This is a genomic window from Psychrobacter sp. A3 (genome assembly GCF_028823565.1).
GTDB classification, from domain to species: Bacteria; Pseudomonadota; Gammaproteobacteria; order Pseudomonadales; family Moraxellaceae; genus Psychrobacter; species Psychrobacter celer.
The window spans coordinates 1-47,052 of record NZ_JAPEHS010000011.1; the positions used below are offsets into that span (position 1 = coordinate 1).

The following is a 47,052-nucleotide window of genomic DNA, read 5'->3' on the forward strand; positions in this document are numbered from 1 at the left end:
ACGGCTGCGGCAGCGCATAGGTTTGCCCATCTTGCGTCACTTGCCGCTCCTCCATGGCCTCTAGCAGCGCGCTTTGGGTTTTGGGGCTAGAGCGGTTGATCTCATCCGCAAGTAACAACTGCGTAAAGATCGGCCCTGGCCGAAATTCAAAGCGCTGGTTTTTTTGCTCAAAGATACTCATGCCCAAAATATCAGCAGGCAGCATGTCATTGGTAAACTGCACACGATTAAAGCTCAGGCCAAGCAGCTGGGCTAGCCCTTGTGCCAATGTGGTCTTGCCCATACCAGGCAAGTCCTGTAGCAATAAATGACCACCCGCCAGTATGCCACTGAGCGCCAGCTTAATCGCCTGCGGCTTATCTAAAACGATGTGATTTAGTTGCCCAAGCAGCTGAGCTATTTTTTGCTGATTGTGCTGATAGTCAGCGGCACTCAAGGCCGCCGTATCTGCCAGCTGCGTGGCTGGCTGAGAGGTGGTGCTAGAAGCAGGGTCTATCGCTGCATGGCTCATAGTCAGTTATTGGCTCATTTTGGAAGAATAAACATAATAAGTCTGCGATCAATTACCATCATCGGTCGCAGGCGGCGCCGCCCTTAGGGTTGACAGATAAGCAATCACATCTGCTCGCTCTTTTGCATCCGGCATCGGGTCTGAGAGCATTTTTGAGTCTGGCATACTCTTTTGCGCATCGGCGATATAAGGGTCTAGTGTCTGTGCATCCCATACCCATCCTGATGCCTTTAATCCTTCACTATAAGTATAATCCTCGAGGGCGGCGGCAGGCGCGCCGTAGATATTCATCAGCTGCGGGCCTTTTTTGTTTAGCCCTGCATTTAGCTGGTGGCACTGACCGCAGGCATCTTGATAAATGATCGCACCGTTGTCGGCATCGCCCTCAGTATATAGCGGCAATGTCACGGGGTCACGGTGATCAGCAGGCACTTGCTCTCCGCACGCACTGAGCAATAAAACAGCGGCAACAAGGCCGCACAAACGATACTGACGAATCATAAACATGTTTGACAATCTTCAGTTAAAAGGCATAACAGATAAAAACAGGATGAGGCATGGCGTTATGAGACTTTTATGGTCGCGCTGGGCGCTTCTAGATAATATCCTTGCAAATAGCGTGCGCCCACACTCCACGCCACCGACATCGTTGCGGCATCCTCGATATATGGCATGAGCACGTCAGCATGGACCTCAGAGGTACGCACAATCAAAGACTTAACCGTGTTGAGATTATCCGCAGAATTGATGTCTTGGATATAGCTTCGCGCCAAACGCACCATATCTGGCTGTACAAAGCTGGCGATTTCGATAGACTTAGCAGATGAGCCAAAGTTATTGATACCTAACTGACAGCTGACTTGTGTCAACGCCGAAAACTGGGTTTTGGCAACGGTCAGATAGTCTAAGATGTCTTTTTCATTAAACTGCAGTGTCAAGACTCCAGCGGCACCGCCGACCGCCTTGATCAACTGACTGGCCACATTTGGCAGTTTTTTGTCGACGAGCGACGCCCCGGTGAGCTGCACCAACAGTCTGGCCTCAGGATGGGTCTTACGGACTTCGTTTATTTTTTTGCAGGCATTGATTAGTACCCAGCGGTCGATTTTTTCTAATAAATTATGCGTCTTGGCGACAGCCATGAACTGATCAGGGGTGAGTACGGTATTGTCAGCATCTGCCAGCGGTAAGCGCAGATACACCTCAAAAAAGTCGCTACGGTCTTTGTTGATGTCATATATGGGCTGAAATGACAGCTCAAAACGATTGTTGGTAATGGCATCGACCAAAGACTCAGCCAGTGCATGATCATCACTATTGGCATGCTCACTTGGGTCATACAAGTGGTACGTCCCGCCATGATTGGAAGTCTCTATCATGATTTGATTGATGGCATCGATAGCACGCTCGAGCAGTACATTGGGCTCTGCAGCATTTTTCTCTATCTTCACGATACCAATACTGACGGTGGTACTGGTGGTACGCTTATCAACTTCGATAAACATCTCACTAATGCGTGTGACAATGTGCTGTGCCAAATCTTTTAGCTCGCTGGCGCTTTTGTCTTCGACAAGCACCGTAAACACCGTATCACTAAAGCGGCTCACATGCCCGTCTTCTATCAGCTCATCTAACATATAGGCGACTTGCTTGACCGTCGCATCGACCCCTTGTAGGCCCAAACTGCTTTTTATTTTACCCACATTATCGAGCTGAATATACAAAAGCCCTGCTGTCAATAGCCCTTGTCGTGCCTGCTCGTACACCAGCGCCATTTGTTTTTCAAAACCATGGCGGTTGTCGATACCAGTCAGTTTATCTTTACGCTCAGCCTCCGCTAAGCGCTTGGCCACCTCAGCGCTGTTACTGGTGTTTTGCTGAATGATAACTTGGGTGACAGGCTCACCGTCTAGGGTGGCTGAGGCAAGCTGTAGTTTGGCCTCAAAGGTGCTACCATCGGTACGTTTGCTTTCAAACTCAAACTCCACCTCTTGTCGATTGCCTTTGTCAAACTGCCGCAAAAACTGTTTAAAGCCTTTGACACTATCCCCGCCTGAAATCAAATCAACGACTGGCACGCCGATGGCATCGTTCATGGTTTTAAAGCCAAAAAGCTGCAGATAGGGGTCGTTGGCAAATATATGGATGCCTTGATCGATATAGGCGACCGCGCTTTTGGAGTTTTTAATCAAGACGTTCGCGCGTTGCTCCGCCTCAGAGATGACATGGCGTAGCGTCTTTAGCTCACGGCGGCTGCGCAAGTTGTCATGTTGCAAGCAAATAGCCATCACCACTGCCATCTCTTGCTCGGCTTTGAGCGCCTTGACCATTGTACCGCTGACGATAGCTGGCAAGCCGTCGTCATTTTGTGCGGTGGCTGCCGCCTCATCATGAAACAGACAAATCATCGGCAAATCAATACTTTGCTCTTGCACGATGCCCACCGCTTCGGTGAAGTTCATGTCATAAGCACTGCCAAACACCAATACATCCCATGGCTGACGCAACAGCCTTAGCAGCTCTTCTTTATCGTCCAAAAACCCCAAATTCACACTGTCATAATAAGCGCTCAATAACTGCACAAGTCGCTCAGCATAGAGCTGATCATCATTGATGACTAACAGGTTTAGGATAGACTGAGTGCGCATAAATGGCCTTTTAATCTTATGATCATACGATCGTATTTTATCAGTGATGTTTGATACCTGAGCTTGCTTATTCAGTGCTTGGTCAGCAGATTGGGTATCGCATCAATAGAGTAACAATTTGTGCCATTATAGACAATAACTGCACCCCCTGCAGGAGAGTTTCATTAGCGGGGGTTCGCGTAGTATGTTTTGGCACTTATCCATGATTCAAATACAAAAACACAGACTTTCTCGTGTCTACTACAGGCCTGATAAAGCTTGCCTCAAATTAAACAATAGTGCTGCTAGTCAAACTATAAGCGTAGCACTTCATATTGGCTAAACTCATCAGTCATTAATAAGCGTCGCCCCAAACGTAACGGCGTCTGCTGCTGATTGATACGCATGATGACCCGATCATCGACTTGAAAATGGGCGGTTGGGACGATGAGGCTTGCCTCGGTTTGGAGCTGCTCGTCTTTCCCCATGATAAAAGCTGGCACAAAGTGCCGGTCACGCGTATCATCACCATCGACACGTAGACCGCAAGCCGCTGGATTGTGTCCGAGTACCTGCCACTCAATCTCTGGCGTAGCGCCATCGGCATTGACCCAGCGAGTCAGCCCTATCGAGCAATCAAGGGTAGTCGCAGTCTCAGCACGACATAACAAAAAAAGCCTCATGATCTGTAATGGCACCGGCGCGGCCACGCGCTCATCACGGGTTTTATGACTGGTGTTATGTTGGGTATCTGCATCTATAGGTAGAGGACTCAAATCGAGCTGCCCAATCCGCGTCGGTGGTTGACGGTCTGCTGGCATGCTCGCAGGCTCAGTGCGCAGTCGCAAGATGCGAAACAACGATAAGGTATCATCGCCATCAAATGTCTCAGCGTTCAACCGCGTATGAGTGTTGGTGGGCAGCTGATGGGTATCATAATGAGGCCGGTATGCCTCTGGCAGCTCGTTTGCTACAATCAATCTGGTGAAGCTGCAGCCCTGACTGACTCGGTAATGCATGTCGTTAAACCCGCCAATCACCACAGCGTCTTGCTTTGAGCTATACTTGGTTGGCAACGTCAGCTGAGGCTGTAGATAGCGATACGTGAGCGTCATGATTACTTTATTGAGCAGCGCGCACGCCACCGCTTCTCGGCCTTCTTTTATCAAGGCCTGCCTGCGTGTCTGCAGATAGGCAATCATCGGTGTCAGCTCTATAAATAAGCACTCATACCGATCCTCATAAGGATTGATGCATGAATGAGCCGTCAAGTAAGTGGGCGGCTGATTGTCTTTTAAATTGACAAACACTCGGGTTTCGCTCTCAGGCTCTATGGTGGCGAGCAGCTGCTCGGCCCACTCAGGTAACAAGCGCTGCACCAACAAGATATTAGGGCGACGCATGGCACGTACGTTCAATAAGCTGTGCAAACATAGCTGACAGTACAGACGGTGAATGCTGTCTGCGCGCTGAGTGAGCGTATGGGCGCTCAGACTCATCAATGTTAGGCGCTGCTGATGAGCAAGATAATACAGCTGATTGATCTTAGACCATAAGTACGATGACGGCTTTTGGTAGCAGAGCGCCGCCTCGCCTAAGAGCTTTTGATACATCAATAGTGACTGATAGATAGCAAGGGCGAGCACGGCTGATGCGCGCTTTTCATGGTTGAGATAACGCTGCCAACCGTTTTTTGTAGCAGATTTATCGGGATGGATGGAGCTTGTCATCTCACGCTGTATGACACCATCATAGATCATGATAACCAAATAATATAACGACCGAACTTGAGCCACGTACGCCATCTGCGCCTCACTAAAGGCAGCAGTCTCATAAATATAGTGTTGGCGCAGCGCCACAATCAATTGCTCGGCGGCTTCGATGACACAAGCAGTGAGCTTAAGGCGCTGCTCCTCCTCCATATCCGCTGCCTGCAAGCCCTTCAAAATCTCTTCTAGCCGCTCAGCTTGCGCCTCATGTGTCTGTGACGGCAGACCGGTCAATAGTGTCTGCAAATAGCGCGCTTCATTATCAACAGAACGCCTTGCTGTCGTTGACTGCAGTTTTGTGGCAGACAAATACTCTTGAAACGTCGATAGGGTGATCATCCAGATTCCTAATAACTTTTAATCCTAATAACTTTTCGTGATATCGAATAGTTTGGCCGCGAAGCTGTTTTGTCAGACAGGCAAGAAAAGCTGATGCCAGTTGCACATTAATATCAGCGTATCGATTTTACTTCGCATGACTATACTTTAATACCATCCTTACCCGCACGCTTGATAAATCCTTTACCAAGCGTCACTATTGATATTGCTTGTTTGGTAGTCAGCAGCTCGCCCACTCTTTATTAGTCATTCTTTGTTTACTAATTTTTAATATAGCATATTTTGCATATCAAACATCATGGTAAATGTTAACCGGCACTTTAAAAGGTTTATTCGGTAATTCTCTGACCAGTTTGGGTACCAGATAGCCTGGCAAAGCCGCCAGCAGCGACCAGTATAGCCTCACAGCGCTGTGCTCATCACTATCAAAATGAGCCGCGCCTGCCACTTTATCCAAAACGTGTAAATAATACGGCAGTACGCCTGCGGCAAACAGGCGCTGACTGAGCTGCGTCTGTATCGCCACGCTATCATTGATGCCTTTTAACAACACCGCTTGGTTGAGTAAGGTAATGCCAGCAGCTCTTGCACGCTGTAGATGCTCCGCCGTCAGCGTGTCAATCTCATTGGCATGATTGCAGTGGACGACCATCACAATCTGACAGCGGCTTTTGGCCAACCTATCTAATAGCGGCGCATCCAAACGCGCAGGAATCACAAGCGGTAAGCGCGTATGCAGACGAATGGTGGTCAGCTGCGGGATGGCCTCAAGCGTGTCCAGCCATACAAACAGCCGCCTGTTGGTCACATTTAGGGGATCACCGCCACTTAAGATAACCTCATTGATTTCAGGGTGCGCTGTGATATAGTCAATGATATGTGCTTTGGCATCGGCGGTGGGCATATTGGCACTATAATCAAAGTGCTGACGAAAGCAGTAGCGGCAATGAATGGCACAAGCCCCCGTGATGGTCAGCAGCACTCTTGATTGGTATTTGTGCAGCAGGCCTTTGATAGGGTTCTGGTCGTTTTCCGCTAGTGGGTCCGCCACGTAGCCTGTGACTTTTATTTGCTCTTGCTGATCGGGCAAAACTTGTTTGAGCAGCGGATCCTCGGGGTCGCCGACTTTCATTTTTGCAACAAAAGCACGCGGCACACGTAGCGCAAAGTGTTTCGGCACATAGATCTCTGTGCGTAGCGTCTCAAGCTTTAGGATGCTAAGCAATTCATCTACGGATGTAATGGCTTCGGATAATTGCGTTTGCCAGTTTTTTTGTGTGATTAAATGGTTTATCATGACAGCCTATTACCTGTGCCCAAAAGCCGCTATTATACGCCCTTAGTGTCTATCCCATCAAAGTATCCCGCCTAGCCTATTTTGCTAAGTGCGACAGACACAAGTGATGGTATGAGGTTTGGCGCAATAAGCCCTGCAACCACCAGCACATAGCATAGTGATACCCCCTACTTACAAACCCTTAGGAGTCTCTTGTGGCAAGTTTTTCTACCAATGAATTTAAAGCAGGTCTAAAAGTCATGCTGGATGGCAATCCTTGTGCCATTCTTGAAAACGAATTTGTCAAACCGGGTAAAGGTCAAGCCTTTAACCGCGTCAAACTGCGTAACCTTCGTAGTGGCAAAGTACTTGAGCAAACTTTTAAATCAGGCGACAGCTTGGAAGCCGCTGACGTACTAGACACTGAAATGAACTATCTATACAACGACGGTGAGTTTTGGCACTTTATGCATCCAGAAACCTTCGAGCAGCTGCAAGCCGACAAAGCGGCCGTTGGTGATGCACCAAAATGGCTAAAGGACAACAGTAATGAGCTTTGTGTCATTACTTTATTTAATGGCGTACCCTTATCTGTCACGCCACCAAACTTTGTTGAGTTGCAAATCACAGAGACCGATCCTGGCGTACGCGGCGATACTTCAGGCGGCGGCGGCAAACCTGCCACGCTAGAGACTGGCGCGGTTGTACGTGTACCATTATTTGTCCAGCAGGGCGAAGTGGTCCGTGTGGATACCCGTACTGGTGACTACCAGACCCGTGTCAACTAGTCGACGCTTACTCTTTACTGATTGTTACTGAGTACAAAAAAAGCTTAACCTTTATTATAAAGGTTAAGCTTTTTTATTGCCCCGCTATTCTTGATTGGATGACTGCTGAATCAGCCAATACTGCACCAGCGCATTGAGCTGCTCTTGTTTAAAGGGTTTGGTACAATAATCCTGCATCCCAACCTTGAGATATTTTTCACGCTCGCCGTCCATCGCGTTGGCCGTCAAAGCGATAATCGGCGGCAAAGACTGCGGATCATAGAGCTCGTGTAGCTTGATGGTGGCCTGTACCCCGTCCAAAATCGGCATATGATGATCCATCAAAATCAAATCATAGCGATCAGGCGATACGGCAAATATCTCAAGCGCTTGCTGTCCATCCGTGACGTGGGTGACGACATGCCCACTGTTGGTCAAGGTTTTTTTGGCAATAATGGCGTTTACCGCATCGTCTTCGACCAGCAAGATATGACCTGCCCGCTCATGACTTGGCTCATCTGTGATGAGCTCATTGGCGTTCTGCCAAGTTTCATATTTGGCAGCATCGATGGTTGGCAGCGGCAGCAGGACACTAAACGTCGTGCCAACGCCCACTTCGCTGTCGACATTGATTTCACCGCCCATCAAGTCTACCAACGACTTACAGACAGATAGCCCAAGCCCTGTACCGCCATAAAGCCGGTGCGTCGACTTATCCGCTTGATCATAGGCATCAAATATCGCCTTTAAAGACTCAGGCTTGATGCCCACGCCCGTGTCAGTCACCTCGATACATACGGTCATATAGTCAGCAGGCACCGCCGTATCATCGGCAGTATGGTCAGGGTGGTCGGTATCGTCGACACAGTAGCAGTTGGGCACGTGCTTGACCGCGATACTCACCTGCCCCCCTTCACGGGTAAACTTGATGGCATTATTGACCAGATTGGCGATGATTTGTTTGAGCCGTATCGGATCGCCTTGTACATAAGGCGATAGCGATTCAGTATAGTGATAATCTAATATCAGCCCGCGCTGACGTGCCTTTATCGCAAAGAGGCTCACCACCTCGTTGCATAACGTGGATAGGTTGAGCGGAATAGAGTCAAGGGTCATTTTGCCAGATTCAACTTTTGATAAGTCCAAAATCCCATTGATAATCGCCATCAAATGCTCATTGGACACCTTGATATTGTCCACGTATTCTTGTTGCTCGTCACTAAGCTTCGTCTCGCTTAGCATCTCCACCATACCAATGATGCCATTCATCGGTGTCCGTATCTCGTGGCTCATATTGGCCAAAAAATCCGACTTCATCTCATTGGCATGCTTGGCATCGCGCTGCTTGTCCTGTAGCTGTAACGCATCTGCTGCGATCAGGGCAAATTGCGCCAGTACTTTCGCTTGCGACTCACCAAAGTCGTCGTGCGGTTTGGTATCCATCAGGCACAAAGAGCCCAAGCGAAAGCTTTTATGATCCTCGTGTAAGATAATGGGCGCCCCTGCATAAAATCGTAAATGCGGTGACTCGGTAATCAAAGGGTTTTGGCTAAAGCGGCTGTCTTTTGATAAGTCCGCCACCACAAAAACGTCATTGGAGAGCACCGTATAATTACAGATTGCCACTTCACGTGAGGTTCGGCATACCTCACCTAAGCCATGGGCAGACTTGAGATATTGCGTCTCCTCGTCCATAAAGGTGATGGTGACAATCGGCATGCCAAAAAAAGACTTGGCAAGCTCTACCAAACGCTTAAATGCAGGCTCATCATTGTCGTTGAGCACTTGATACTTTCTCAGCTTGTTGATGCGCGCAGCTTCATCGACTGCGACCGGATAGCTGAGCGTTGGCAAGTTGGTTGTAGACAAGATGGACTCCATTTAATAATCTCAGACGGTTGGCATTACGCGGTCTGCTTTATCAATAATTGTAACGCTTCGCTCACCATGACCATGGCCACCACTGAGGTGACGACGACGGCTGAGCCATAACCACCACAATGCAAGCCTCCTGTTTGACAGCTTTTATCTACTCGTGGCGGCTCTGTAGAGTAAACACATTTGATACCAAACTTATCTTTTAGCTCGCGGTTGATGCCTTTTTCGTGCCGGAGCTTGTTGCGTAGCTTGGCCAGTAGCGGGTCTTGATAGCTCTCACGCAAGTCACTCACTCGAATTTGGCTTGGGTCTATCTTACCACCAGCGCCCCCAGCACAGACCAGTTTTAATTTGTTAAAACGGCAGTGCAACGCGATGGCCAGTTTGGCATTCATATCGTCCACACAGTCGAGCACCACAATCGGTTTGCCCTGCTGGGCGGCTGTTTTGGCCACATCGCGACTGGGCAATAACGCGGCGACATTCTCTACTGTCAAAAAATCATCGACCAAGTTTACGGTGATTTTTGGGTTAATCTCCTGCAGGCGTGTGGCCATCGCTGCAATTTTACTTTGACCAAAGGTGCTGTCTAGTGCCGGTAATTGACGGTTGACATTGGAGGCGACCAACACGTCCAAATCTATCAAGGTGATGGTGCCGACCGCGGTTCGAGCCAGCGCCTCTGCCGCCCAAGAGCCGACACCGCCAACCCCTATCACATAGACGTGAGCGGCGGCAAAGGTGTCTGCCGCTGCTGCGCCATAAAGCGTCTTGGTACCCTGAAAGCGGCGCTCATACTGCCCATCTTCGGCTTGCATCGCCAAAGGCGCGTTGCTCATCGCTTCATTTATTTGCTCAAAACTTTTTGTATCACTTATCACAGATTCAACGCTCTTTTAAATTGAAATGACTTATCTACAGGATGCTTGATTTTCTACCCCCATTATACGGGATAAGGCCAATGCGTTTGTAAAGCATCATTGCTGTTTTGCCATAATTGTTTGGCAAGCTCGTCGATGGGTATTTCGAGCAGCTCACTGAGACTCGACAGCACCCATGGCAAGTTGGCCGGTACGTTCCTATTGTGAGCACATCCCGCAGTAGACGGCACGCCCCACCCATCATCTGGAGACTGGCCTAATGCCGATGCGCTGTCGCCTGCCGTCTGACACATGATGGGCGTCATATCAGGGCAATCCGTCTCTAACACCAAGCAGCTGATGCCGTGCGCGTTTACCGCCGCACTAATCGCGCGGCGCAATTTTTTGGCATTGGGATTGGTGACTTGCCCCGTCACTCCCAGCTTAAAACCAAGTTTGACAAAAGCCTTGGCTTCTTGCTCGCCGCCGCTAAAGCTATGGGCGATACCACCGAGCTGCTGCGCGTCGTAGTCGTGTGCTTTTAAAATAGCCAGTGCCTCTGCATGTGCCTTACGGATATGCAGCATCACAGGCAACTGATGCGCCACTGCCATGTCTAGCTGTGCGCAAAAAAACTGCTGCTGCTTGGCAAACACGGCAGGGACTTTCATGGCATCTGTAAACGTATCTAGTCCAATCTCACCAATGGCGATAGGACGCTTCTGCTCCAGCATCTGAGCCATATCCGCCAAGTGCTGGTCAGTATGCTGCTCAATATAAAAAGGATGCAAACCTAACGCAATATGCGTGACAGGCATCGGCGGGCGGTCATGATTGTCCCCATCTTTGTCTTGAAATGCATCAGTCGCCGTGAGTGCGTGCTTGGTCTCATACATACGCTCGAAATGACGCGCCAAATACCCCACCAGTACCAAATGATGCACCCCTCGCTCATAGGCTTGTTGCGCAAGGGCTGTGCGGTCATGGTCAAATACAGGCGCATCAAAGTGTGTGTGCGTATCGATGAGCGGGTAGATAGTAGATATCCTCTCATGGTTATAGTTAGGGGTTGATGAGTCGCTAGCAGTCATAATCGTCACTCTACAGCACGTATTGGGTCTCTGGCAGCTGTCTTTACCTTGGTTTTTGTATCGCCGCTTGATTCGGCCGTGTCATGAGTGGTCTGTGCAGCCCTCATGGCAGCTCGTGGCAGACTGCCGGCTACTACGCCGAGGAATCAGTAACAAAGCCGCCGCGGTTAGCCCCAAGGCCAGCCACTTTTTTGTTGGCTGTTTATGGTCTTTATGCCTGTTGTCTTTATGCTTGGTCATGTTGATGCTCTGACATGATAGCTACTCTTGATACTTGCTTAGTTTTTTGGTAATTGGTACCAACAATCACTTATTACCCATTATTATACGGCGATATCAAGTGTGCTATGTGTATCTGTGTTATGAATGCGCAAGCTAATGTACGATGTCATGTGCGTGATTACATCATGATCCGGCCTCGTAAGCGCGTTGGCTTTATGCCAGATTGATTATAGTGAATTAAAAAACTGGTGAATTAAAAACCAGCTACCATCAGCCATCAGCGCTTTAACGGATAGGTGGTGATACCGCTGCTTGGGCTGTCCACTTTTGTAAAGCCTTGCGGCGCAGCAGTTGGGGTCTGATCGCGCTTGGGTACGAGAGGGTTGAGCGGCATCAGTTCATAGTCGGCGCTGACATCGCCATTCCAGCCTTCTGTACCGCTCAAGGGCAACTGTTTGATTGTGCCGTTTTTATCAATGACTAGCTGTAGCACGCGCATCTGATTGTATTTACGCTCAGTGACACTCGCGACCGCACCGCCATCACGTAAGATGGTGGGCTGCAAAAATATGATTAGATTGCTTTTTTGGGTGCTGTCGTTGTCTGAGCGAAACAACCGACCAAGCACAGGGACATTGCCCAGCCCTGGGACTTTTTGTTGGCGGGTGGTGGTGTTGTCACGCATCAGGCCACCTAAGGCGATGGTCTGCTGATCGTCTGCCAAAATCGTGGTATTAATCAGGCTTTTATTGGTAATCAGTCCGCTCGCGTTGCCAGTACTGCCAGGCACCACCGATGAAACCTCTTGTGAGACCTCAAGGCGTACCGTGCCATTGTCACCGATATGCGGAATGACATTGAGATTGATACCGATGTCCTGACGATCAATGGTCTGAAAAGGATTGGTCGAGGAGTTACCACTGGTCGTATAAGAACCTGTGACAAAGGGTACGTTTTGCCCGACCAAGATACTGGCTTTTTCGTTGTCCAACGTCAAGATAGAAGGCATCGACAGCAGATTGGCACTGGTCGTCGAGTCAAGCGCTTGTAAGATTGCGCCATAAAACTGAGTGTTGCCTTGGCTGTCTTTGCTGCTATCACCGATACCGACCAACGCGCCTGCTATCGAGCCGGCAGCGGCGCTGATACTCGACCCACCTGCTAAAGCGGCGGCGGCAAGCGAGGTAGCGCTAGCGCCCACGTTATTGAAGTTGACCACGCCGTAGCCGCTATTGGCATTGCCCAGCGCCCACTGTACGCCAAGCTGGGTGGCATCATCGCCTGAGACTTCGACGATCGCTGCTTGAATCAACACTTGCGCGCGGCGACTGTCTAGCTGGTTGACGGCATCTTCGATCTCAAACATCAGCTCAGGGGCGGCGTTGACGATGACGGCGTTTTGGGTTTCATCAGCGATGATACTAAAGGGTCGCCCACTTGCACTGGCGCTGCCAGCACCAGCGCCTGCAGAAGACAACGCCGATGCAGCCGTACTATTCGTACTGGTATCGTTGGCAGCACTGCTCAGTCCTGCCCCGGCACTACTGGCGTCGTTTAGGGAGGCAGATTCCAAAGTAGAGGTCGCCCCTGCACTATTGATCGACTGATTGGCCAGCAGTCCGCGTAGCATCTCTGCAATATGACTGGCACTGGCATACTTTAGACGAAAGACCCGTAAGCCGCTAAGACGCCTGCTAGGCGTGGTATCTAGTTGATTGACCATCTCTTGTACTTTGGCGATCATCTCAGGGCTACCTTTGACCAATAGCCTATCGCTGGCACTATCAGCAATCACCTTCAGCTGATTACTACCGCCTTGTGCTTGCCCGCTGCCTGCACTAGAGACCAATGCGCTGATCAGCTCCATCATACGCTCAGAATCGACATGGCGTAACGGTATCACGCGTAAGCTATCATTGACATTGCTATCCAAATCGCGGATGAGCGCCGTCAGCTGATTGAGGCTATCGGCGCGATCAGACAACACCAGCGCATTGACACCAGGTACCGCAGCAGCATGGGCAGACTGCGGCATCAGGGGCCGAATGACGCCCAATACTTCTGCCGCCTGAGTATTAGTCAGATAAATCACGCGTGTGGCCAAGGACTCACCGACACTATCTCCGCGCAAATCGACGGCGACGCCAGATTGCTTGGCGACATTATCAGGCACCAGCTTGACCGTCGTACCAGAATCAATCGCGGCAATGCCATTGACCTGCATCACACTCAAAAATAGCTGGTAAATCTCATCACGTGATAAGGCTTTGTTTGAAATCACCGTTACATTGCCATTGATACGCGGGTCGAGGACGAAGTTTTGATTGGTGATGGTCGCCACTTCATTGATAAACGCCTTGATATCAGCGTCTTGTAAGTTGACCTTCCAGCTCTCAGCACTCGCAAGCCCTGTACTGGCAGCCCATAGTGGTATCGCCAGACATAAAGGACGACACATACGCATCAGACGCTGCATAATACGCTGCAAAGGCGTGACTGAAAATTTGTGAGAACTGACCATATTGATAATTACCTGCAGTGATATTGCTAAATATGTACTGGCTTTAGATCAAAACCTACCTAGCCAGCATTTAAAACCACTATGTGAGCGTGAAGATTCAAACACAACGATACAACTGAACGAACGCTTAATCCATCTGGTGATGGGCTTACTATAAATGCGATAAATACAAAGTCGCAACCTTGCTGCAACCTGTTAAATGGCATCAAAACTGCTGACGAATGGTGATCACTTGCTCGCCGCGCTGCACTTGTATCTGCGCCTCGCCAGTTTGCTGGACTTGCTGCAATATGCCCGCGTCTTGGGCAGGATTGTTGCCCACACTTTGCCCATTGACCGTGATGACCTTGTCCCCTGGCTCAAGACCCAAGCGATTACGCAGTTGCGCTGGCATCGCCGCCGTCACTTGATAACTCTCTCCTGACGCCATCACCCCCATTCTACTTAGATAGCTGGCGGGGTTTTCTTGCAGCTCGGTGACCGCCTCAGCGATGGCTGATTGCGGACTACTGTCAAGATCATCGCTGCCTGTCATGGCCGCCTCATTGTCTATATCAGCTGGCGGCGGCGCGGTGGGCAACATCGTATGATCTGGCAAACGCTGGTTGCTCACCGCACCTGCTATGTTATCGCTTTGATCCAGCGGCATCGCCTCAACCATTCTAATCACAGTTTGCTTGTCAAAGGCATCAGCGATGACGACAGCATTCCAATCGACGGCCACCAATGCATAGTCGCTACCTGTCAGCGTATCACCGATACGATAGTTTTTTACCTCACCATTGACATCGAGTAATGCCGACGACTGGCTCTCTGGCATAGCGAGCAGCACCCCTTTTAACTCGACGTTTGGTGGCGGGTGCGCACTCGGCTCGGGGTCAGAAAAGATCGCAAACAAACCTGCGTTGTCATTGCCTGAAGCCGTGCTGCTTTGTAATGGCGCTAAGGGCAAGGCTGGTGCGAGCGGTGCCGCCAGCAAGAGCCAAAATAGCCGCGCCGCTGTCCAGCACAGCCATATCATGGCCAAAAACAGCAACCAACCCGAAAAGCGATTTAGGATATTGAGTACAGGCTTGAGGTTTGCGCTCATATTCAGCATTTACTGCGCCCCCAAACCAGCCAATAAAGGCTGACGCACACTGACGACTGGCGTATCTTGCGGCGCTTGTCCTTTATAGTCCGGCATGTTTTCTAGCAGACGTTGGGTCAAACTGACATCTAGCATATTATCGCCATCGATATATAAGTCACCCAAGCGCTTATCTTGTTGGTTTAGTAGATTGATATGCAAAAGGTTTTTGTCGTTTTTTTGCTCAGCGCTCAGCTCAGCACGCAGCGCAGGCATGGTGATATAAAATACCTTTCCGCCACTTGGATAGCCAACCTCACCGCCCACCCACGTAAGCTGACCATCTGCTTGGCTAAAGCCTGCCGCCTTGGCGCTGGTCGCTGACTCATCGGCGGTGGTACCGCTAGCTGTCTGGCGTTTGAGCGAGACATTATTGACCTGAATTGGTGTATTGGGCAGTTGCCAATCGATGATACTGGCAAGGGTGGACGGGGCAATTTTGCCACTCATATTATCTACCTGCCACGAGTGCCAGCCTATTTTTACTTGCCCATGCAGGCGGGTTTGCTCTGATTGGATCTCAACCTTGGCACCGAGCTTACCGAGCAGCAACTGCCAAGGCTGCCATGACCAGTCGGCTGTCCCCGTAAGCGAGCTTGCTGCCACAGGCATCTGCCAAATAGCAGACCCTTTCCAGAGATTGCCCGATACGTGCTGCACATAAGGCGTATCTGGCGCATACTTGTTGAGCACCCATGCGGCAGGCATCTGCAGTACCGCAAATAGCGCAAAGAGCACCAGCCCAATGAGCCACCACAGCTTACGGGGACGCTTATGAGACGACGCAGATACTTGGGGCACAGTGTGATAACTCTTATATAAGACAAAAACGTCATTATCATAACAAACAATGGCATACAGATGACAGAAAAAAAGCCAGTATCTTTTTACCAAAAGACTGGCAAAAAAGATACTGGCTTTTATCTGATGCTTGGCTCAGCAACCAGACGCTGGCTGTGCTAATTAAACAGCAAAGTCTTCAAGTTTGCGACCTGCGGCCAACGCCTCTACCAACCAGGTAGGCTTGCGGCCACGGCCCGTCCACGTCTCTTCGCTGTTGTCAGTATTGCGGTATTTAATACTGCGTTTTTTCTCCAGCGTCTCACCGGCTTTTAAAATCTCTTCGATGGTGGTATTGCTGTCTTCTGCAATTTTTTCGAACTGCATATAAGCGTCATATAAACGTTGATGCTGTTTTTTAGCGATAAGTTGCTGAGCGTTTTCGGTAATGGCACGTAGCTCATCAACGCCTAAACTATCCAAATCAATAGCACTATTTTTAGTCATAATAAATCCAACTCTATAATAAAATAACAATCTTAATGATCTAATGAATCATTAAGGACGTAACTGACTCAGTATCTGAGTTATCACTTAATCATATGATAACGGCGTTAAGATTATAAACCCATTAAATATCATCTGGTTTAAAATAGCTCAATATCGCCATACTCAAACCAAAAAAAAGGTTTTGGGTCATAAAGCTTATTCGCAAAAGTAATATAAACAAAAATATCGCTTATCACAACAGTAGTTTTTTATGCATTTTTGTATAGACTCAGCAGACAGTAAACTTAAGTAAATTTTAATCCGCTATTACTTCCCATTATTTCTTGATTTTATAAAAAATCATATTTAATAACAAACAAACTTTGTTTTTATTAAAAAAAATCAATAATAAAAACGGATATAAAAAAAGAGCCTATTCACATAGGCTCTATCTAATTTAATCTACACTATTAGATTACGTATTCCTCAGAACGGAATATCATCATCGACTGGACCATCAGGCATCGCTGTTGGCTTAGGCTGAGAGGCATTTTGCGCTGGCTGATTGAATGGGTTTTGCTGAGGATTGCTTTGGTTGTTATAAGCATTTTGATTGTTATAACCCCCTTGGTTACCGCCCTGCGCCATACCTTGAGCTGCTACGCCGCCTGCTTGGTTGTAGCCACCTTGCTGACCAAAGCTGTTTTGGCCGCCTTGATTACCATAGCCCCCGCCTTGGCTTTGACCGCCACCGCTTGCGCCATCGAGCATCTGCATTTGATCAGCGCGAATCTCGGTGATATAGCGATCTTGACCATTTTGATCTTGGTATTTGCGCGTGCGCAAACTGCCCTCGATATAGACCTTACTGCCTTTACGAAGATACTGCGCTGCAATCTCGCCTAGACGATTAAAGAGTGAGATACGATGCCATTCGGTCGCTTCTCTTTTTTCGCCGCTTTGTTTGTCTGTCCACTGCTCTGATGTCGCAACCGAGATATTGGTCACGCTACCACCGTTATTAAACTGACGTGCCTCAGGGTCTGCTCCAAGGTTACCGATGATGATAACTTTATTAACTCCGCGCATGATACCGTCCTTTTACTTTTATTTATGAATAATTTAGTGAATCGTATCTATGATGATTCAATGAAGCCAATGTGCCCCATCATCGTTAATGCTATCGACAATACGATTTTACAGTGATTTGATTTTACTTTAACCAATTTTTATTTAAATATCTAGTGGGCTTTGTGCCAGATGCGACAGTGCTTGTCGCGAGTCGTCGGTGAGCTGGGTTTTGTCCAGCTTAAGATAGGCCACCTGCTCTTTTGCCATGACCACCAGCTCATCTACGCCATCTACCGCCAGCATTTGCCGCGACCAGTCTTGGATATTGATGTTTTTAGGAATGGTAATGGTGGTACTTGATAGATACGGCGGCTGGGCGATCGGAAATATCAGTAATAGCGCCGCGCCCATAATCAGCGCCAGTACGCCCCATGCTAGCAAATTTGGCTGCGTCAAGAGTATGCCGCCCAGCGCCCCGCCGACAAAGGCACCAAAAAACTGACTGGATGAGTTTAGTCCCATCGCTGTGGCTTTATTGGCGACTGGTGCACGCTTGGATATCCAAGACGGTATCGTTGCCTCAAGCAAGTTAAAGCCCATAAAGTATAAAAGCAACCCCAAAACAATCCCAACGCCCACATGGCTACCCAGCGCCAGTAACGCCAGTGCCGCAGTCATCAAGCCGATCGCACCCAAAAACACCTGACGCATTTTGCGCTTTTTTTCTGCGACAATAATAAAAGGTATCGCCACCGCAAAACCAATAAACAATAGCGGCAAATACACCAAGCCCTGCTGACGAACCGACAAACCCAGCACCTCAGAGAGCTGATGCGGCAAGAGGACAAATATCGCCGTCATGGTCAAATGTAAGGCAAAGATACCAATATGTAGACGGTTTAAATCGCCGATTTTTAGCACGCTGGCCAACTGCTGACCGATAGATTTATTGTCCAAGTTATGTTTGAGCACTCGTAGCGGCGTCGGCACCACAAACAGTAACATCATTGCCAATACCGCAAAGCCCGATGTCAGCCAAAACAAGCCTGACATACCAAGCGAGCCGACCAACAAAGGGCCAAATGCAAAGGCCAACATAATAGAGGTGGCAATGGTCAAGCCCATCGTCGCCATTGCTTTGGTACGCATCTCCTCGCGTGTGACATCAGCGAGTAGCGCCATCAATACCGCCGACACCGCACCACTTCCTGCCAGCGCGCGCCCGATGATGACCTCATAAATATCGGTGGCGTTGGCTGCAATCATACCGCCCAAAGCAAACAATATCAGACCCAAAAAGATAATCGGCTTACGCGGAAACTTGTCAGCAGCAAGGCTCATCGGTATCTGAAAAATCGCCTGACCCAGCCCATAAACCCCGACCGCCAAACCAATCAAAAACGGCGTGGCATGCGCATAATTGTCGCCATACACCGAAAACACAGGCACAATCATAAACAGGCCAATCATACGCAGGGCAAAGATGCCGCCGACCCCGAGGATTGCCCGTTTTTCTACGCTATTCATACTTGCCTCACAGGTTTATCATTGCTGTTTTTTCACTGCTGGTACTTGTACTGCACCATGCTTTATCACTACTGGTTTATCAAGACACTGGCCTATAAATCAAGCCCCCTAGTATAAGACATTCGCCGTTTGGTTGCCGAGACTTTTGACTTTTGTCTTACTGACGCATCAACCCAAGCCATTCATACTACGCAATTATTTTGTTACCAACTGCGTCAGATGCGCAATCACACCTTGAATAATGCGGTCGCCATAACAATAAAGTAAGGCGTTATAAACATTATTATTCATTAGCTCGAACGACAGTTCAAACGACAAACTCCTCTGTAAAATGACATTTTTGGTCAAAACCATAACAAACGATGCCTGTTACTTATCAGGGATTTGATTTAGATTTGCTTAGTCGAACAGAAATCAATCGCATCAAAGACTGCAAAATAAGCAAACAGTAAATTGGCATGTATAGCCCTTACTTCACGAACGTATGAACACTTTATAAAAGCACTATTTATAACCATAGTTTTTATAACAGAGCTATTTATAACGACATTATAAATTTAGAAATCATTCGCGTTTTTTACCAATAATTTTACTGATCTGTATTTACCTTTTCATTTGAGATATTTCCCAATACTCTTTTAGCAAATAGGAAACCCATAAACGATGGCAAATGACCACATTGCAATACGCGGCGCACGTACTCATAATTTAAAAAACATTGATCTTGATATCCCACGCGATAAATTCGTGGTAATCACAGGTTTATCAGGCTCTGGTAAATCGTCATTGGCCTTCGACACCTTGTATGCTGAAGGGCAACGTCGTTATGTCGAGAGTCTGTCCGCCTATGCGCGTCAGTTTCTCTCACAAATGGAAAAACCAGAAGTTGATAGCATCGAGGGACTCTCCCCTGCGATTGCCATCGAACAAAAATCGACCAACCATAACCCACGCTCGACGGTTGGTACCATCACCGAGATCTATGACTATCTGCGCCTACTCTATGCCCGTATCGGCACGCCTTATTGCCCAGAGCATGGTGAACCCATGGTAGCGCAGTCTGTCACCGAAATGGTCGATCAGGTTATGGCACTCCCCGATGAGACCAAGCTTATGATCCTTGCGCCAGTAGTGCGTGAGCGTAAAGGAGAGCATACGGTCCTATTTGAGCAGCTGATCGGTCAAGGGTTTGTACGCGTACGCGTCGATGGTCATGTCTATGATACTGACGAGCTACCGACGCTCGATAAGAAGAAAAAGCACACCATCGAAGTGGTGGTTGACCGCTTTAAAGTACGTGATAACTTAGGTAACCGCGTCGCTGAGAGCTTGGAGACGGCGCTACGTTTGGGACAAGGTCTAGTGACGCTGCACTTTATGGATGGTAACCCTACTGAGGGCGGCTCTGATAATCAAGTGATGTCTGCCAAGCACAGCTGTCCGATTTGTGATCGCGCTGTACCTGAGCTTGAGCCGCGCATGTTTAGTTTTAACAACCCCTACGGTGCTTGCCCAACTTGTGATGGACTCGGTAAGCGTCAGTATTTCGCTGCTGAAAAGCTCATTACTCATGTTGATAAGACGCTCAATCAAGGCGCGATTAACGGTTGGGATAAGCGCCACTCGTACTATTTTGGGCTGCTAACCACCGTTTGTAACCATTTTAATATCGATATGGATACGCCGTGGACGGAGCTGCCCAAAAAGCAGCAAGAGCTGATCATGCATGGCTCAGGTAAAGAGAAGCTCACCTTTAACTTTACCGATGAGCGCGGACGTAAAACCAATAAAACCGTTCCTTTTGAAGGCGTACTACCCTATCTTGAGCGCCGTTATGCCAAAACGCAAAGCAACTTAGTGCGTGACGAGCTGGCAAAGTATCTGGCTGACACCACGTGTAACGTTTGCGATGGTGCGCGCCTAAATGAAATCTCGCGTAACGTGCGTGTCGATGAACAAACCATCGCTGAAATCGTCAAGCTCTCCATTGGCGACGCGGCGGACTATTATAAGACTCTAAAGATTGACGGTCATAAAGGTGAAGTGGCAGAGAAGATCTTTAAAGAGATTAACGAGCGCTTAAACTTCTTGGTCAGCGTTGGCCTCGATTATCTAACCCTAGCGCGCTCTGCCGAAACCCTATCCGGCGGTGAAGCGCAGCGTATTCGTTTGGCCAGTCAAATCGGTGCCGGTCTGATGGGCGTGATGTATGTGCTCGATGAGCCGTCCATTGGCTTGCATCAGCGTGATAACGACCGCTTGCTTAAAACTTTAACACGCCTGCGTGATTTGGGTAATACCGTACTGGTCGTTGAGCACGATGAAGATGCCATACGTCAAGCGGATCACGTCATCGATATCGGTATTGGGGCTGGCGTACACGGTGGTCATATCATCGCCGAGGGCACGGTCGATGAAGTGATGGCAACGCCAGACTCGCTCACCGGACAATATATGTCGGGCGAAAAACGCATTGAGATACCAAAAGTGCGGCATAAAGCCAAAACCGTAGAGGTCGAGGTTAAAGGTAAAGCGAAAGCCAAAACTAAAAAGGTACCGATGACGATCGAGCTCAAAGGCGCCTCAGGCAACAACCTAAAAGACGTCGATCTGAGCCTGCCCGTTGGGGTGATGACTTGTGTCACGGGTGTATCGGGTTCTGGTAAATCAACGCTGATTAACCGTACGCTTATGCCTATCGCTGCAACTCAGTTAAACAATGCTTCAACGCTAATCGCGGATAAGCATGACAGCATTAGCGGTCTTGAGCATTTGGACAAAATGGTCGATATCGATCAAAGCCCAATTGGTCGTACCCCGCGCTCCAATCCTGCGACGTATACTGGCGTCTTCACTCCCGTGCGTGAGATGTTCGCCCAGACACCAGAAGCCCGCGCACGTGGTTATAAAGCTGGGCGCTTTAGCTTCAACGTCAAAGGCGGACGCTGTGAGATGTGCCAAGGCGACGGTCTCATCAAAGTTGAGATGCATTTCTTACCGGATATGTATGTGCCGTGTGACACCTGTGAAGGCAAGCGTTATAACCGCGAGACCTTAGAGATTCACTATAAAGGCAAAACCATCGCCGACGTGCTCGAGATGACGGTAGAGGACGCCACTGAGTTCTTCTCGGCGATTCCAGCGATCTATCGTCGCCTGCAAGCGCTCATGGATGTGGGACTGAGCTACATTCGCTTGGGTCAGTCTGCACCGACCCTATCTGGCGGTGAAGCGCAGCGGGTGAAACTAGCACGCGAGCTTGCCAAACGCGACACGGGACAGACGCTCTATATCTTGGATGAGCCAACCACAGGTTTGCATTTCCATGATATTGATAAGCTGCTTAATATCTTGCATGCGCTACGCGATAAAGGTAATACCATCGTGGTCATTGAGCATAACTTGGATGTCATCAAAACCGCGGATTGGGTGATTGATCTTGGCCCTGAAGGCGGTAAAGGCGGCGGCATGATTATCGCGGAGGGTACGCCAGAAGAGGTCGCAGAGGTCGAAGGCTCACACACGGGTGAGTTTTTGAAGCCGATGCTTGAGGAAGGACTCAAAGACGTCAGCTAAGACAAATCATTGATTAATTAATAAAAGGCCACTCTTTATAGGGTGGCCTTTTTTGCGTTCATCATTACCTTATATATTCAAATATTTTCTATATTTGCTGGAGTCTTTCTTATCAATGAATCTCAACATATATTCCCTGTGTTCTAAAATCTTCTTCTCTAGATTCTGTAAGCTACTTAATATTTTTGAATACTCTTCTCGGCTAAAAACCTCTTCAATTTTTTTACTTTTTTCCAAATCGATATTAGAAACTGCACTAAACATATTGATGCGCTCTCTATTCGCTTCAGGGGACAGAAGAATCATAGCTATATCTCTATACAACATATTAAAATAACTGTAAGGTCTCTTATGAAAATCCTTGAAAACAAAATCTATTTTTATATTTTCTTCTATCTCAGCAACATCAACTTTTGTGTAATACAAAAAATCTATTAATGTATTGTATTCATTATTGATACTAAATTTATCAATGTAATCATTGAAAATAGGCAAGGCAAAATTTTTATAGAAATAGTAAGTATCCATACTCTCTAGAAAACTTATAATATTATGTTTACCTTGCCAAAAACTAAAAGTGCAGTCTTCGTAGAATTCAACTTTCATTTCAGGTTGATTATAGACAAATGAAGCATAGTAAAACTCTTGGATGCTTTTATGAACGAAGGTATACTCGAGACCATCTTTCAAAATTAAACATAGATTTCTAGATAAATCTTTTAGAACCAGTCTAGGATTATCGCTTATATTTTGATTTTCAAGACATTCTTTTATTACTTCAATCGCTTTACTATCATCAAATACTAGTATATCCATACTAAAGGTAATGAAACAAAATTCCTCAAAAATCTCTTGTAGTTCCACTTCATTTAATCCACTATTTGCTTCTCTTCTAAACCCCGGTTTTGTCTTATCGTGACGAGATATCAAAATTGTAAATAGATTTTTGTAAAATTCATGCTGATTAGTTGGTATTTCTAGACTTCCTCTGTAATTCATTACGAAGAGTGTAACCATTAAAGGAGTTTGTAATAACTCCTGAATTTCCGTGTTGCTATCTTTAATAGCTTGTTTTAACAATGAATTACTTTCAGGTTCTTCAACTAATTTATCGATTAATTAGCATTGCTCGTAAAATCGGTATTCAGATAGTTTAAATACCTTTAAGTAGTTTGAACGCTGTATATCTGCTTCGGGTCTTGAACTAATAATAATCTGCATTTTCGGATAACGCTCACACCATCCCTCGATTTCGTTGAGCAAATTTTTGACCTTATCATGAGGCACTTCATCAAAACCATCCAAAAATATTACTAAATCGCCTGTTTTAGCAACTCTATCGAAATCTGATACTTCAAATTCATTTATCCAGTTATTTATCTGCTTACTTAAAGCATTAGTTAATGTGTCATTATCGTCCAAGCGACGTAGTTCATAAAATAAAGGGATACGTTGTCCTTTCTTTGCTTCTTGAGAAGTTAAATAGCGCATGAAAATAGATTTACCCTGCCCTACTGTACCTTCAAGAACCATAGACTGCTCACCTATATCAGTCACAAACTTGATAGAAGTAGTTATACTTTCAATTCTAGTAGGTATATAAAACTCGTGTAAATCTATACTGTCGTCACCTTTGTAGATGGTTTTAACTTTAGTAACTTTAATAATTTTATCTGATAAATTATTAAGTGCTTGTTCTAGTTTATGTTCATCATATTTGTTTTTGCTTTTTTCAAACAACCATCCAAATGCCTTTTTTACTGGTTCTTTGAGTTCATCTGCTAACTTCATTCCAGCTATACCTGTTACCGCTCCAGTTAACAACATAAGATTAATCCTATTACGTTCATTTGCTCAAATATAAATATAAAAATTATAGCACGCAGGGTAGCTAAAAATTACAATACTCATTGATTTATCAAGTAAGTGTTAGCTTTTTTTAACCCTAAATAAACTCCCGCTCAACATTCATTATCCTTGCATCCACCGTGCGTTCTATTTTTTCTTCGATCTGACTGCATTGCGACTCGATGTCCCGTTTAGAGAGTCCGACTATAACGAATGTCCATTCGCTGGCATCATGCCGATCGCGCGCGCCGCTCTCACAGACGGCGACGCTTGGCGTATTGCCAAAACGTGCGTGCAGGCCGCCCATACGTTGGCGCTTTTCTTTTAATGAGCTACAGCCAGGTAAAGAAAAGGTCAAAGTTAGAATGACGATATGCATTTTATTCTCCTTGTGACAGTGGTTTACGCTTTATAATAGTAGCAAATAAGCAAGGCAAGTTATGCTATCTTTACCTCTATCCATATCGATATCGCAGCCAATATGCATATTCCTCCAATGACCTCTATCAGCTATGTACAGCAACAGCGCATTACTCGATTATGCGTGCGCTGCGGCTTACTGCTTATGCAGTATGGCGCTGAGTCTGCCGTGGTAGTGGACTTATCGAAGCGTTTGGGGTTTGCATTGGGAATGAGTAGCGTCGAGTGTTCGCTAAATTTTAATGCGATCACTTTGACGACTATCTGTAATGAGCGCTGTATCACCACCACCCGAGATACGATCAATCAGAGCATCAATGTCAATTTATTGGTACAAATCCAGCAAATCGTCAATAAAACCGAAGCCACTATCAATAGTAATGATTTGATTGACCGCACAACGCTTGCGTTTGATGAGTTGGATAAAACCGTGTATCCGACATGGCTAGTGGGCATCTTTGTTGGTGCGTCATGTGCGGCGTTTGCGAATCTTAATGGCGGCAGCTGGTCGATTACGGCGGTGACATTTATCGCTGGTATGGTGGCAATGTTCACCCGCATCTACTTAGCAAAGCATCACTTTAACCCTTTTATCACCGTCATTGTGACGGCCTTTATCGCCTCTTTGATTGGCGCGACGACCTATTACTTTGATATTGGCAATAATGCCGATATTGCCGTGGCTTCTAGCGTGTTGCTACTGATTCCAAGCTTTCCGCTGATTAACTCTTTGTCCGATATCTTAAAAGGCTATGTCAATATTGGGATTGGACGTGCGGTTTTTACTTATATGCTGACCTTATCCGCCTGTGTGGGCATTGTGATGGCGCTGGTGTTACTACGCATACAGCACTGGGGGTTTTAGATGTGGTTTATTGAGACCGTTGTGCTGTCATGTATTATTACCCTTGGCTGGACGCTGATGTTCAGCGTGCCCAAACGCTATATTTTGCCGTGTCTGCTAATGACGGCGTTTGGCTTTGGGTTAAAAACAGCGCTTGTCTATCAGCATATACATCTGGTGGTGGCCAGCTTTTTTGGCGCAATGCTCGCCAGCTTTTTGGGGGTGTACTTTTCTAAAAAATATACCCTACCGCCCAAAGCGTTAATCTCCCCCAGCGTCATCTGTATGATGCCAGGTATCGCCGCTTATAAGGCGATGGTCAGTATGGTGCAGATTGGTTACTTTGGCTTTTCAGACGAGCTATTTAGCCAAATGATGGTGTATTTATTCGAAGCCTTGTTTGTTACCTCAGGATTGGTACTGGGCTTGTCCATTCCTGGGCTGTTATTTTATAGACGGCGTGCCATAGTCTAGGCAGGTTTAAGTGGGTTTAAATGAGATTATTATGTGTTAGGCTATTTTTGTTTAAATACTTTTATAAACTGATGCTAGCTGGCACACCCTTATGATAAAAAACTTGTAAGATGGATTATCCATACCCATTACAATAGAGTCCAAAACTGTACCGAAACTTAATGAAGAGACATAACAATGACAAAGCATTATGATTATATTTCCATTGGCGGCGGTAGCGGCGGTATTGCCTCCATTAACCGTGCAGCAAGCTATGGCAAAAAGTGCGCGATTATCGAAGCGGATGAATTAGGCGGCACTTGCGTCAATTGGGGCTGCGTACCCAAAAAGGTGATGTGGTACGGCGCGCAAGTCGCTGAGGCGATTGAGAAGTACGCGCCAGACTACGGATTCGAGGTTGAGTTAAAGAATTTCGATTTTCAAAAACTCATTCAAAGCCGTCAGCAGTACATCGAGAATATCCATCGCGCTTATGACAATAACTTAGCCAAAAACGGCGTGGAAGTGATTAAAGGCTTTGCTAAATTCGTCGATACCAATACGGTTGAGGTCAATGGCGAGCAAATCACTGCTGACCATATTTTGATTGCGACGGGCGGTCATCCTATCAAGCCTAATATCAAAGGCGCAGAGCACGGTATCGATTCTGATGGTTTTTTTAAATTGACTCATTTGCCCAAACGCGTCGCTATCGCAGGCGCAGGCTATATTGCTGTTGAAATCGCAGGCGTGCTGAACAGCTTAGGCGCTGAGGTGCATCTATACGTGCGTCAGCATTCGCCGCTGCGCTCGTTTGATCATACTATCGTTGAGACCTTGCTCATAGAGATGGAGCAAGACGGTATTCATCTGCATACCAACACCACCCTTACCGAAGTCAATAAAAACGAAGATGGCTGTTTAGAGCTATGTACTAAAGATGGCACGCTTGATACGGTCGATTGCTTGATTTGGGCAATTGGGCGCGCGCCGTCTACTGACAACATCAACCTACAAGTAACGGGCGTAGAAACCACCGAGTTTGGCAAAATCAAAGTCGATAAATTCCAAAATACCAATGTCGATGGTATTTACGCGGTCGGTGATATTATCGAAAATAGTATTGATCTGACACCAGTTGCCATCGCCGCTGGTAGGCGTCTGTCTGAGCGCCTATAGTATTGATCTGACACCAGTTGCCATCGCCGCTGGTAGGCGTCTGTCTGAGCGCTTGTTTAACAACAAGACCGATGAGCATTTGGTTTATGATTTGATACCGACGGTTATATTTACTCATCCCGCTATCGGTACTATTGGTTTATCTGAGATTGACGCGGTGGCGCAATATGGCAAAGACAACATTAAGTGCTACACCTCGACCTTTACCTCGATGTATAGCGCGGTGACTCAGCATCGCCAAAAGTGCGTGATGAAGCTGGTGTGCTTAGGTGAGGAGGAGAAAATCATTGGCCTACATGGCATCGGTTACGGTGTCGATGAGATGCTGCAAGGGTTTGCCGTAGCAGTGAAGATGGGCGCGACCAAAGCAGACTTTGATAATACCGTTGCTATTCATCCAACCGGTGCAGAAGAGTTTGTGACGATGCGTTAGACAGACTGAATGAGAATAAAGGCTATTTTTAACAAATGGCCTTTTTTATTGTCTATTTTTGCTTTAGTGTAAAACCACATACAGACAGCACAATCCTGATACTGCTATGATGCGTTTAATAATGACCGTTGCGAGATGACTGTGTGGCATGTGTACCTTTTTATATTACCCGTGGGCTTAGGCATTATGACTTTAGCAGCAAGTTTATTGTTCTTGTTTGCGTTTTTGATGTCTGATGACCCTGCGACCCGCTTGCCTGCTTTTAACTGGTTCAAGCGCTTAATTATTGTGGCATTTATCTTGCTCAGCATTGGGCTGTTTATGACTTTTGGTCACTTTTGGGGCGCATAAAGTCCGCTGTTATGCGTTAACGATTTTCTCAAGCTCCAATAGTACTAAGTCATCGCGCTTAGGCTCGCCATTATTACCATCGACAGGAAACGGCATACTATTGCCATTTAGCTGATAACCGCGGCGCTGATAATAAGCCAATAATTCAGGGCGGTGACTTAAGATGGACATAGTAAGACAGGTGGGTTGATTGTTACTTTTTAGATGTCTTTCAGCGAAAGTTTCGGCGGCCTGCAATATCACGTTACCGATGCCCGCTCCTTGTAGCTCTGGATGCACGGCAAACATACCGATATAAGCTTTGTTGCTATGAGATTTTTTATCTGAATCTGTCTCGACCTTTATATCGACAGCTATGCAGCCCAATAGCTCGCCTATCTCCTTGCCGCCGCGCTCGCCGGTATCGGTCTGTGGATAAACAAAAACATAGTGCTTAGGATTGGCAATGACGCCAGCTAGCTCGTCTGCCGTGGTGCGAATACCGCCCACCAAATCGGCCTCATTGGTCCAGCCTTCATCTTGGCGATAGCAGAGGTTTAAGAGTTGCTCTAAAGCGCTCACATCATTAGCATCCGCTTGCCGTAAAAATACTTTTGCTGCTTTGTCAGCAGTGTCATCGTCAGTTTTTTTGTTTTTCGCGGTATCAGTCATTTGGGTACTCTCTCGGGCTAAACATGATTGCTAATAAAAAGGGCTGACCTAATATACTAGGACAGCCTTTATGATAATTATTAACCGCTAATTAGTCTATGGTGATAGCGCATGGGCTTGCTCGATAATATCGAATCCTGCATTGATTTGAGCGCGGGTTGGCGCATGACCTCGGCGTAATAATTCGCTAAAAGCAATCAGCTCTTTGTCTCGGCCTAGGGAGCTGGCGGCACTAGCGCGAGTACTCTCTCCTTCGTCATCAAAATAGTACTCGATGTAATCTAAATCGTCAGGCGTACCAAATAAAATGCCTTTATCTGGCGTCGCGGCATGACCACTATAGCGCAGGCTCTTGCCATATTGCGCCGTCCAAAAGAAAGGAATACGCTCCTCTAGCGAGTGGTCATTGTCTTCATTTAAGATGGCAGCAGCCGTTACCATGCCATGCTGTAAGGCCACGCGCCAATGCTCGATACGCATCCGTCCCATCTGATTGGTGGCTTTGGCAATATCGCCTAGCGCATACACACCATCGCGCAGCTGCAACTCGTTATCGACTTGTACGCCATCGGGGTCATTTACTTCATTTAATAGCTCGGTACGTGGTGCCACGCCCGTACCCAAAACCACCACGTCCGCTGCCAGCGTACTGCCGTCTGACAGTGTGACACCGCTGACGTGACTGCCGTCTCCATCGATGCTCTCAACACCTGCATCAAACACAAAGCGCACCCCATTTTCTTCATGCAGTTTGATGAGCGCATTACTCACCGCTTCAGAGACAATATTACTCATTACCCGCGCGCTACGACCAACGACAGTGATTGAGGCGGCCTCGCCTGCTTGCGATAACGCCGCTGCAGCTTCCATGCCGATAAACCCAGTACCCACAATGACCACCTGCTTATCTTGGCTGGCCTCTTTGATGGCTTTGGCGTCGCTCATGCTACGTAGCGTAAACACGCTTGCAAGATCAGCACCTTTAAACGGTGGTATCTTAGGTTCAGCGCCGGTCGCCACCACCAAAAAGTCTGCGCTTTGTTTTTCATTATCGCCGTTGTTATTTTCGATAATAATAGCGTTCTCATTGGGCAATATTTCGCTGACTCGCTGATTCAGACGCAAGTCGATATTGTTTCTATTAGCCCAATTTGAGCCGCCTAAAATAAGTTTACCCTCATCCATTTGACCTGCTAAAAACGCTTTGGACAACAAAGGGCGATTATAAGGCGCTTTATTGTCGGCACTGATTAGGGTGATTTTGCCGCCATAACCAGTGTGACGTAGCTGATTGGCGGTCATAAAGCCTGCACCGCCGCCGCCGACGATGATGGTATGCGTATTAGCGAGCTGATCGTTATCTGCTCGCTCGTTGATATTGCTAGTCGTATCAACGATTAAGTTGTCGCCTTGCTTAGTCACGCTATAGCGCGTCAAGCTTTTCATCGCAACCGGCTCTATCAGCGAGCCATCAGTACTATCAAAAGTGCCGTGATGCCAAGGACAAATCACGCGATTACCGCAGCGTAGTCCTTCACCTAAGTCCGCGCCTGCATGGGTACATTTACCATCAAAAGCGTTAAACTCATCGCCATCGCGGGTGATTAAAATGATACTATCATCGTCTTGTTTGAACGACTTCATACCGCCATCTTTTATACCCTCTGCGCTAATAGTAATTTTGTTATTGTCAGTCATAAGTTATCCTTAACGTTTGCTATTTCATTATTAGGTATTGATCGTTAGTTGCTTCTACTAGGCTGATTGTGAAGCACTACTTTTTTGATATTACAGATAAATAAGTACCATTAAAAATGGCGTTACCTTTAATAGTAGCAAGACCACTTGGCGAGCGATGTTTTTTTGTATATCTAGCGCGTTGCAAATCGTAACTTTTCAGCGGTTAATCCAAAACTCGATAGTTTAAGCGTTAAGCGTTTATGCTACTTTATTCATTGATTTATAAAAAATTCTCACTCACTCTTTTATCACCTATCAAATGACTAACTTATGACTGCTATGAAGAATCAACATCTTGACCTTACCACTATCGACTTTGCGGCAGTAACCAATTGCGCTGATCTACCTCAGCCTATGACGCCACCTATCAAACAGGCGCTCTATAAAGCTAAGCCTGAAGACTTTGTGGTCAATGAGCGGTTAGAGGTAGACTTCACAGATGCAGGCGAGCATTTATGGCTACATATAGAGAAATCAGGGATTAATACCGCTTATTTAGCTAAATTACTCTCTGAATGGGCAGAGATACCTCTGCGCGATGTTGGTTATTCGGGACTTAAAGATCGCCAAGCGCTAACGACGCAGTGGTTTAGCTTAAGAATCCCCAAAAAGCAACTGCCCACCTCTGAGTTTGCCCCAGTAGACATCAGTGAAAACGAGTCCGTCACCATCATCGCCCAGCATTGGCACCACAAAAAGCTCAATCGCGGTACTCACCGGGCCAATCAATTTACCATTACCCTACGAGAGATCGAGTTTGCCAGTAATATCGCAGCTACTGACGCCAAGCAGGCAACCGAGCAACATCTGGCTACTATCAGCAAAACAGGCGTGCCCAATTACTTTGGCCCCCAGCGTTTTGGTTATGAAGGCAACAACATCGCAGAAGCCCTACGGCTATTTGCTCGTCCCATACCGGCGAGCAAACCAAAAACCAAAAAGAGTAAACGCAAACGCGCGCCACGTGAGCAAAACGCCATGGAGCTGTCTGCGGCTCGCAGTCTGATATTTAATGAGATATTGGCAGCCAGAGTCCGCGTAGGCAACTGGGATACTGGGCTGGCAGGTGAGGTATTTAACTTAGACGGCTCAGGCTCGATATTTGGCAGTGAGGCAATAGACGATGCCTTACGCGCACGGGTGATGAGTGGTGATATTCATCCGACTGGCGTGCTGTGGGGCGTGGGTAACGATAAGGTCAGCGGCATGGCAGCGCAGCTTGAGAGCGACATTGTAAAAAATAATGCCTTATTGACACAGCTGGCCATGGGCTTAGAGCAGCGCGATGTCAAAGCCCAGCGCCGAGCACTGCGTTTGCCGATTGAATCGCTAAGCTGGGAGTGGTTAGATGCGTCCGATAGTAATGAGCAAGCGCTGATACTGAGCTTTACCTTGACGACTGGCAGCTTTGCCACCAGTGTACTGGCCAGCATCGTCCAGCATTTACAGTTGGGCTCAGCTTAGATACCACACAGCATCACATGGTGGCTATTTTCGCTGTCGAACATATGATTGGCACTGACCACTTGGTCGCGGCCACGGTCTTTTGCTTCATAGAGCGCCTTGTCCGCTGTACAGATTAAACGCTGGCAAATATCAGGTGGCAAAAGGGTCTGGTACTCTGGCGGTAAGGCGGATCTGTGATGGCGGGGTTTGCCTGCGGGCGCTGGTTGCAGCGCCGCCTCTAACTGTAGCTGCTCCGTACGGGCTTGTTTCATACACACGCTTTGTTCGTGAGTGAACGTGTATAGCCCCAAGCTTGCGGTGACGCTAAACGCCTCATTATCATCGACCTTGATGATGTGCTTGCTGATGTCTTTGCGGAGCTGTTCGGCGATGAGCATCGCCCCATCATGACTCGTGGCTGGCAGGACAATCAAAAACTCTTCGCCGCCATAGCGGCTTACGATGGCCGCATCGGTCAATGCCTGCGTCAGCGTCTGCGCCACTTCAAACAACACCTGATCGCCGACCTCATGACCATAGGTGTCATTGATGTCTTTAAACCAATCCAAATCTAGTAAGATAACGCTAAAGTCCTGCCCATCTTGTAGCTCTTTTAGCGCTTGCTTCATCTGCGTCAAACCGTATCGACGATTTTTGAGCTGGGTTAGCTCGTCTTGATTGGCATGCTTTAATATCTCGTTTTTGCTGTCATCTAATATCAACAACAACGTACGAAACATATAAACAATAAAGATTGCTTTGGGTAAGGCCAGTAGCACGTGGGTTGCGCGCCAAAAAAACGTCGAAGAGCGCTGTAGCTCGCTGATACTCGACCAGTCTAACGTCACCCCCTTAAACACCGAGGTGGCAAGCGTGTTTTCGATCGCCATCAGCTCGTTATACGTCAGATAGTTTTGGCTGTCTAAAAATGGATAAACAAACGTCAGTTGACGCAAGTTGGGCAGATGAATACCGAAGTAAGGCGCCAAGATAGCCAATAAAATCAGAGCAATCTGTAGCAAAAATACACGCCACGCATAGCGGCGTTTGATCAGCATCATCCCAAGCATCGCACCGCCTACCAGCGAGACACCCGCAAACAAACTGCTATAACCGACCATGATGATCACAGTGGCGATATAGAAGGTATAAGGCACTACCAACAGCAGCTGCCATTTATTTAAGTTTTTGTTTTTTATGGCAGTCGTTTGCCGTTTAAGACGCGACAGATGGCGTGCAATACCCCAAAAAAACACACCCATTACCGTGATACCAAGCCACAGCGGATACAACAGATGAATATAAACATAAGCGCCTAAGGCATCTTGATACCACCAGACAAACGCACACCAAAGCCAGTGTAAAAACACCTCCATCAAGATAAACACTGCCAACAAAGCAGTCCTATCAGCAGCTTGCCATTCGAAGATTGCTCGTGAGAGTCGCTTGTAGCCTAAATGAAGAACCGATACAGACATAATTTGGCTACCGCAAAAAATGTAAATACACCAGACATAACATGAGTGAAAGCAACCAACGACTACAACTGCTATATAAAATAAGCGTCTATTAAATATAAGCTCAGATAGCTGCGTGCGTAAGAGATAAACGTCCTACCCATCGTACAAACGCTGGCCACCACTTAAGTGTGGCAAGATTTTTCTGAGGTTTCAATCTGTTTTGGCTATTTATTAGACAAACGCTCACCTCAAAGTGTAACTAAATAAGCGGCGGCCTCGCGCTTCTAGACAGATGTATATGAGCCGTTAGCCAAGCGTGGTAAACGACTGCCAGACGCCTTGTTGGTCAGGTGTCAATACAGGAACGTCGCCCAAGCGCCGCCACGGCATATTGCTACCATGAAAGTCACTACCAACCGAAGCCACCAAATTATTGGCAGCGATACTACGGTCGACCATGCGGCGGGTGCTGATAGGCTCACTGGTGGCAGGCAGCTCACAACCATCGCCGCCTAGCCCAGCAAACTCTTCGACCAGCTTACGCACCCGCGTGGCTGAGAGATGATAACGCGTCGGATGCGCCAATACAGCCTTGCCGCCACACGCATGTATCAGCTCGATACCCTCAGCCATGCTAAGCGCATCGATCGCCACATAGGCAGGTTTATTATCCGCCAGATATTTGTCAAAGGCCTTTTGTACCGTTTTGACGTCGCCGCGCTCAAACAGTACCTGACCGATATGAGCGCGTCCGACCCCTTGCGGGTTGCCACCGGCTTTATCCAGTACGGCCTGCCACAGCTCCTCATAATCGAGACTTAATAACTCACTAAGCTTTTCAGTGATTTTCTGACCGCGACTGGCGCGGCTGTCTTGTAATTGCTGCAAAGTTGCGTGCATTTTATCTCGGTCAATAAAATCCAGCCCCAGCACATGGATGATTTTTTTGGTTGATTTGTTTTTGCCATAGCCGCCGCTGAGCGTATGCTCACAGCTAATCTCAACTCCATTAATCAGCTGCATACCGCAGGCCGTCGCCGCTGCCCGCGCCTCATCAATCCCTGCCAGCGTATCATGATCGGTCAGTGCCAATACATTGACGCCAGCTGCGTGGGCACGTTGCACCACTTCGGTCGGTGCATAAGTACCATCAGAGCAGGTACTGTGACAATGTAAATCAAATTTCATAAAATAAGCCTTAGCTTTAACAGTATATAAAAGTATAGTCAGTTTGAAATAAAATCGATGCGCTCATATGAACGGGCAACTGGTATAAATTTTCCTTGCTTGCGGTGTCTACGCTGACAGATGCTGCGCACAATTCATTCCAGCTGCACTGTATCGGTTTTAAAGTGAGTTAACGATATAAAAAGTCAATAATAACTCGGCGCGCCCGCGCATCAGCAACAACCCTTTCGATATAGCAGTAGCACGACTGATAAGCCGCACTGACTATTGGCGCGCAGGCTTGTGATATCGTATGATTATCGCGTTGTTTGCTTTTTTTTGCCGCAGTAGACGTGTAAACTACCCCATACGTTTTTGTTGGACATCCCACTTGCTATGAAAGCCTTATTAGACTTTATTCCTTTAATTGCCTTTTTTATCGCTGCTCGTTACAGTGGTATCTTGGCGGCGGCGGGTGCGCTACTGATCGCCACCATCCTCGTTTATGCCATTCACTTCATTCGGCAAAAAGGCAAATTTGATAAACAGCAATGGGTCGTTTTGTTATTGACCATTTTGTTCTGTGGTGGCACGTTATTGCTGCGTGATGATGTCTATCTACGCTGGAAGTCGCCAATCATCAACGGCATCTTTGCCTTAACGCTGATTGTCAGTGCCGCGATCAATAAACCCTTGATGCAATTGGCGATGAAAGATGTCTTTTCACTGACGATGAGCGGCTGGAAAAAACTGACTGTCGCGTGGGGGTTGTTTTTTGCCTTTATGGGCATCTTGCATTATATCACAGCGTTTATGATGTCAGATGAAGCTTGGATCAACTTTAAAACTTATGGCTGGATTCCAATTATGTTGGTGTTTGTCGTCGCTCAGTTTGCAGTACTAAAAAAGTATCTCAATCCAGCATTGACGGATAAGTCGGCAAAATAGCAAAGTCGCGCGCATTATGATTTCTATGATTTTATAATAATTTGCAGCGCCAGCTAAATGCCAATCGCGACCATCATGATGCCATCTTGGCACGTTTGTATCGATACTCGCGATTTTTTATCAGCTCATGTGGTTAGAGCGTGTTGAACATTCATCCCTTTTATTTACTGTTTATTTTATGAGGAAGTCTCATGTCCTTATTTGCCATCATCGGTCATGACGTAGCCGATAGCCACGCGCAGCGTCAACTTACCCGCGCTGAGCACGTCGCCCGTCTACAGGCACTCGACCAAGAAAACCGCCTAATTATCGCAGGCCCTACCCCTATCGAACACGGTTTGGAGGCAATGTCAGGTAGCTTAATCATCGCTGACTTTGACTCTATCGAGGCGGCGCAGGCGTGGGCAAACGACGAGCCCTACCTACGTGATGGCGTCTATAGTCATGTCGATATCAAACCTTTTATTCATACGTTGCCAAAATCTGGCAACGACGCTGCACAAGTGACCAAACCGTGAGCCGATACCCCTCTGTACTAAATACGCTTGGCTCTACGTCTGCGCTTGCTGGAGTGTTGTTGGTCATGGCGCTGGCCGCGCAGTCTGCTTATGCAGCGCCGAGCGTCACCGATACGGCTGCCAGCACTGCCGCCCCTTTGGTAGAGCAAGCCGCACCGCCTGCAGCGGGTACCAACGCCAGCCTTAATATCAATAACACCTTGGCCGCGCAGTTGCAGCCGTCCAGTCAAGCGCTCTCCGATGCCAATCAGCAGCTCCTTAGCCGTAATGCCCAATTGCAGCGGCAAGTGAATGACTTACAAACCCAAGTCAATGTCTTGATATATGAGAGTAAGGGCCAGTTGTTTTTATATGGCGCTTTTACGGTTTTGATCAGCTTGCTTGTGGGTATTTTTATCTCGTGGCTTGTGTTTGTCCGCCGTGAGCGCTGGTAGTTTTATTTATCGTCTTTTTGCTTTGTCTGATGTGACCATTTATGTCTAACGCCGCCCCAAAAAACAGCAGTACATCTGCCTCCTTGCCAAATAGACAGCCAGATACTCAGTCGCCAAACAGTCATTCACCACAGCCTTCTGCCATCCGCCCTGCTAAGATTGACTGGCAAATGGATGACACGGGCAATCAGGTACCGGTATCTGGTGAGTTTGGTGATGTGTATTTTTCCCATGCCGACGGTCTCGCAGAGTCGCGCTACGTGTTTTTGGCACACAACCAACTCGCCGAGCGCTTGGCAAACCTTGCGCCAATGCAATGCTTTAGCATCGCGGAGTTGGGACTCGGCACAGGGCTAAATTTATTGGCAACGTGGCAGCTCTGGCGTGCGCTGCGTGACATGCATCCGCACTTAGCCACAGCGAAGCTGCATTTTATTACCACAGAAAAATTCCCGATACCGCTCACGGATCTTACTCAAATTTTAGCCTTATGGGCACAGCGTGCGCCTGAGCTGGCCGAGCTGATTGAGCAGTTTTTGGCCGCTTATCCGCCGCTCATCGCAGGCTGTCATCGCTTGCGTTTTTTTGATGACAACTTAACGGTCGATATATGGTTGGGCGATGCTGCGGATAGCTTAACCAAATTGGCATCAGGGACGTACCTAACGCCAGCGCCTGCTGTCGATGCTTGGTATCTGGACGGATTTGCGCCGTCGTGCAACAGCACCTTATGGGCTCAAAATATCTTTGCACAAATTCAGCGTCTCTCCCGCTCTGGCACAACCGCGGCCACTTATAGCTGCGCCGGCATCGTCAAACGGGCGCTACAGAGCTGCGGCTTTGAGATCCAAAAAGTCAAAGGCTTTGGCCGCAAGCGTGAGATGCTCACTGCCATCATGCCAGCGCCAGTAAGCGATGAGATATCTGGCCACACTGATAACCGAGCGGCTGACCACCAAGCTATAGATAATGGCCATAGTATCGTCATTGGTGCTGGCATCTCAGGGCTGATGATGGCGTGGACGCTGGCCAATCGCGGTGTCCAGGTGACCTTGCTGGATAAAACGGCACCGTTGGCAGGGGCGTCAGGCAATCCGCGCGCCCTACTCGCGCCCAAAATGACGCCCATCCATCATGTCGACGAGCATCTGCATACTATCGGCTATCTCTATAGTAGCAGACTATATCGAACGCTCAATGACAAGGCTACGCAGCAGCAGCTAGCGCCAGTGCTTGAGCCGACAGGCGCGCTCGATTTGCTGATAAAAGCCAATATCGGCACCGAACAGATTGCAGATTATCCCAATGAGATGGCGACCACTTTATCTCATGAACAAGCCCAAAGTATTAGCGGACTAACCGCGCAAGACTTAACAAAAAACTTATATTTACCACAGTCTGGCTTGGTCAATCCGCACGCCTTAAAAGACGTCGTTCTGACGCATCCGCTCATCCACTTTCAGCAAATAGACGTTTACGATATTAGCGAGACGGCGCAAACCACTACGATTAAAGGTAATGATCAGGCAAACAACACCGTCTCTCTTGATGCTGATAACGTAGTGATTTGCGCCGCATTTGAGAGTCATAAGCTAGATCGACGCATTTTTGATTGCCGTAAAATACGCGGTCAGCTCTCTTGGTTTACGCCGACCGCCGCTGAGCTTACAAACTTACCGAAAGTACCACTTAAATACAGCGGTTACTGTACCCCCTTTACCGCGCACGCTGGCGATAACGAGTTAAACGATGTGGTAGAAGGTACAACACATTTATTGTTAGGGGCGAGTTTTGTGCGTAATGACACAGGCACCGATATCCGTGATGAAGAGCATCAGATTAGCCGCGACAAGCTCGTCACTGCCATTCCTGAGATGGACAGTCTCATTCCGACTGACACCAGCGGATGGCACGGGCGTGCTGGCATTCGTACGCAAACGCCTGACTATCATCCAATCGTTGGGCCGCTAGCCAACAGCGAGCGGATTTGGACAATGAGTGCAATGGGCGCAAAAGGCTATGCATTAGCCCCCATATGCGCTGAAACATTGGCAGATATGATGCTCGGCTCGTTTGCACCGTTGTCGGCAGCGATGCAAGCACGCCTATCGCCCAATCGTACCCGTTTGCAAACACCGCTCACTTAATATCATTTAGGATGATATTTATGTACATCAAAACAACGCTTTCGACGATTCATATTATCTTGTGATATCTTTATTTAATATTCATTCCGACAATGAGATAAGCATCATGAGCTATCATCAAACCACCCTTAAGCTACCTGCCTACGCGCGTGGCATCCATGTCATCACGCCTATCATCGAGGAAGCCATTGCTCAGCTCATACCGTCCAGCGCCAAAGCGGGGCTGGTTCATTTGTTTTTGCAACACACGTCAGCCAGTCTCGCCATTAATGAAAATGCTGACCCAGATGTAAGGTTGGACACAGAGGATTGGCTCAATAAAATCGCCCCAGCCGATCAGCCAGAGTACCGTCATACCTTAGAGGGCTCCGATGATCTACCCGCGCATCTCAAAAGCATAATGATAGGTGTCAGTTTAACCATTCCTCTGATAGATGGTGTCTTGGGTTTGGGGATGTGGCAAGGGGTTTACTTATGTGAGCACAGAGACTTGAAGGGTTATGGCGGACAGCGTAAGCTGGTTATTACAGTCAATACGTAATACTATATAGTGATGAGATGGCAGGCTGACCCTTGCAAATTGCCACATTGATATAGCGCGCTATTAACGGATAAACCTGACTATGAAAACCTGTTTACCAAAACGGCTCAGCTTTTTGAACGCTAACACTTACTGCCTCAGTGCACCTGCTATTTTTTTGAGTGTGTTTTTGCTGACTGCCTGTCAAGAAACGCCAGAACCCGAAGAATCTGCCGAAACACCATCTGAAACGTCAACACAGACAACGCCAGTAACGACAAATATCAATGTCAATGTCAATGAAGCGGCAGATGACAGTATAGAGGAGGTACCGAACTCAGCGCAGACTGCTACTGATTCAGAGCGCGATGTGAGTTTGACTGAACTGGAACAAGACCTTGAAGAGACTAAAACGGCATCAAATAACGCTGTAACCCCTAGTCCAGAGCAAGCCATTAAAGGCGCACAAATCACCGATGTGCGTTATATAAGCGCAGCTGGCGAGTCATTATCCGTCACTTTTGAGACCTCGGCGGCGGGCGTACTCAATGCCATCGTCACTCGCCCCAATCAGCCAAAGTTGACACTCAGCGCACCAGAAGGCCAAGGTAACAACCCCACATATCGCTCAGCTGACGGTAACGTCCAATTAGTGAGTCATGTAGGTGGCGGTACCATTGATCTTATCCAAAACAATAAAGTCACTAGCTTTGATGCAGTCAGTGCTGAAGCAGAAGTCGTCACTGAGTAAATTATCAACTGGCAACTTATTAAAAGACAAATGCCTTAAGCCTCTTAAGAATACTCTTAAGAATAATATTTTAAGCAATAAAAAAGGCGGCACACGACCATAACGTGTGCCGCCTTTTTTATTGCTTATTTTTAGCCAAAACCCGTTGTCTTGCCAAATACCTCGACCAACCAACTCATAAGCGCCCACAGCCCCCACGCGATCATCGCGATGACGATAAGGCCGAGAATATCGGGAATGTGCAGATACACCCAAGCCACAATAGGATTACGCCAAAAGCGACTTTGCTGCTGCTTGCCTTCTAACGATTGATGCAAAAACGGCCGATCCATATGCATGGTTTCGGTGATGCCATATTCATCGTGTAGATGCTCATGGACGATGCCCAAGGTCTTGCGGCTGGGACGCATAAAGATATCCAGCAATGTGCCGATACCAGGGACGATACCGACCACCATATCGATCAGCGCCAGTCTCACTGCAGGCGTCATCTTATGTGCTGGTACGCCTAATTGTCGGCCTAAAATAAACGCATAACTGGTCAATATCAGTCCGGCTATATCACCTGCTAGTGGAATGGTGGAGAGCGCGGCATCAGCGCCCATGCCTTGCTTGGTAAATGGCACCCGCACCAACGAGTCCATGGTGTTGGCAAATTTGGCCAGTTTACGCTCGGTGGCGATGACTTGCTCGCGTGTCAGTCCCTGCTCAGCAAGTTTTACCTGATAATCGACACCTGAGCCATTTGTATCAGAGGGTTTCTTTGATTTAAATCTCGGTAACTTCTTAAATTTATCCATTGAAGGTCGTCCATATACAAGCAATTGCAATAAGCGCAAAAACATAGCGTCCGACCCAGATATTGGCTAAGAATGCTTGAAAGCAAGCCTGCGCATTGCGAGTGGCACAAGCGCTGTTTTGCTTAGCAAACATCATCGCCACCAGCGCTAGGCCAAATACTGGCGTGATGTCAAGCGACGTCGGTGCAAAATAATGCCACATCACCACACCCATAATGAGCAAAAATAGCATCTGTAGCAGCGAGATGATAACGACATCATAGCGGCCAAAGAGTATCGCTGTGGATTTAACCCCAATTTTTAAATCGTCCTCACGATCCGCCATGGCATACTGGGTATCGTAGGCCACCGTCCAGCACATATAAGCGATAAATAGCAGCCAACACCAGATGTCAGGCGCGCCTTGTATCGCGACATACGCCATCGGTATCGCCCAGCCAAACGCTGCAGCCAAAAACACTTGCGGCAAATGGGTATAGCGCTTCATAAAGGGGTAAATAAAGGCCAATATGACCGCCCCTAACGACCAATAAAATACTGCGATAGGTAAAAAAAACAATAAACTGGCACTGAGTAAGACAAGTATCACAAAAGCTGCGATGGCTTCTTTGGCAGACAAGCGGCCATCTGCTAATGGTCGGCCTTTGGTACGAGACACATGACCGTCGACCTTGCGATCGGCAAAGTCATTAATCGCGCAGCCTGCCGCCCGCATAAAAATCGCCCCGAGCGCGAATAATACAAATACTTTTAGGCTGGGCAAGCCTGCCGTCGCTCCTTGCTGCTGCGCCTCACCCATCGCCGCCAGCATCACGCCCCATAGCGTCGGCCAAAGTAGCAGCTCTATACCGACTGGTTTATCAAAACGGGTCAATTGCAGGTAGGCATGTAGTTTGTCTGAAAATGTCATGGTATTTTAATTATCATCAATAAAAAGTTAGGTAGCCAGCTTATGTGCTCGGATAAATTTACTGGATCTGCTGCCATAATTTATTGGCTTCGATCAGCGACAGCTCAGGATATTTTTTTCGCAGCGCTTTTATAGCCGCGATGTCACCTTTGGCAGCATGCTGACGTAGGCAGGCCAAATAAGCTTGTGTGCCTGTTTGCTCACGTAATCGTGCTTTTAGTTGCAGTATCTGTGTGCGTAGCGCGATGTTGTATAACAGTAGGCCCGCGCCCATGATCCATATGACTAACGTTGACATCCCTACTCCTAAACTCATTAACTCTAAACACTCAAGCGGATTAACTGAGTCCATTCATCCTAATAACAAAACGTCTATCACACAAAGTAACCATCAAAGCGCACCGCTTCGTTATGCCAACTCTCATTGGGCTGTTGATTGGCAAGTGACGGTGCAAGCTGTGGGCGCTTTACCACCACGCGGCCTTGTTTGTCACTATCTCTAACAATAGCTTGCGCATGTTGTAGCAGTTGGCGCTCTTCGTCCAGTGTCGGCGGGCTTGCCAACTGGTGCAAGGCTTGCATATGCTTGCCGACTTTAGCACCTTTGCCAGTCTTGCTGTCTTGGTAGCTGTCTTCTGGAAACATCGGATCTAGATAGACCACATCGACGGCTTTAGTCGCACCTGTCATATCAACTGGTAAAGTGGCAAAGTAGCTGAGCGCATCGGTGTTGATGATGTGTAGACGGCTCATCAGCTTTTGCCAATTGGGCTGTGCACTCATCCGCTGCTGCTCTACCAACAATAGCAATGCCATCAACGGCTGCTGCTCAAGCATGGTGACTTGAGCACCGGTGCTGGCCAATATCAAACTGTCATGACCAAAGCCCGCCGTGGCATCGATAACCCAGCTCTCTGCAGTAATTTTTGCCGCTTGCAATAATAGCTCAGACTTACGCCCAGCACTGACCACACGGCGTTGCAGTTTATCCCATTCAGGCGCCACACTGAGCCCATCACTGAGCCATGATAGCTTGTCTTTTGCATCAAGCAATAAGATAGGACGAGCAAAGGTTTCGCTTAATTGCTGGCGGCGTTTTTGTGTGAATTTCTCCAGTGAGAGCTCGGTCTCTAAAACGATTGGCAGTTTATGTTCACTCATCAACGACTGTAGGCGCTCAATCTGTGATTGTTGGCTGTCATTCACATAAAACAATTGGCAATGTACAAAAGCCTCAGAGTCGCTATACGCTTGACGCACATCTGTCATAATCACCATCCTTTTTGCCGCTTGATTGGAACCTCTAGTATCATAAATAACTTGACCAATTTACCCTGCCATTTGATACCCAAAACCCCAAGCCGCTATCAATACAATAACACCCGTAATAATGCGCAGCCACGCAAAAATAGTAAAATCACGGCGACTCACCCACGCCACAAGCAGGCGAATACAAAGAAGCGCGACAACAAATGATACGATGGTGCCAATACCGAGCACCACCCAATCTTCACTGCTAGCCAGTACCTCATGATGCTTCGCTAAATCAAGCAAGCCTGCACCAACGATCACTGGGATACCTAAAAAGAAAGAAAACTCTGCCGAAGCCTTGCGCGAGACTCCAAGCCATAGCGCCCCAATGATCGTCGATCCTGAGCGTGACGTGCCTGGTATCAGAGCCAAACACTGAAATAGGCCAATCATCAACGCCGTTTTCATACTGATATCTTCTGCCTCTTTTGCAATGATTGGCTTAGGGCGTTTTTCGACATAAAAAATCAGCAGACCACCGATGATAAGCATGATAGCGACTGTGATCGGATTAAACAGATAAGTCTTAATCTCATCGGCAAAGGTAAAGCCCACCAGCATCACCGGAATAGTGGCGACAATCAGACTCAGCCCCAGCTGCCGTGGGTTGCTCATGCCAGCGGCCTTGCCAGTCAGCAGACCCATAAACGCTTGCCACAGCCTGCCCCAGTAGTCATAAATGACCGCCAAAATCGCACCGAGCTGCACCACCACCACAAACAAATCGACTTTTTCTTTGGTCCAAAAACCCATCACATCTGCAGATAAAATCAAATAGCCCGTACTAGAGATGGGTAAAAACTCAGTGATACCTTCCACGATACCCATAATGACGGCTTGAACGAATAAAAGTATATCCACAGTAACTTTCCTAAAAACAGACTGGCCCAAAAACAGGCTGAGCTCAGAACAGACCGATTGGCTGTCCTATGTTGACGTTGGTTTTATATTGATTCATGCTCACAAAGTATTCAACAGTTATGCCTTACCTTGCTCTTTGAGGGTTTTCCAAGCTTGATTGCGCAGATATTTTGGTAGCGCTTGCGCCGCCTCAGTACCGCCAATGTTTGCAAACTGTGCAATGCCAAGCTGCCCGATGACGACAGCATCTGGCCAAATATCGTCATGACACATTTGCTGATCCTGTAACGCTAATAGCGGTGCGCCATTCCCTGCGATAGGCAGGTTAAAGGCTGTCTGACTATCATAATCTAAAAGCTGCTCAGTACTATCGCTATCGTCGGCCACTACTGGCTGCATGATATGGCGTCCTGCCTGATTGTCTGATATTAGCTCGTACTGTCCAAAATAAACTTGTTGCATACGAGCATCAAGGGCACTATAAACCTCTGTCACACCATACTGCTGATACGCGCATTGGGCAATGGCCTGCAGGCTTGAGACCCCAACGCAAGGCAAATCATGCGCCACAGACAACGCTTGCACCACGGCGGTATTGATACGTATGCCGCTAAACGCGCCAGGGCCACGGTTAAATATCAGCGCCTGTATATCAGCAAGCTGCAATTGCGCCTCGGATAATGCCGCATCAATCATTGGTAATATTTGCTGGGTTTGCTGACGTTTGCCGCTCTCTGTATGAGCGGACAATACCTGTCCACTGGCATCTAAAACGGCGATCGAACACTGATCAAACACGGTATCCATTGCTAAAAACATCACAACCTCAATTTTGTCGCTCGGCACAAAACTTATGCCCTAATAAATCAGCGCCTATCATAGCATTTAGGATAGGCAAGTTTTATGAATTTCTACGTTTTTCATACTTTCTTTATCAGTACCAACCCACGCTTGGCAAACATAAAAGACCCCAAAGCCGTCACAGCTTTGAGGTCTCTTTGATGGTCGTTATACTTGCCGTATTTATAATACTGACGACAATACTAACGACCATGCCTGCCAACCAAGGCTTAAAAGCGCGTTTTGAACTTTTTGGGCGCTTGGTTTTGTAGCTCTTGCATCTGCTTTTGCATCTCTTCGGTGCTCGGCATGTTGTTTGGATCTAGCCCCATTTGCTTTGCCATCTGTGCAGGATTCACGTCTTTAGCGCCGCCTTGCTGACCACCGCCAAACAGTGGACCGCCGCCAGATCCGCCGCCACCCATCAAGCCTTGCATCGACTTCATCATTTTACTGATGCCTTCTGGCTTTGAGATCATTTTCATCATCTTTGCCATTTGCTTGTGCTGCTTTAGTAAGCGGTTGACGTCTTGAATCTCACGCCCAGAGCCTGCGGCAATACGGCGCTTGCGGCTTGGGTTGATCTTATCTGGGTTTTTACGCTCAAACGGCGTCATAGAGTTAATCAACGCCTCCATTTCACGTACTTTTTCTTCAGGTTTGGCATCCTCGACCGCTTTTTGTATGTCTGAGCCGCCCATACCTGGCATCTTGTCCAAAAAGCCTGCCATGCCGCCCATGCTCTTCATTTGCTGAAATTGAGTCAACAGATCCTCAAGGTCAAAATCGCCGCCCTTTTGTATCTTTTTCGCCATTTTTTCGGCTTTATCACGGTCGATTTTTTGTTCGACTTCTTCGACCAGACTCAGTACATCACCCATACCGAGGATACGCTGGGCGATACGCTCAGGATGAAAGAGCTCTAAGGCGTCCAGCTTTTCGCCGCGACCCAAAAACTTAATCGGCTTGCCTGTGATGGCACGTACAGACAACGCCGCACCGCCGCGCGCATCACCATCGGTCTTGGTGAGGATAACGCCTGTCAGCGGTAGCGCATCATTAAAGGCTTTGGCAGTATTGGCCGCATCTTGACCCGTCATCGCATCAACGACAAACAACGTCTCAGATGGATTGACCGCAGCCGTTAATGCCTTGATCTCATCCATCATGGTGTCGTCAATGTGCAAACGACCCGCGGTATCGATGATCAAGATATCTTGGTATTGGATTTTGGCTTCTTCGATAGCGCGGCGGGCGATATCTATCGGGTTTTCATCGACACTTGAATTGACAAATTTAGCATTCACTTGCCCGGCGACTTGCTCAAGCTGCTTAATCGCGGCTGGACGATAGACGTCCGCTGAGACCAGCATGACTTTTTTCTTTTGCCGCTCTTGTAAGTACTTGGCAAGCTTACCTGCCGTGGTGGTTTTACCCGCCCCTTGTAGGCCGGCGAGCAAGTAAACGACTGGCGGCTTACCCGTCATCTCTAGTTGCTGATTGGCACTGCCCATCATTTCGGTCAGCTCGTCATGGACGATTTTGACAAAGGCTTGGCCCGGTGCCAGCTCTTTTAGCACCTCAGCACCCAATGCCTGCTCTTTAACACGTTTGACAAAGTCACGGGTGACAGGTAGCGCCACGTCAGCCTCTAGTAATGCCATGCGCACTTCGCGCAGCGTGTCTTTGATATTGTCTTCAGTCAGTTGTCCAGATCCTACGATATTACGTAGGCTCGACGATAAGCGTTCTGTTAAGGTATCAAACATAAATAACTCTCAGTTAAAATAATACAGTTAGAATAGTTGTTCGTTAAATCAGCGCTTAGTAAACCAGTTAACCGATTTATCAATAATATCAGGGTGTCTGAACATATTAAGGGATGCTTTTAGCACAAGCCCTTATGAGATGGCCACAAAAAACAGCAGATAATCCTTACTATACCATTAAGACGATACGGTACTTATGGTCGTTTTGCAGGGGTTTAAACCCTCTTGCTGCGGATAATGCGGCCACCAAGCATTTATCAAGAATAAGTAAGATGGTGCTCAATTGCCACCCATTTTATGATAAATTGGAGGATTATTCTAATCATTCCGATAATACCACTTTGGTGACACATTGAGCGGTCATGTTGCGCTCAGTATGAGATGAGGTTTTATAGCTGTGCACTTTGCATTCTTACTTGCTAGCCTGACTTATATAGCGGTCAGCGTTTACATCGGTTGGGCGCTGATTGCTGATAAACCTATCTACAAAGGCCGCAGTCTAGGCTTATTGCTGCTCGGGATGGCCGCGCATGCCGCGCTACTTTATCCATCTGTGGTGACGTTGTATGGCCTAAATTTTAATTTGTTTAACGTCATCAGCCTGATCAGCTTATTTTTCTTGTGTTTTTATGTGCTGTTTAGCTTGTATCGTCCGATTGTCAGCCTCGGCATCTTGGCGGCGCCGACCGCGCTGGCAGGCATGACCATCGGCTATGTCGGCCGTGTCCCCTATCAGCCCATTACCGATATCAGCCTCGGGCTTGAGGCCCATATTTTACTGTCGCTGGCGGCCTATTGTGTGCTCTTGATGGCGGCGG

General features: G+C 47.6%; 40 protein-coding genes and 2 pseudogenes. 14 read left to right on the forward strand and 28 right to left on the reverse strand.

Annotation, left to right across the window (positions count from 1 at the left end):
* From NK638_RS03135 to epmB, 5 genes are all read right to left on the reverse strand, one after another.
* Positions 1-511, reverse strand: a 511-nt coding sequence (locus NK638_RS03135) for an AAA family ATPase (RefSeq protein ID WP_274631910.1), incomplete at its 3' end; no start/stop codon positions are given.
* Positions 512-559: 48 nt separating this feature from the next.
* A complete protein-coding gene (locus tag NK638_RS03140; protein WP_274631911.1) occupies positions 560-1,018 on the reverse strand; it encodes a c-type cytochrome in 459 nt (152 codons plus the stop codon).
* Between the two features lie 56 nt (positions 1,019-1,074).
* On the reverse strand, positions 1,075-3,159 hold the full coding sequence (locus tag NK638_RS03145) for an EAL domain-containing protein (RefSeq protein WP_274631912.1): 2,085 nt from the start codon (positions 3,157-3,159) through the stop codon (positions 1,075-1,077).
* Positions 3,160-3,452: 293 nt separating this feature from the next.
* Positions 3,453-5,246 (reverse strand): hypothetical protein, encoded by a 1,794-nt coding sequence (locus tag NK638_RS03150; protein ID WP_274631913.1) that lies wholly within the window; start codon positions 5,244-5,246, stop codon positions 3,453-3,455.
* A 289-nt stretch (positions 5,247-5,535) separates the two neighbouring features.
* The gene (gene epmB, locus NK638_RS03155) at positions 5,536-6,543 is read right to left on the reverse strand and encodes an EF-P beta-lysylation protein EpmB (RefSeq protein ID WP_274631914.1); all 1,008 of its coding nucleotides are present in this window, start codon (positions 6,541-6,543) and stop codon (positions 5,536-5,538) included.
* Positions 6,544-6,737: 194 nt separating this feature from the next.
* On the opposite strand from epmB, the gene efp reads away from it, so the two are divergent.
* A complete protein-coding gene (gene efp, locus NK638_RS03160; protein ID WP_192996005.1) occupies positions 6,738-7,310 on the forward strand; it encodes an elongation factor P in 573 nt (190 codons plus the stop codon).
* A gap of 84 nt (positions 7,311-7,394) precedes the next feature.
* Here efp and NK638_RS03165 read toward each other — a convergent pair whose 3' ends face one another.
* The 9 genes from NK638_RS03165 to NK638_RS03205 form a co-directional block, all read right to left on the reverse strand.
* Positions 7,395-9,158 carry a GAF domain-containing hybrid sensor histidine kinase/response regulator gene (locus tag NK638_RS03165; protein ID WP_274631915.1) on the reverse strand — a complete coding sequence of 588 codons (1,764 nt, stop codon included), beginning with the start codon at positions 9,156-9,158 and terminating at the stop codon, positions 7,395-7,397.
* A gap of 35 nt (positions 9,159-9,193) precedes the next feature.
* On the reverse strand, positions 9,194-9,985 hold the full coding sequence (locus NK638_RS03170; protein ID WP_198335478.1) for a tRNA threonylcarbamoyladenosine dehydratase: 792 nt from the start codon (positions 9,983-9,985) through the stop codon (positions 9,194-9,196).
* 125 nt (positions 9,986-10,110) lie between these two features.
* Entirely contained in the window at positions 10,111-11,118 is a 1,008-nt protein-coding gene (locus NK638_RS03175) for a TatD family hydrolase (protein WP_274631916.1), read from the reverse strand.
* Positions 11,119-11,617: 499 nt separating this feature from the next.
* Positions 11,618-13,861: a type II secretion system secretin GspD gene (gene gspD, locus NK638_RS03180; RefSeq protein WP_274631917.1), complete on the reverse strand. Its 2,244-nt coding sequence runs from the start codon at positions 13,859-13,861 to the stop codon at positions 11,618-11,620.
* 205 nt (positions 13,862-14,066) lie between these two features.
* The gene (locus tag NK638_RS03185) at positions 14,067-14,960 is read right to left on the reverse strand and encodes a type II secretion system protein N (RefSeq protein WP_274631918.1); all 894 of its coding nucleotides are present in this window, start codon (positions 14,958-14,960) and stop codon (positions 14,067-14,069) included.
* Positions 14,961-15,791 carry a type II secretion system protein N gene (gene gspN, locus NK638_RS03190; RefSeq protein ID WP_274631919.1) on the reverse strand — a complete coding sequence of 277 codons (831 nt, stop codon included), beginning with the start codon at positions 15,789-15,791 and terminating at the stop codon, positions 14,961-14,963.
* A 162-nt stretch (positions 15,792-15,953) separates the two neighbouring features.
* A complete protein-coding gene (locus NK638_RS03195) occupies positions 15,954-16,277 on the reverse strand; it encodes an H-NS histone family protein (RefSeq protein ID WP_105244013.1) in 324 nt (107 codons plus the stop codon).
* Positions 16,278-16,745: 468 nt separating this feature from the next.
* The gene (ssb, locus tag NK638_RS03200) at positions 16,746-17,348 is read right to left on the reverse strand and encodes a single-stranded DNA-binding protein (RefSeq protein ID WP_274631920.1); all 603 of its coding nucleotides are present in this window, start codon (positions 17,346-17,348) and stop codon (positions 16,746-16,748) included.
* A 144-nt stretch (positions 17,349-17,492) separates the two neighbouring features.
* A complete protein-coding gene (locus NK638_RS03205; protein WP_198335400.1) occupies positions 17,493-18,857 on the reverse strand; it encodes an MFS transporter in 1,365 nt (454 codons plus the stop codon).
* Between the two features lie 663 nt (positions 18,858-19,520).
* Here NK638_RS03205 and uvrA point away from each other — a divergent pair.
* Positions 19,521-22,433 (forward strand): excinuclease ABC subunit UvrA, encoded by a 2,913-nt coding sequence (uvrA, locus tag NK638_RS03210; RefSeq protein ID WP_274631921.1) that lies wholly within the window; start codon positions 19,521-19,523, stop codon positions 22,431-22,433.
* A 69-nt stretch (positions 22,434-22,502) separates the two neighbouring features.
* Here the strand turns inward: uvrA and NK638_RS03215 are convergent, their stop codons facing one another.
* The 3 genes from NK638_RS03215 to NK638_RS03225 all read right to left on the reverse strand — a co-directional run bounded on the left by NK638_RS03215 (position 22,503) and on the right by NK638_RS03225 (position 24,660).
* Positions 22,503-23,513: an NACHT domain-containing protein gene (locus NK638_RS03215; RefSeq protein WP_274631922.1), complete on the reverse strand. Its 1,011-nt coding sequence runs from the start codon at positions 23,511-23,513 to the stop codon at positions 22,503-22,505.
* 39 nt (positions 23,514-23,552) lie between these two features.
* Positions 23,553-24,260: an NACHT domain-containing protein gene (locus tag NK638_RS03220; RefSeq protein ID WP_274631923.1), complete on the reverse strand. Its 708-nt coding sequence runs from the start codon at positions 24,258-24,260 to the stop codon at positions 23,553-23,555.
* Between the two features lie 118 nt (positions 24,261-24,378).
* Positions 24,379-24,660: a DUF503 domain-containing protein gene (locus NK638_RS03225; RefSeq protein WP_274631924.1), complete on the reverse strand. Its 282-nt coding sequence runs from the start codon at positions 24,658-24,660 to the stop codon at positions 24,379-24,381.
* A gap of 117 nt (positions 24,661-24,777) precedes the next feature.
* Here NK638_RS03225 and NK638_RS03230 point away from each other — a divergent pair, with 117 nt between their 5' ends.
* The 4 genes and pseudogenes from NK638_RS03230 (at position 24,778) to NK638_RS03245 (ending at position 27,961) form a co-directional block, all read left to right on the forward strand.
* The gene (locus tag NK638_RS03230; protein ID WP_274631938.1) at positions 24,778-25,566 is read left to right on the forward strand and encodes a threonine/serine ThrE exporter family protein; all 789 of its coding nucleotides are present in this window, start codon (positions 24,778-24,780) and stop codon (positions 25,564-25,566) included.
* Positions 25,567-26,019, forward strand: a complete 453-nt coding sequence (locus NK638_RS03235) for a threonine/serine exporter family protein (RefSeq protein ID WP_068037441.1) — start codon at positions 25,567-25,569, stop codon at positions 26,017-26,019.
* A gap of 177 nt (positions 26,020-26,196) precedes the next feature.
* Positions 26,197-27,610: pseudogene (gene gorA, locus NK638_RS03240) on the forward strand (glutathione-disulfide reductase).
* 186 nt (positions 27,611-27,796) lie between these two features.
* Positions 27,797-27,961, forward strand: coding sequence for a hypothetical protein (locus NK638_RS03245; RefSeq protein ID WP_226941366.1), 165 nt, complete (start codon positions 27,797-27,799; stop codon positions 27,959-27,961).
* 9 nt (positions 27,962-27,970) lie between these two features.
* Here NK638_RS03245 and NK638_RS03250 read toward each other — a convergent pair whose 3' ends face one another.
* Together NK638_RS03250 and NK638_RS03255 are read right to left on the reverse strand one after the other, a co-directional pair.
* Positions 27,971-28,612 (reverse strand): GNAT family N-acetyltransferase, encoded by a 642-nt coding sequence (locus NK638_RS03250; protein ID WP_274631925.1) that lies wholly within the window; start codon positions 28,610-28,612, stop codon positions 27,971-27,973.
* A 96-nt stretch (positions 28,613-28,708) separates the two neighbouring features.
* The gene (locus tag NK638_RS03255) at positions 28,709-30,310 is read right to left on the reverse strand and encodes an FAD-dependent oxidoreductase (RefSeq protein ID WP_274631926.1); all 1,602 of its coding nucleotides are present in this window, start codon (positions 30,308-30,310) and stop codon (positions 28,709-28,711) included.
* Positions 30,311-30,622: 312 nt separating this feature from the next.
* On the opposite strand from NK638_RS03255, the gene truD reads away from it, so the two are divergent.
* Positions 30,623-31,816, forward strand: coding sequence for a tRNA pseudouridine(13) synthase TruD (gene truD / locus NK638_RS03260; RefSeq protein WP_274631927.1), 1,194 nt, complete (start codon positions 30,623-30,625; stop codon positions 31,814-31,816).
* Here truD and NK638_RS03265 read toward each other — a convergent pair.
* On the reverse strand, positions 31,813-33,276 hold the full coding sequence (locus tag NK638_RS03265; protein WP_274631928.1) for a GGDEF domain-containing protein: 1,464 nt from the start codon (positions 33,274-33,276) through the stop codon (positions 31,813-31,815). The two genes, truD and NK638_RS03265, sit on opposite strands and share 4 nt — an antisense overlap.
* Positions 33,277-33,564: 288 nt before the next feature.
* Positions 33,565-34,446, reverse strand: a complete 882-nt coding sequence (locus tag NK638_RS03270; protein ID WP_198335392.1) for a PHP domain-containing protein — start codon at positions 34,444-34,446, stop codon at positions 33,565-33,567.
* Between the two features lie 375 nt (positions 34,447-34,821).
* Here NK638_RS03270 and NK638_RS03275 point away from each other — a divergent pair, with 375 nt between their 5' ends.
* From NK638_RS03275 to NK638_RS03300, 6 genes are all read left to right on the forward strand, one after another.
* Entirely contained in the window at positions 34,822-35,373 is a 552-nt protein-coding gene (locus NK638_RS03275; RefSeq protein WP_274631929.1) for an inner membrane-spanning protein YciB, read from the forward strand.
* A gap of 191 nt (positions 35,374-35,564) precedes the next feature.
* A complete protein-coding gene (locus NK638_RS03280) occupies positions 35,565-35,891 on the forward strand; it encodes a YciI family protein (protein WP_274631930.1) in 327 nt (108 codons plus the stop codon).
* Positions 35,888-36,325 carry a hypothetical protein gene (locus tag NK638_RS03285; RefSeq protein WP_274631931.1) on the forward strand — a complete coding sequence of 146 codons (438 nt, stop codon included), beginning with the start codon at positions 35,888-35,890 and terminating at the stop codon, positions 36,323-36,325. The genes NK638_RS03280 and NK638_RS03285 overlap by 4 nt, the downstream gene beginning before the upstream one ends.
* Positions 36,326-36,495: 170 nt before the next feature.
* Positions 36,496-38,472: an FAD-dependent 5-carboxymethylaminomethyl-2-thiouridine(34) oxidoreductase MnmC gene (gene mnmC, locus NK638_RS03290; RefSeq protein ID WP_274631939.1), complete on the forward strand. Its 1,977-nt coding sequence runs from the start codon at positions 36,496-36,498 to the stop codon at positions 38,470-38,472.
* Between the two features lie 106 nt (positions 38,473-38,578).
* Entirely contained in the window at positions 38,579-39,013 is a 435-nt protein-coding gene (locus tag NK638_RS03295) for a secondary thiamine-phosphate synthase enzyme YjbQ (protein WP_274631932.1), read from the forward strand.
* Between the two features lie 115 nt (positions 39,014-39,128).
* Positions 39,129-39,743 carry a hypothetical protein gene (locus NK638_RS03300; RefSeq protein ID WP_274631933.1) on the forward strand — a complete coding sequence of 205 codons (615 nt, stop codon included), beginning with the start codon at positions 39,129-39,131 and terminating at the stop codon, positions 39,741-39,743.
* Between the two features lie 131 nt (positions 39,744-39,874).
* Here the strand turns inward: NK638_RS03300 and NK638_RS03305 are convergent, their stop codons facing one another.
* The 7 genes from NK638_RS03305 to ffh form a co-directional block, all read right to left on the reverse strand.
* Positions 39,875-40,543: a DUF4112 domain-containing protein gene (locus tag NK638_RS03305; protein ID WP_274631934.1), complete on the reverse strand. Its 669-nt coding sequence runs from the start codon at positions 40,541-40,543 to the stop codon at positions 39,875-39,877.
* The gene (ubiA, locus tag NK638_RS03310) at positions 40,536-41,453 is read right to left on the reverse strand and encodes a 4-hydroxybenzoate octaprenyltransferase (protein WP_274631935.1); all 918 of its coding nucleotides are present in this window, start codon (positions 41,451-41,453) and stop codon (positions 40,536-40,538) included. Before ubiA ends, NK638_RS03305 begins: the two co-directional genes overlap by 8 nt.
* Before the next feature lie 58 nt (positions 41,454-41,511).
* On the reverse strand, positions 41,512-41,751 hold the full coding sequence (locus NK638_RS03315; RefSeq protein ID WP_192996043.1) for a hypothetical protein: 240 nt from the start codon (positions 41,749-41,751) through the stop codon (positions 41,512-41,514).
* Between the two features lie 77 nt (positions 41,752-41,828).
* Positions 41,829-42,722, reverse strand: coding sequence for a class I SAM-dependent methyltransferase (locus NK638_RS03320; protein ID WP_274631936.1), 894 nt, complete (start codon positions 42,720-42,722; stop codon positions 41,829-41,831).
* 60 nt (positions 42,723-42,782) lie between these two features.
* Complete coding sequence (locus tag NK638_RS03325) at positions 42,783-43,625, reverse strand: undecaprenyl-diphosphate phosphatase (RefSeq protein ID WP_274631937.1); 843 nt, start codon at positions 43,623-43,625, stop codon at positions 42,783-42,785.
* A 117-nt stretch (positions 43,626-43,742) separates the two neighbouring features.
* Positions 43,743-44,444 carry a tRNA (adenosine(37)-N6)-threonylcarbamoyltransferase complex dimerization subunit type 1 TsaB gene (gene tsaB, locus NK638_RS03330; RefSeq protein WP_274631940.1) on the reverse strand — a complete coding sequence of 234 codons (702 nt, stop codon included), beginning with the start codon at positions 44,442-44,444 and terminating at the stop codon, positions 43,743-43,745.
* A 251-nt stretch (positions 44,445-44,695) separates the two neighbouring features.
* Complete coding sequence (gene ffh / locus NK638_RS03335) at positions 44,696-46,234, reverse strand: signal recognition particle protein (protein ID WP_201583708.1); 1,539 nt, start codon at positions 46,232-46,234, stop codon at positions 44,696-44,698.
* 397 nt (positions 46,235-46,631) lie between these two features.
* Between ffh and NK638_RS03340 the strand changes: the two are divergent.
* Positions 46,632-47,052, forward strand: a pseudogene (locus tag NK638_RS03340) (cytochrome C assembly protein); the annotation flags it as partial.

Bases quoted from the DNA above. Each gene is read 5' to 3' on its own strand.
- NK638_RS03140 (WP_274631911.1), bottom strand. From the start codon at position 1,018: ATGTTTATGATTCGTCAGTATCGTTTGTGCGGCCTTGTTGCCGCTGTT.
- NK638_RS03145 (WP_274631912.1), bottom strand. From the start codon at position 3,159: ATGCGCACTCAGTCTATCCTAAACCTGTTAGTCATCAATGATGATCAG.
- NK638_RS03150 (WP_274631913.1), bottom strand. From the start codon at position 5,246: ATGATCACCCTATCGACGTTTCAAGAGTATTTGTCTGCCACAAAACTG.
- epmB (WP_274631914.1), bottom strand. From the start codon at position 6,543: ATGATAAACCATTTAATCACACAAAAAAACTGGCAAACGCAATTATCC.
- NK638_RS03170 (WP_198335478.1), bottom strand. From the start codon at position 9,985: ATGCAAGCCGAAGATGGGCAGTATGAGCGCCGCTTTCAGGGTACCAAG.
- NK638_RS03175 (WP_274631916.1), bottom strand. From the start codon at position 11,118: ATGACTGCTAGCGACTCATCAACCCCTAACTATAACCATGAGAGGATA.
- gspD (WP_274631917.1), bottom strand. From the start codon at position 13,861: ATGGTCAGTTCTCACAAATTTTCAGTCACGCCTTTGCAGCGTATTATG.
- NK638_RS03185 (WP_274631918.1), bottom strand. From the start codon at position 14,960: ATGCTGAATATGAGCGCAAACCTCAAGCCTGTACTCAATATCCTAAAT.
- NK638_RS03195 (WP_105244013.1), bottom strand. From the start codon at position 16,277: ATGACTAAAAATAGTGCTATTGATTTGGATAGTTTAGGCGTTGATGAG.
- ssb (WP_274631920.1), bottom strand. From the start codon at position 17,348: ATGCGCGGAGTTAATAAAGTTATCATCATCGGTAACCTTGGAGCAGAC.
- NK638_RS03205 (WP_198335400.1), bottom strand. From the start codon at position 18,857: ATGAATAGCGTAGAAAAACGGGCAATCCTCGGGGTCGGCGGCATCTTT.
- uvrA (WP_274631921.1), top strand. From the start codon at position 19,521: ATGGCAAATGACCACATTGCAATACGCGGCGCACGTACTCATAATTTA.
- NK638_RS03220 (WP_274631923.1), bottom strand. From the start codon at position 24,260: ATGTTGTTAACTGGAGCGGTAACAGGTATAGCTGGAATGAAGTTAGCA.
- NK638_RS03225 (WP_274631924.1), bottom strand. From the start codon at position 24,660: ATGCATATCGTCATTCTAACTTTGACCTTTTCTTTACCTGGCTGTAGC.
- NK638_RS03230 (WP_274631938.1), top strand. From the start codon at position 24,778: ATGACCTCTATCAGCTATGTACAGCAACAGCGCATTACTCGATTATGC.
- NK638_RS03235 (WP_068037441.1), top strand. From the start codon at position 25,567: ATGTGGTTTATTGAGACCGTTGTGCTGTCATGTATTATTACCCTTGGC.
- NK638_RS03245 (WP_226941366.1), top strand. From the start codon at position 27,797: ATGACTTTAGCAGCAAGTTTATTGTTCTTGTTTGCGTTTTTGATGTCT.
- NK638_RS03250 (WP_274631925.1), bottom strand. From the start codon at position 28,612: ATGACTGATACCGCGAAAAACAAAAAAACTGACGATGACACTGCTGAC.
- NK638_RS03255 (WP_274631926.1), bottom strand. From the start codon at position 30,310: ATGACTGACAATAACAAAATTACTATTAGCGCAGAGGGTATAAAAGAT.
- truD (WP_274631927.1), top strand. From the start codon at position 30,623: ATGACTGCTATGAAGAATCAACATCTTGACCTTACCACTATCGACTTT.
- NK638_RS03265 (WP_274631928.1), bottom strand. From the start codon at position 33,276: ATGTCTGTATCGGTTCTTCATTTAGGCTACAAGCGACTCTCACGAGCA.
- NK638_RS03270 (WP_198335392.1), bottom strand. From the start codon at position 34,446: ATGAAATTTGATTTACATTGTCACAGTACCTGCTCTGATGGTACTTAT.
- NK638_RS03275 (WP_274631929.1), top strand. From the start codon at position 34,822: ATGAAAGCCTTATTAGACTTTATTCCTTTAATTGCCTTTTTTATCGCT.
- NK638_RS03280 (WP_274631930.1), top strand. From the start codon at position 35,565: ATGTCCTTATTTGCCATCATCGGTCATGACGTAGCCGATAGCCACGCG.
- mnmC (WP_274631939.1), top strand. From the start codon at position 36,496: ATGGATGACACGGGCAATCAGGTACCGGTATCTGGTGAGTTTGGTGAT.
- NK638_RS03295 (WP_274631932.1), top strand. From the start codon at position 38,579: ATGAGCTATCATCAAACCACCCTTAAGCTACCTGCCTACGCGCGTGGC.
- NK638_RS03305 (WP_274631934.1), bottom strand. From the start codon at position 40,543: ATGGATAAATTTAAGAAGTTACCGAGATTTAAATCAAAGAAACCCTCT.
- ubiA (WP_274631935.1), bottom strand. From the start codon at position 41,453: ATGACATTTTCAGACAAACTACATGCCTACCTGCAATTGACCCGTTTT.
- NK638_RS03315 (WP_192996043.1), bottom strand. From the start codon at position 41,751: ATGTCAACGTTAGTCATATGGATCATGGGCGCGGGCCTACTGTTATAC.
- NK638_RS03320 (WP_274631936.1), bottom strand. From the start codon at position 42,722: ATGACAGATGTGCGTCAAGCGTATAGCGACTCTGAGGCTTTTGTACAT.
- tsaB (WP_274631940.1), bottom strand. From the start codon at position 44,444: ATGTTTTTAGCAATGGATACCGTGTTTGATCAGTGTTCGATCGCCGTT.
- ffh (WP_201583708.1), bottom strand. From the start codon at position 46,234: ATGTTTGATACCTTAACAGAACGCTTATCGTCGAGCCTACGTAATATC.